Source organism: Stackebrandtia sp., from assembly GCF_035643755.1.
In the GTDB taxonomy this organism is placed as follows: domain Bacteria; phylum Actinomycetota; class Actinomycetes; order Mycobacteriales; family Micromonosporaceae; genus Stackebrandtia.
On record NZ_DASQPW010000282.1, the window covers coordinates 1 to 56,513 of the forward strand.

53 protein-coding genes (1 of these 53 running past the window's edge) are annotated in these 56,513 nt (G+C 69.3%); 27 read left to right on the plus strand and 26 right to left on the minus strand.

All coding sequences use genetic code 11. From position 1 onward, the window contains the following. Nucleotides 1-92: 92 nt before the first annotated feature. Both VE172_RS21625 and VE172_RS21630 read right to left on the minus strand, forming a co-directional pair. Complete coding sequence (locus VE172_RS21625; protein WP_324804075.1) at nt 93-602, minus strand: SigE family RNA polymerase sigma factor; 510 nt, start codon at nt 600-602, stop codon at nt 93-95. A gap of 83 nt (nt 603-685) precedes the next feature. After that, nucleotides 686-1,507 carry a serine hydrolase gene (locus VE172_RS21630; protein WP_324804076.1) on the minus strand — a complete coding sequence of 274 codons (822 nt, stop codon included), beginning with the start codon at nt 1,505-1,507 and terminating at the stop codon, nt 686-688. Between the two features lie 98 nt (nt 1,508-1,605). Between VE172_RS21630 and VE172_RS21635 the strand changes: the two genes are divergently transcribed. Beyond that, nucleotides 1,606-2,127 (plus strand): SigE family RNA polymerase sigma factor, encoded by a 522-nt coding sequence (locus tag VE172_RS21635; RefSeq protein WP_324804077.1) that lies wholly within the window; start codon nt 1,606-1,608, stop codon nt 2,125-2,127. Here VE172_RS21635 and VE172_RS21640 read toward each other — a convergent pair. The 3 genes from VE172_RS21640 to acnA all read right to left on the minus strand — a co-directional run bounded on the left by VE172_RS21640 (nt 2,088) and on the right by acnA (nt 8,253). Further along, entirely contained in the window at nt 2,088-3,317 is a 1,230-nt protein-coding gene (locus VE172_RS21640) for an acyltransferase family protein (protein WP_324804078.1), read from the minus strand. The genes VE172_RS21635 and VE172_RS21640 overlap by 40 nt on opposite strands. Then, the gene (locus VE172_RS21645) at nt 3,314-5,194 is read right to left on the minus strand and encodes a glycosyltransferase family 2 protein (RefSeq protein ID WP_324804079.1); all 1,881 of its coding nucleotides are present in this window, start codon (nt 5,192-5,194) and stop codon (nt 3,314-3,316) included. Before VE172_RS21645 ends, VE172_RS21640 begins: the two co-directional genes overlap by 4 nt. Nucleotides 5,195-5,520: 326 nt before the next feature. Further along, nucleotides 5,521-8,253, minus strand: a complete 2,733-nt coding sequence (acnA, locus tag VE172_RS21650; RefSeq protein ID WP_324804080.1) for an aconitate hydratase AcnA — start codon at nt 8,251-8,253, stop codon at nt 5,521-5,523. 153 nt (nt 8,254-8,406) lie between these two features. Between acnA and VE172_RS21655 the strand changes: the two genes are divergently transcribed. After that, complete coding sequence (locus VE172_RS21655; RefSeq protein ID WP_324804081.1) at nt 8,407-8,841, plus strand: VOC family protein; 435 nt, start codon at nt 8,407-8,409, stop codon at nt 8,839-8,841. A 69-nt stretch (nt 8,842-8,910) separates the two neighbouring features. Beyond that, complete coding sequence (locus tag VE172_RS21660) at nt 8,911-9,585, plus strand: pyridoxamine 5'-phosphate oxidase family protein (RefSeq protein WP_324804082.1); 675 nt, start codon at nt 8,911-8,913, stop codon at nt 9,583-9,585. Here VE172_RS21660 and VE172_RS21665 read toward each other — a convergent pair. Both VE172_RS21665 and VE172_RS21670 read right to left on the minus strand, forming a co-directional pair. Further along, on the minus strand, nt 9,579-10,256 hold the full coding sequence (locus VE172_RS21665; protein ID WP_324804083.1) for a hypothetical protein: 678 nt from the start codon (nt 10,254-10,256) through the stop codon (nt 9,579-9,581). The genes VE172_RS21660 and VE172_RS21665 overlap by 7 nt on opposite strands. 43 nt (nt 10,257-10,299) lie before the next feature. Next, the gene (locus tag VE172_RS21670; RefSeq protein WP_324804084.1) at nt 10,300-10,578 is read right to left on the minus strand and encodes a sigma factor; all 279 of its coding nucleotides are present in this window, start codon (nt 10,576-10,578) and stop codon (nt 10,300-10,302) included. Nucleotides 10,579-10,892: 314 nt separating this feature from the next. Between VE172_RS21670 and VE172_RS21675 the strand changes: the two genes are divergently transcribed. From VE172_RS21675 to VE172_RS21685, 3 genes are all read left to right on the plus strand, one after another. After that, on the plus strand, nt 10,893-12,209 hold the full coding sequence (locus VE172_RS21675) for a dicarboxylate/amino acid:cation symporter (protein ID WP_324804085.1): 1,317 nt from the start codon (nt 10,893-10,895) through the stop codon (nt 12,207-12,209). Nucleotides 12,210-12,385: 176 nt separating this feature from the next. Beyond that, nucleotides 12,386-13,279: a hypothetical protein gene (locus tag VE172_RS21680; protein WP_324804086.1), complete on the plus strand. Its 894-nt coding sequence runs from the start codon at nt 12,386-12,388 to the stop codon at nt 13,277-13,279. 133 nt (nt 13,280-13,412) lie between these two features. Further along, nucleotides 13,413-14,072: a sensor histidine kinase gene (locus VE172_RS21685; RefSeq protein ID WP_324804087.1), complete on the plus strand. Its 660-nt coding sequence runs from the start codon at nt 13,413-13,415 to the stop codon at nt 14,070-14,072. Between the two features lie 29 nt (nt 14,073-14,101). Here the strand turns inward: VE172_RS21685 and VE172_RS21690 are convergent, their stop codons facing one another. Next, the gene (locus VE172_RS21690; RefSeq protein WP_324804088.1) at nt 14,102-14,767 is read right to left on the minus strand and encodes a response regulator transcription factor; all 666 of its coding nucleotides are present in this window, start codon (nt 14,765-14,767) and stop codon (nt 14,102-14,104) included. 338 nt (nt 14,768-15,105) lie between these two features. Between VE172_RS21690 and VE172_RS21695 the strand changes: the two genes are divergently transcribed. Then, complete coding sequence (locus tag VE172_RS21695; protein WP_324804089.1) at nt 15,106-16,008, plus strand: AEC family transporter; 903 nt, start codon at nt 15,106-15,108, stop codon at nt 16,006-16,008. On the opposite strand, the gene VE172_RS21700 is transcribed toward VE172_RS21695, so the two are convergent. From VE172_RS21700 to VE172_RS21720, 5 genes are all read right to left on the minus strand, one after another. Continuing rightward, entirely contained in the window at nt 16,009-16,749 is a 741-nt protein-coding gene (locus VE172_RS21700; RefSeq protein ID WP_324804090.1) for a LamG-like jellyroll fold domain-containing protein, read from the minus strand. A gap of 160 nt (nt 16,750-16,909) precedes the next feature. Beyond that, a complete protein-coding gene (locus VE172_RS21705; RefSeq protein WP_324804091.1) occupies nt 16,910-18,169 on the minus strand; it encodes a M64 family metallopeptidase in 1,260 nt (419 codons plus the stop codon). 134 nt (nt 18,170-18,303) lie between these two features. After that, complete coding sequence (locus VE172_RS21710) at nt 18,304-18,627, minus strand: tetratricopeptide repeat protein (protein WP_324804092.1); 324 nt, start codon at nt 18,625-18,627, stop codon at nt 18,304-18,306. 46 nt (nt 18,628-18,673) lie between these two features. After that, a complete protein-coding gene (locus VE172_RS21715) occupies nt 18,674-19,627 on the minus strand; it encodes an NAD(P)-dependent oxidoreductase (protein ID WP_324804093.1) in 954 nt (317 codons plus the stop codon). Nucleotides 19,628-19,637: 10 nt separating this feature from the next. Continuing rightward, the gene (locus tag VE172_RS21720; RefSeq protein WP_324804094.1) at nt 19,638-20,579 is read right to left on the minus strand and encodes a DMT family transporter; all 942 of its coding nucleotides are present in this window, start codon (nt 20,577-20,579) and stop codon (nt 19,638-19,640) included. A gap of 187 nt (nt 20,580-20,766) precedes the next feature. Between VE172_RS21720 and VE172_RS21725 the strand changes: the two genes are divergently transcribed. Genes VE172_RS21725 through VE172_RS21735 form a run of 3 tightly spaced genes read left to right on the plus strand, consistent with a single transcriptional unit; the run spans nt 20,767 to nt 23,604 of the window. Then, nucleotides 20,767-21,909 carry an NAD(P) transhydrogenase subunit alpha gene (locus tag VE172_RS21725; protein WP_324804095.1) on the plus strand — a complete coding sequence of 381 codons (1,143 nt, stop codon included), beginning with the start codon at nt 20,767-20,769 and terminating at the stop codon, nt 21,907-21,909. Continuing rightward, a complete protein-coding gene (locus tag VE172_RS21730) occupies nt 21,899-22,207 on the plus strand; it encodes an NAD(P) transhydrogenase subunit alpha part 2 (protein ID WP_324804096.1) in 309 nt (102 codons plus the stop codon). The genes VE172_RS21725 and VE172_RS21730 overlap by 11 nt, the downstream gene beginning before the upstream one ends. Beyond that, nucleotides 22,204-23,604, plus strand: coding sequence for an NAD(P)(+) transhydrogenase (Re/Si-specific) subunit beta (locus VE172_RS21735; protein ID WP_324804097.1), 1,401 nt, complete (start codon nt 22,204-22,206; stop codon nt 23,602-23,604). Before VE172_RS21730 ends, VE172_RS21735 begins: the two co-directional genes overlap by 4 nt. A gap of 1 nt (nt 23,605) precedes the next feature. Here VE172_RS21735 and VE172_RS21740 read toward each other — a convergent pair whose 3' ends face one another. Next, a complete protein-coding gene (locus tag VE172_RS21740) occupies nt 23,606-24,157 on the minus strand; it encodes a carboxymuconolactone decarboxylase family protein (RefSeq protein WP_324804098.1) in 552 nt (183 codons plus the stop codon). Nucleotides 24,158-24,231: 74 nt separating this feature from the next. Then, entirely contained in the window at nt 24,232-24,687 is a 456-nt protein-coding gene (locus tag VE172_RS21745) for a PaaI family thioesterase (RefSeq protein ID WP_324804100.1), read from the minus strand. 154 nt (nt 24,688-24,841) lie between these two features. On the opposite strand from VE172_RS21745, the gene VE172_RS21750 reads away from it, so the two are divergent. From VE172_RS21750 to VE172_RS21760, 3 genes are read left to right on the plus strand one after another with little or no spacing between them, the layout of a single operon-like run. Beyond that, complete coding sequence (locus VE172_RS21750; RefSeq protein WP_324804101.1) at nt 24,842-25,366, plus strand: PadR family transcriptional regulator; 525 nt, start codon at nt 24,842-24,844, stop codon at nt 25,364-25,366. Then, nucleotides 25,363-26,040, plus strand: coding sequence for an ABC transporter ATP-binding protein (locus tag VE172_RS21755; RefSeq protein ID WP_324804102.1), 678 nt, complete (start codon nt 25,363-25,365; stop codon nt 26,038-26,040). The genes VE172_RS21750 and VE172_RS21755 overlap by 4 nt, the downstream gene beginning before the upstream one ends. Further along, complete coding sequence (locus VE172_RS21760) at nt 26,037-28,394, plus strand: ABC transporter permease (protein WP_324804103.1); 2,358 nt, start codon at nt 26,037-26,039, stop codon at nt 28,392-28,394. Before VE172_RS21755 ends, VE172_RS21760 begins: the two co-directional genes overlap by 4 nt. Nucleotides 28,395-28,454: 60 nt before the next feature. On the opposite strand, the gene VE172_RS21765 is transcribed toward VE172_RS21760, so the two are convergent. Genes VE172_RS21765 through VE172_RS21775 form a run of 3 tightly spaced genes read right to left on the minus strand, consistent with a single transcriptional unit; the run spans nt 28,455 to nt 32,239 of the window. Continuing rightward, complete coding sequence (locus tag VE172_RS21765) at nt 28,455-29,357, minus strand: hypothetical protein (protein ID WP_324804104.1); 903 nt, start codon at nt 29,355-29,357, stop codon at nt 28,455-28,457. Between the two features lie 50 nt (nt 29,358-29,407). Beyond that, on the minus strand, nt 29,408-30,829 hold the full coding sequence (locus tag VE172_RS21770; protein ID WP_324804105.1) for a cytochrome P450: 1,422 nt from the start codon (nt 30,827-30,829) through the stop codon (nt 29,408-29,410). Nucleotides 30,830-30,838: 9 nt separating this feature from the next. After that, complete coding sequence (locus tag VE172_RS21775) at nt 30,839-32,239, minus strand: FAD-binding oxidoreductase (protein WP_324804106.1); 1,401 nt, start codon at nt 32,237-32,239, stop codon at nt 30,839-30,841. Nucleotides 32,240-32,545: 306 nt separating this feature from the next. Between VE172_RS21775 and VE172_RS21780 the strand changes: the two genes are divergently transcribed. After that, nucleotides 32,546-33,685: a citrate synthase/methylcitrate synthase gene (locus tag VE172_RS21780; RefSeq protein WP_324804107.1), complete on the plus strand. Its 1,140-nt coding sequence runs from the start codon at nt 32,546-32,548 to the stop codon at nt 33,683-33,685. Nucleotides 33,686-33,781: 96 nt separating this feature from the next. Continuing rightward, entirely contained in the window at nt 33,782-35,323 is a 1,542-nt protein-coding gene (gene hutH / locus VE172_RS21785; protein ID WP_324804108.1) for a histidine ammonia-lyase, read from the plus strand. Here the strand turns inward: hutH and VE172_RS21790 are convergent. Further along, on the minus strand, nt 35,320-35,751 hold the full coding sequence (locus VE172_RS21790) for an SsgA family sporulation/cell division regulator (RefSeq protein ID WP_324804109.1): 432 nt from the start codon (nt 35,749-35,751) through the stop codon (nt 35,320-35,322). The genes hutH and VE172_RS21790 overlap by 4 nt on opposite strands. Before the next feature lie 247 nt (nt 35,752-35,998). On the opposite strand from VE172_RS21790, the gene VE172_RS21795 reads away from it, so the two are divergent. The 4 genes from VE172_RS21795 to VE172_RS21810 all read left to right on the plus strand — a co-directional run bounded on the left by VE172_RS21795 (nt 35,999) and on the right by VE172_RS21810 (nt 40,287). After that, nucleotides 35,999-36,961: a quinone oxidoreductase family protein gene (locus tag VE172_RS21795; RefSeq protein ID WP_324804110.1), complete on the plus strand. Its 963-nt coding sequence runs from the start codon at nt 35,999-36,001 to the stop codon at nt 36,959-36,961. 176 nt (nt 36,962-37,137) lie between these two features. Beyond that, nucleotides 37,138-38,157, plus strand: a complete 1,020-nt coding sequence (locus tag VE172_RS21800) for a Bug family tripartite tricarboxylate transporter substrate binding protein (protein ID WP_324804111.1) — start codon at nt 37,138-37,140, stop codon at nt 38,155-38,157. Nucleotides 38,158-38,164: 7 nt separating this feature from the next. Further along, the gene (locus tag VE172_RS21805; protein WP_324804112.1) at nt 38,165-38,695 is read left to right on the plus strand and encodes a tripartite tricarboxylate transporter TctB family protein; all 531 of its coding nucleotides are present in this window, start codon (nt 38,165-38,167) and stop codon (nt 38,693-38,695) included. Then, nucleotides 38,695-40,287: a tripartite tricarboxylate transporter permease gene (locus VE172_RS21810; protein ID WP_324804113.1), complete on the plus strand. Its 1,593-nt coding sequence runs from the start codon at nt 38,695-38,697 to the stop codon at nt 40,285-40,287. Before VE172_RS21805 ends, VE172_RS21810 begins: the two co-directional genes overlap by 1 nt. On the opposite strand, the gene VE172_RS21815 is transcribed toward VE172_RS21810, so the two are convergent. Further along, entirely contained in the window at nt 40,284-40,958 is a 675-nt protein-coding gene (locus tag VE172_RS21815; RefSeq protein ID WP_324804114.1) for a maleylpyruvate isomerase family mycothiol-dependent enzyme, read from the minus strand. The two genes, VE172_RS21810 and VE172_RS21815, sit on opposite strands and share 4 nt — an antisense overlap. Before the next feature lie 156 nt (nt 40,959-41,114). On the opposite strand from VE172_RS21815, the gene VE172_RS21820 reads away from it, so the two are divergent. The 3 genes from VE172_RS21820 to VE172_RS21830 all read left to right on the plus strand — a co-directional run bounded on the left by VE172_RS21820 (nt 41,115) and on the right by VE172_RS21830 (nt 43,394). Next, nucleotides 41,115-41,894, plus strand: a complete 780-nt coding sequence (locus tag VE172_RS21820) for a DUF6042 family protein (protein ID WP_324804115.1) — start codon at nt 41,115-41,117, stop codon at nt 41,892-41,894. A 125-nt stretch (nt 41,895-42,019) separates the two neighbouring features. Continuing rightward, nucleotides 42,020-42,820, plus strand: coding sequence for a hypothetical protein (locus VE172_RS21825; RefSeq protein ID WP_324804116.1), 801 nt, complete (start codon nt 42,020-42,022; stop codon nt 42,818-42,820). A 31-nt stretch (nt 42,821-42,851) separates the two neighbouring features. Then, the gene (locus VE172_RS21830) at nt 42,852-43,394 is read left to right on the plus strand and encodes a hypothetical protein (protein ID WP_324804117.1); all 543 of its coding nucleotides are present in this window, start codon (nt 42,852-42,854) and stop codon (nt 43,392-43,394) included. 39 nt (nt 43,395-43,433) lie between these two features. Here VE172_RS21830 and VE172_RS21835 read toward each other — a convergent pair whose 3' ends face one another. From VE172_RS21835 to typA, 3 genes are all read right to left on the minus strand, one after another. After that, complete coding sequence (locus VE172_RS21835; RefSeq protein WP_324804118.1) at nt 43,434-44,447, minus strand: hypothetical protein; 1,014 nt, start codon at nt 44,445-44,447, stop codon at nt 43,434-43,436. 12 nt (nt 44,448-44,459) lie between these two features. Further along, nucleotides 44,460-45,008, minus strand: coding sequence for a hypothetical protein (locus VE172_RS21840; RefSeq protein ID WP_324804119.1), 549 nt, complete (start codon nt 45,006-45,008; stop codon nt 44,460-44,462). A 338-nt stretch (nt 45,009-45,346) separates the two neighbouring features. Continuing rightward, a complete protein-coding gene (gene typA / locus VE172_RS21845) occupies nt 45,347-47,206 on the minus strand; it encodes a translational GTPase TypA (RefSeq protein WP_324804120.1) in 1,860 nt (619 codons plus the stop codon). Between the two features lie 143 nt (nt 47,207-47,349). On the opposite strand from typA, the gene VE172_RS21850 reads away from it, so the two are divergent. Further along, a complete protein-coding gene (locus VE172_RS21850; protein WP_324804121.1) occupies nt 47,350-49,491 on the plus strand; it encodes an Hsp70 family protein in 2,142 nt (713 codons plus the stop codon). Here the strand turns inward: VE172_RS21850 and VE172_RS21855 are convergent. Beyond that, entirely contained in the window at nt 49,476-50,459 is a 984-nt protein-coding gene (locus tag VE172_RS21855; protein WP_324804122.1) for an acetylxylan esterase, read from the minus strand. The genes VE172_RS21850 and VE172_RS21855 overlap by 16 nt on opposite strands. A gap of 25 nt (nt 50,460-50,484) precedes the next feature. Next, complete coding sequence (locus tag VE172_RS21860) at nt 50,485-51,222, minus strand: siderophore-interacting protein (RefSeq protein WP_324804123.1); 738 nt, start codon at nt 51,220-51,222, stop codon at nt 50,485-50,487. Between the two features lie 150 nt (nt 51,223-51,372). Between VE172_RS21860 and VE172_RS21865 the strand changes: the two genes are divergently transcribed. From VE172_RS21865 to VE172_RS21880, 4 genes are read left to right on the plus strand one after another with little or no spacing between them, the layout of a single operon-like run. Beyond that, nucleotides 51,373-52,713 carry an ABC transporter substrate-binding protein gene (locus VE172_RS21865; RefSeq protein ID WP_324804124.1) on the plus strand — a complete coding sequence of 447 codons (1,341 nt, stop codon included), beginning with the start codon at nt 51,373-51,375 and terminating at the stop codon, nt 52,711-52,713. Then, nucleotides 52,710-53,627 (plus strand): carbohydrate ABC transporter permease, encoded by a 918-nt coding sequence (locus VE172_RS21870; RefSeq protein ID WP_324804125.1) that lies wholly within the window; start codon nt 52,710-52,712, stop codon nt 53,625-53,627. The genes VE172_RS21865 and VE172_RS21870 overlap by 4 nt, the downstream gene beginning before the upstream one ends. Beyond that, nucleotides 53,617-54,447 (plus strand): carbohydrate ABC transporter permease, encoded by an 831-nt coding sequence (locus tag VE172_RS21875; RefSeq protein WP_324804126.1) that lies wholly within the window; start codon nt 53,617-53,619, stop codon nt 54,445-54,447. The genes VE172_RS21870 and VE172_RS21875 overlap by 11 nt, the downstream gene beginning before the upstream one ends. Before the next feature lie 4 nt (nt 54,448-54,451). After that, nucleotides 54,452-55,543 carry a glycoside hydrolase family 172 protein gene (locus VE172_RS21880; protein ID WP_324804127.1) on the plus strand — a complete coding sequence of 364 codons (1,092 nt, stop codon included), beginning with the start codon at nt 54,452-54,454 and terminating at the stop codon, nt 55,541-55,543. Nucleotides 55,544-55,586: 43 nt separating this feature from the next. Here the strand turns inward: VE172_RS21880 and VE172_RS21885 are convergent, their stop codons facing one another. Continuing rightward, on the minus strand, nt 55,587-56,513 hold the 3' portion of the coding sequence (locus tag VE172_RS21885) for an FGGY-family carbohydrate kinase (RefSeq protein ID WP_324804128.1). 564 nt of this gene lie beyond the right edge of the window; the window shows 927 of its 1,491 coding nt (coding positions 565-1,491); the start codon falls outside the window, past its right edge; the stop codon is at nt 55,587-55,589.

Here is a 56,513-nt window from a genome sequence, read left to right on the forward strand (position 1 = left end):
GCCGCCGCGCCTTTCGAGATCGTCCATGTCGATCGCTGTGGCCGGGGTGGTCTTCGGCAGGGCGCTGTCGAGCACCCGGCGAATGTCGTCGTTCATATCAGGGTTCCTTCGGCTGATTCGGGAATGGATTCGGTCAGCAACGCGCGCAACGCCCGCAGCCCCCGCTGGGTCTGCGTCTTGACGGTGTTGGTGGAGCAGCGCATGACCTGCGCGGTCTGCTCCACCGACATGTCCTCCCAGTAGCGCAGCACCACGGTGGCGCGTTGGCGCATGGGCAATTGGGACAGTGCGTTGAGCACGGTGAGGCGATCGGTGCTGTCGTCGGACACCGGACGGTCGGGTAGCACTTCGCGTGGTTTCTCCCTGCGCAACCAGCTTCTGCGGTACTGGTCGATCAGGGTGTTGACCACGATCCTGCGGGTGTAGGCGTCCAATGAGGTCGCCGAGGCGCGCTTCCAGGCCGCGTACAGCTTGACGAACGCGATCTGGACGGCGTCTTCGGCGCGGTGCCAGTCTCCACAGGACAGATACGCGAAGCGACGCATCCGATCCAGGTTGGCGACAACGTACTCGCGGTAATCCGCCTTGTGCTCCGGTCGCATCTCTTCTCCTCGGGGGATGGTGTGTCGCCCCTAGAAACGGAGATACGGCCCGGACCCGGGTGACAGCCGAAGGAGAAAACTCCCTAGGGCAGTTCGCGGCGGCGCCGCCACGCCAGCTCCGACAGGCGCGCGAAGGCCGCGCACACCTCGTCGTCGCCGTCCTGCGACATGGCCAGCGGGCTGCTGGCGCACGCGGTGAGCACGTAGGGCTCGGCGTCGGTGGGGTAGACGATGGCCGCGGAGTGGCGCACCCCCTCGATCCAGCCGTTCTTCAGCGCCACCTTGGTGCCTTCGGGGACGCCGCGCGCGAAGTCCGTGTTGAGCTCCTGGGCGGCCAGGATGTCGATCATCTCGGAGCAGGCGCTCGGGGAGGCCATGCGGTCGGTCTGGATCGCCGACAGCTGGGCCGCCAACGCCGCCGCGGTCACCCGATTGTCCACTCCGGACTCCGCGGCCGCGTAGTCCTCGATGCCGCGCTTGGTGAAGCTGTTGGTGGCGCCGACGGCGGTGTAGGCCCGCTGGGCCGCGTCGTAGCCCACCTGCTCCAACACCAGGTTGGTGCCCAGGTTGGACGACCGCACGATCATCCGGCGGATCAGCCAGCGCAGCGGCGCCTTGCCGCCGAGCCGCTCCCACACCTGCGGGTCGGAGTCGTAGTCGGGGTCCATGGCGAAGGTGCCGCCCACCGCGGACGTGAAGGCGTTGTGCACCGGGATCTCGGCGTCCAGGTCGAGGCGACCGGAGTCGGCCAGCCGGAAGGCCGCGGCCATCACGCCGATCTTCATCGTGCTGGCCGGGTAGTGGGGGGTGTCGGGGTTGAGGGTGGCGGCGGGGCGGTCGGGGCGGCCGAGCCACAGCGCGAACGAGCCGTCCAGCCCGTCGAATACGGAATCGAGCGAAGTCATAGCGTTCATCGCCGCTCGAGGCTACCCAACCGGTTTGCAAGGATTCTGCAAGGTGCCGCCCCTAGCGTCGATGTCACTCGCCGAAGGGGAGCTCGAGCATGACACCGGAGCAGGAAGCCGACTTCAGCAGGTTCGTGGTGGCGGAGTCGGATCGCCTGGGGCGCTTCGCCTTTCTGCTGTGCGGCGACTGGCACCGCGCCGAGGACGCCGTGCAGCGGGCGTTCGCCAAGCTCTACCCGGTGTGGGGCGGGCGGGCCATCAACACGCCGCGGGCGTACATCCGGCGGATGATCGTCAACGTCGTCACCGACGACTACCGGCTGTGCTGGTTCCGCAAGGTGCGGCTGGGCGAGCCGCCGCCCGACACCGCCGGGTTCGACCCCACCCAGGACAGCGCCACCCGGGTGCTGGTGCGCCAGGCCCTGTCCCGGCTTCCCCGGGGCCAGCGCACCGCCGTGGTGCTGCGTTACTGGGAGGACCTGCCGGTGGCGCGCGTCGCCGAGATCATGGGCTGCACCCCGGGGGCGGTGAAGTCCCAAAGCTCCCGGGGACTGCGGACCATGCGCGAGGTGCTGCGCGCTCAGCTGCGCGAGGAACCGATCATGTCGGCCTCCAGGTAGTACTCCCGGGGACGCCCCCGCGCGTCGAACGCCGCGATGAGCTTCTGCCCGGTCAGCTCCACCACCCGGTAGCTGATCACCGCGACGGGGATCGCGGTGGCGGCCAACAACACGGCGGTGGCGGGGAAGGCCCACGGGCTGGACGGATCGGGCAGCAGGCCGCTGTAGCGCTCCAGCCGCATGATCGGCTCGTGCCACAGGTACAGGCTGTAGCTGGCCAGGCTCACCGCCACAAGCGGGCGCCACTTCAGCCAGCGCGGCCGCACGGCGGTGCCCATGGCGGTGGACGAGATGATCAGTCCGCAACCGACCGCGAAAACGGGGTGCAGCAACGGTTCCACCGTGTTGGGCTGGCGGGTCGCCAGGCCGTACGCCAGCACGCACCCGCCCGCCAGCGCCACCAGCAGCTGGGTCCGCCCCTTGCGGAACCGCAGCCCGGCGGCGTACAGGATGGACAACAGGACGCCGATGGAGAACACGTCCAGCTTGGCCATGGGACCGAACCACACCGGCCAGTCGTCGTGGTCGTAGTCGAAGAAGTGCGCGGCGATCAGCTTGTAGGCGATGCTCGAGCCGATCAGGATCGCCACCCCGGTCAGCAGCACCGCCATCCGGGCCGCGCGGGTGCGCAGCCGGCGGCAGACCGCCTGGGCCACGGCACCCAGCAGGGCCAGCAGCACGTAGTAGTGCATCTCGTCGGCCAGCGACCACGCCGGGCCGTCGGTGTAGAAGATCTTGTCCTGGCTGTAGACGTGGGTGAACGTCAGGTGCAGCAACAGGTCCCGCCAGTCTCCCGGCAGCTTCGGGTTGGAGATCGCCCACACCAGACACACCACGAGGTAGTACAGCGGGATCAGCCGCGCCGCCCGGCGCAGCAGCAGCGCCCGCCCGCTGCGCTGCGGGGCCTCGCCGAGGCACGACCGCGCGTACTGCAACCCCAGCAGCAGCCCCGACAGCACGAAGAACATGTCGACGCACAGGTCGGTGGCGAGCATGACGTCGTGCCAGATGGTGCCCTGAAACGGCCAGCGCCAGTCGGGCGCGGCCCGGTTGTTCTGGTACGCGTGGAAGGTCATCACCGCGGTGGCGGCCAGGGCGCGGTAGCCGTGCACCTCGAGGCGCTGCGTGGTGGCGACCGACGCGCCGGAGTCGTCCAGGGCGGTGCTGGGGGCGCGTCGGTCGAAGCTCACGGGCGCCCCCTGTGGACCTTGTGGCGCGGCGTGATGACCCACTTGCGTTCCCCGCACAGCTCCTTGAGGTGCGCGACCCGCGAGATGATGTTCTTCCACTCGGAGTAGAACAGCGTGTTGACCACCACGTAGGCGCCGAACCACCAGCCCTTGCGCCGGATGTCGGGAACCGCCAGCCGCCAGGAGAACAGCGTCTGCACCGGTCCCACCGACAGCGCGTAGATCGAGGTGAGCAGGAACGCCGGGATCATCCAGTCCAGTTTGGTGATGCCGCCGGCGTGCCAGGCGAGCGCGCCGATCACCGGCACGATCTGGAGGCTCGCCCACGGGGTGACCTCCCGCCACCCCAACAGGAAGACGGCCCCGAGCTTGTTGCGCGCGCTGAAGTGCTTGGACCGCAGGGTGGCCCCCATGTGCATCTTGGATACCTGGTACCAGCCCTGCGCCCACCGCATCCGCTGATGCCACAGCGCCCCAAAGGATTCCGGGGCCAGCTCCCGGCTGAGCAGCGCCGGGTCGGAGACGATGCGCCCGCCCTCGACCAGCACCCGGATCGAGGCGTCGATGTCCTCGGTGAGCATGTCGGGGCGCATCCGGATGCGGCGCAGCACCTCGGTGCGCCAGAATCCGTTGGAGCCGCCGAAGATCCCGAAGCCGTGCAGCGCGGCGCGGCCGGGGTGGCTGACGGCGTAGATCGCCTCGAACTCCACGGCCACGGTGCGGGGAATCCAGGAGTCGCGTCCATTGCGGACCACGCAGTGGCCCTGGACGACGTCGGCGCCGCCGGCGATCCAGTCCCAAGCCCGGCGGAACGCCCGCGTCGCCGGGTGATGGTCGGCGTCGAAGACCCCGACGAACTCGCCGGACGCCACGCCGAGCGCGGCGTTGACGTTTTGGGCCTTGGACGTCGAACCGGGCACCTCCAACACCACCAGCCGCCGGTCGTGGCGGGCCAGGAGCCGCAGCTGGGCCTCCACCGGAAGCGGGCGCGGGGTGTTGTAGGCCAGGATCACCTGGAAACGCCCCGGATAGTCCTGCGCCAGCACCGCCTCGACGGTCTCCACAATGGTGTCCGCCTCGTTGGGCAGATAGGCGGCGATGATCGCCGTGGCGGGGGGACAGGGCCGGTCGTTGGCGGGCGGGCGCCGCGGGTCCAGCGCGAACAGCGACTCCGCCCACATCAGGGCCGAGGTGAGCACCAGGACGCCCACCAGGACCAGATAGGCGGGCGTCAACACCTCGATGCCGTACTTGTCGAGGGTGACCAGGGTGACGAAGGGCGCGACGATGCCGAGCACGACGGTGGCCAGCACCTGGAGGGCGGTGCGCAGCGGCGTCGAGCGGCGGGCGCCCCCGCCCAGCAGGCTGTGGCTCCAGCGCACCGGCACCAGGTCCAGCTTCTCGGCGGCGTGGTCGGCGGCCATGGTGGCGCGCCGGATCAGGCGCGCGGTGTCGAGGCGCTTGCCGTGGCCGGCGGTCTCGGTCCAGCCGCACACCGGGGTGGCGTCGGGGGGCTGGGCGTCGAAGGCGGTGGCCAGGCGGGAGGTCATGTCCGACAGCCGCGCGGCGACCCGCTTGGTGGCGGCGCCGCGCAGCAACACCACCAGGTCGTCCCCGGCGGTGGTGACCAGCTCGTAATCGTCCAATTGCGACGCCACGCTCGCCACCACTCCCGGCGGGGGAGCCCCGTAGGTTCGCAACGAATGGCTCAGGGACGGCACGAGTCGAATCACGGCGACCGCGGGCCCGGGCCGGGCCCGGGTATGGCGCAACTTCTCCAGCGCCCGTGTCCATTCGGGAAGCGGCAGGTACCGTCCGATGTGGGCTTGCGCGGTGACGCCGGTGGGGGAGATGGTGGGTGACAGCGAATCGATCACGGCCGGTACCGCGCTTCGAACATAGGGGTGCTCCTCATCGGTATTCGAGCAGCGACAAGGATCCCCGGAGTCAACCGGGAGACGACGGGAAAAGCCGATGAGGCAGTTCGCAACGAGACGAGGGCAACCGTGCCGGGGAAGCCTGTTCGCGATATGCGGTTATCGAAGGGGTATTGAGCAGCTAGCCGTAAGTAGCATATCCGCTCATATGAAAGCGGAAAAGACCTAAACGAAAGAACTAGATAAGGAGAATCTAAATAAGACCTTAAAAAGCGGCCCCCTGGTCGTCCACAATGACCGAAAGGGGCCGCTTCAGCGTTTATGCGCTATTTCGCCAGCAGGGAGCGCAACACGTATTGCAGGATGCCGCCGTGACGGTAATACTCGGCCTCTCCCGGGGTGTCGATGCGTACCACCGCGTCGAAGGCCGTCTCGGAGCCGTCGGCGACGGCGCTCACCCGAACCGTGGCGGGGACGTCGCCGTCGTTGAGCGCGGTGACGCCGGTGATGGCGAAGGTCTCGGAGCCGGTGAGGCCCAGGTGTTGCGCCGACTGGCCCTCGGGGAACTGCAACGGCAGCACGCCCATGCCGATCAGGTTCGAGCGGTGGATGCGCTCGTAGGACTCGGCGATGACCGCCCGCACGCCCAACAGCCGGGTGCCCTTGGCCGCCCAGTCGCGGGACGAACCGGAGCCGTATTCCTTGCCCGCCAAGACAACCAGCGGCGTCTCGGCGGACTCGTAGTTCTGCGCCGCCTCGTAGATCGTGGTCACCGGCCCGCCGTCGCGGGTGAAGTCGCGGGTGAAGCCGCCCTCGGTGCCCGGCGCCAGCTGGTTGCGCAGCCGGATGTTGGCGAAGGTGCCGCGGATCATCACCTCGTGGTTGCCGCGCCGCGAACCGTAGGAGTTGAAGTCCGCGGGCTCCACCCCGTTTTCCTTGAGGTACTCGCCCGCAGGCGAGTCGGCCTTGATGGAACCGGCCGGGGAGATGTGGTCGGTGGTGACGGAGTCGCCCAGCCGCGCCAGCACCCGGGCGCCGTCGATGTCGCCCACCGGCTGTGGCCGCGCGGGCATGCCGTCGAAGTACGGGGCCTTGCGGACGTAGGTGGAGTCGGCCTCCCACTCGAAGGTGTTGCCGGTCGGGATCGGCAGCGCCCGCCACCGGTCGTCGCCGTCGAAGACGTTGGCGTAGTCGGCGGTGAACATCTCGCGCCCGATGGACGAGTGGACCACGTCGGCGATCTCGGAGGCCGCGGGCCAGATGTCCGACAGCAGCACCGGCTTGCCGTCGGCGTCGACGCCCAGCGGCTCGGTCGCCAGATCGATGTCCATCGAACCGGCCAGCGCGTAAGCCACCACCAGCGGCGGCGAGGCCAGGTAGTTCATCTTGACGTCGGGGTTGATGCGGCCCTCGAAGTTGCGGTTGCCCGACAGCACCGACGTGACGGCCAGGTCGCCGTCGTTGACGGCCTTGGACACCGCGGCCGGAAGCGGGCCGGAGTTGCCGATGCAGGTGGTGCAGCCGTAGCCGACCAGCTGGAAGCCCAGCTTGTCCAGGTACGGCGTCAGGCCGGCGCGCTCCAGGTAACCGGTCACCACCTGGGATCCCGGCGCCAGCGAGGTCTTCACCCACGGCTTGCTGCTCAGGCCCCGGTCGACGGCGTTCTTGGCCAACAGGGCCGCGCCCACCATCACGTACGGGTTGGAGGTGTTGGTGCACGAGGTGATCGCGGCGATCACCACGGAGCCGTGGTCGACCTCGGTGTCGGTGCCGTCCTCCAGCGTCACCGGCATCGGCTTGTGCGGGCGGCCGCCGTTGGGCGCGGTGGCCGGGGCGTCGGAGGCCGGGAAGCTCTCCTTGCCCGCCTCGTCGCCCCCGTCGACGTAGTTGCCGACGTCGTGGCGCCAGGTCGCCTTCGCGGCGGTGATGGAGATCCGGTCCTGCGGGCGCTTCGGCCCCGCGATGGACGGCACCACCGTGGACAGATCGAGCTCGAGGTATTCGCTGTAGGCGGCCTCGCGGGACGGGTCGTGCCACAGACCCTGCTCCTTCGCGTAAGCCTCCACAATGGCCAGGCGCTCCTCGTCGCGCCCGGTGAGCCGCATGTAGTCCAGGGTCTCGCGGTCGATCGGGAAGATGGCGCAGGTGGATCCGAACTCGGGGCTCATGTTGCCCAGGGTGGCCCGGTCGGCCAGAGGAACCGAGCCGACGCCCTCGCCGTAGAACTCCACGAACTTGCCGACCACGCCGTGGGCGCGCAGCTTCTCGGTGACGGTGAGGACCAGGTCGGTGGCGGTGGCCCCGGCGGGCAGCTCGCCGGTCAGCTTGAAGCCGACCACGCGGGGGATCAGCATCGAGATCGGCTGGCCCAGCATGGCCGCCTCGGCCTCGATGCCGCCCACGCCCCAGCCCAGCACGCCCAGGCCGTTTTCCATGGTGGTGTGGGAGTCGGTGCCCACGCAGGTGTCGGGATACAGCACGCCGTCGCGGTTCATCACCACGCGGGCCAGGTGCTCGATGTTCACCTGGTGGACGATGCCGGTGCCCGGCGGCACCACCTTGAACTTGTCAAAGGCGGTCTGTCCCCAGCGCAGGAACTGGTAGCGCTCGCGGTTGCGCTGGTACTCGCGCTCCACATTGCGCTCGAAGGCGTCGGGGCGTCCAAAGTAGTCGACCATGACCGAGTGGTCGATGACCAGCTCGGCCGGCGCCAGCGGGTTGATGCTGGAGGCGTCGCCGCCCAGGTCGGCGACGGCCTCGCGCATGGTGGCCAGGTCGACGACGCACGGCACGCCGGTGAAGTCCTGCATGATGACGCGGCCGGGGGTGAACTGGATCTCGACGCTGGGCTGGGCGTCGGCGTCCCAGTTGCCGAGGGCGCGGATGTGGTCGGCGGTGATGTTGGCGCCGTCCTCCGTGCGCAGCAGATTCTCCAGCAGAATCTTGAGGCTGTAGGGAAGGCGCTCGTGGCCGTCCACGGCGTCGAGGCGGAAGATGTCGTAGCTGCTGTCGCCTGCGGCGAGCTTCGCGCGCGCGGCGAAGGTGTCGATGCTTGACACGGGTACTCCCAAATCTATGTCCGTATATTCGGTTTCAGTCTGCCGGACGACCCGCGCCCGGCGGCACTGGATCGGTCATGTCGGGAAGGCACCTAACAAACCGTACGTCCGTCTTGTTAAGATAGCAGGCCGACGTCCCGACAGGAGACCGCCATGCCTTACGTCATACATCACATCCAGATCGCGTGCCCCGCGGGCAGCGAGGACACGCTGCGGGCGTTCTACGCCGACGTCCTCGGCCTCGTCGAACAGCCGAAGCCCGCCAACCTGGCCGCCCGCGGCGGCTGCTGGTTCCGCGGCCCGGGGGAGGGGCACATCGAGTTCCACCTCGGCGTCGAGGCCGACTTCGCGCCCGCCCGCAAGGCCCACCCCGGCGTGGTCTGGGGCGACGAGGAAGCGCTGCGGGACCTGGCATCCCGCCTCGAGGCCGCCGGGCATCCCGTCGCGTGGGACGGCGAACTCCACGACGTCCCCATGCGGCTCAACGGAACCCCCGACGCCCCGGTCAACACCGGCGGCATGTGGCGCTTCTACACGGCCGATCCCCACGGCAACCGCATGGAGTTCCTGGCGCCCCGGACGGTGTGACCCGACGCATTGCGCGCGCCGACCGTCGTGGCGTTAACTGACCTCACCATTCCGCGGCGAGGAGACACCATGGCCCCGACCCAACAGTCCACAGTGATCGATGGAATCGCGGAGGTGACCTCGGTCGCCGAGCTGCGCGCCCTGCTCGGCGAGCCCGGCCACCGCACCCGCACCAAGGAACGCCCCCGCCTCCACGAGGTGGACAGGGCATTCCTGGCCGCGTCCCCGTTCTGCATGATCGGCACCGCCGACCCCGAGGGCAACTGCGACGTCTCGCCCAAGGGCGATCCCGCCGGCTTCACCCTGGTGCTGGACGACGCCACCATCGCCATTCCCGAGCGCTCGGGCAATCGGCGCGCCGACGGATTCCACAACATACTGTCCAATCCGCACGTCGGACTCAACTACCTGGTTCCCGGCCGCGGCGACACCCTGCGCATCAACGGCCGCGCCCGCCTGGTGAAGGACGCCCCGTTCTTCGACGACATGGTCGTCAAGGGCCACCACCCCCAGTTCGCCATCATCGTGGACATCGACACCATCTTCTACCACTGCGCCAAGGCATTCATGCGTTCGCGGCTGTGGGACCCCGAGACCTGGCGTCCCAAGGACGTGCCCACCACCGCCGAGCTGGTCAAGGCCGTGCAACCCGACACCGAAGAGACCCTCGAAGACCTGAACCGCCACTACGAGTGGTCCAACTACTCCAAGGGCCTCTACGGCACCCGTTACCCGGGTCAGTGAACCGGGTTGTCGGGCATGGCCAGCGCGACCTCGGCGAGCTCCCTGAACGACAACGCGGGCGCGGGGTCGCTGGGCCTCATGCGCTCGTTCTCATCGCTGATCACCACCGCGGAACCGTCGGTGCGGTACCACACCACGTATCTGGCCGACACCGACGACCGCTGCCCGTTATCGTGGGTCAGCATCGACGCGTAGCGCAAGTCCTCGCCGCGGGGACCGGTGTGTTTCTCGGCGTTACAGGAATCGAACTGCGTGTTGTTCGCGTGGTTGTCGCATCCCGCGAGGTCAAGCGCGTCTCCAGTGTCCTTTGTGTAAGACTTTGGCTGGTAGACGTTGACGCCGGTGTAGTCGGGGTGGCCCGCGGGGATTTTCGGGAACGGGAACCCCACCTCGGTGTCTTTCCCGGCCATGAGGCCGAACACCGTGCGCTCGTATGACTGGCCCCCTACGGGCCTGGATTCGGCCGTGCCCTTGGTCTTCGCCCACGCGGTCAGGTCCAGATGCTGCTTGGTGGACAGCGGTTTGCTCAAAACGTCGGAGTCGCTCGCCGGGTTGGCGTCGGGATAACGATTGGCGAAGAAATCCCAAAACGCCGAGGTGTACGCCTTGGTGTCGGCGGACTGCGGCGTGTCGTCGCCGATGCCCCACTCCCAGTTGTACTTCGGGTTCAACGTCGACGACGCGGAGGCGCCCGACCGCGACGTCGTGACATGGTCACCGGCGCCACCGCGATGGTGCGAGGCGCCGGCCGGGCCGCTCCTTGCGGAACGAGAACAGCCGCGCCGCGTCCCGGATCGCGTTGGTGATGACGCGTCGCACGTACGCGTCCGGGGATTTGGCCCGCCCCCAGTTCAGGTACCACTTGGTCAGCGCCTTTTGGACGGCGTCCTCGGCGCGGTGCCAGTCCCGGCACACCAGGTACGCGAACCGCCCCAACGTATCGATGCGGGCGGCCACGAACTCGCGATACTCGGTCTCGGCCTCAGGGAGCATGTGACTCTCTTTCTGAGTTGACTCCCGTATGACCCGCTGGCCCCGACGATCGGTTGCGCGCGGCGAGGATCATTTTTCGCCCGAGTGCGGGCTTGCTCACCGTCGCTGGTCAAAACCCGATTCGCCCCATAATCTTGCCAACGATGAATTACTCCGTGACCCCCGTGTGGCTGGTGCGTCGACGTCACGTCGACTACTGCCGCGTGTCCGGACTCCTGTGTCGCTGATCGCCGGTCGCACCGCGACCGCCTGATCGCCACGTCATCCCTTCTCGCACGCCTGTGCCCAGGCGTGTCCCCTTTGGAGTTCCCATCATGTTCGCGCTCGTCAGGAAGACGCCCTTCTCCGCCCAGCTGCTGCTGGGACTGGCCGTCGGCGTCGGCCTCGGCCTGATCGCCCGCCACTTCGACGTCGGCTGGCTCGGGTCCACGCTCGAGTACACCGGCAACCTGTTCATCCAGCTGCTCAAGCTGGCCGTGCCGCCGCTGGTGTTCGCCGCGGTGGTCGTCAGCATCTCCAGCCTCCGCAAGATCTCCGGCGCCGCCCGGCTGGTCGCCAAGACCATCGGCTGGTTCATGCTCACGTCGCTGATCGCCGTGTCGATCGGCCTGGGTCTCGGCCTGGTCACCAACCCCGGCTCCGGGGTGAGCCTGTCCACCGGCGCCGCCAAGGCGCCCGCCGAGGCCGGCAGCTGGACCGACTTCATCACCGGGATCATCCCCACCAACCTCGGTCAGTCCTTTGTCGACGTCAACGTGCTGCAGATCGTGTTCATCGCGATCGTCATCGGCGCCGCGGCGGTGAAGATCGGCGACAAGGCCGCGCCCTTCCTGCGGTTCAACCAGTCGCTGCTGGACCTGGTGCAAAAGGCGCTGTGGTGGGTGATCCGCCTGGCCCCGATCGGCACCGTCGGCCTGATCGGCAACGCCGTGGTCTCCTACGGCTGGGAGCTGCTGAAGCCCCTGGCGACCTTCAGCGTCGACGTGTACGTCGGCTGCCTCCTGGTGCTGCTGGTGGTCTACCCGGTGCTGCTGCGGGTCTTCGGGCGCGTCAGCCCGGTCACCTTCTTCCGCAAGGCCTGGCCCGCGCTGGAGCTCGCCTTCGCCTCGCGCTCCTCGGTCGGCGTGATGCCGCTGGCGCAGCGGGTCGTCACGCGGCGCCTCGGCGTGCCCGGCGACTACGCGTCCTTCGCCTCACCCTTCGCCGCCACCACGAAGATGGACGGTTGCGCCGCGGTGTACCCGGCGCTGGCGGCGATCTTCGTGGCGCAGGTGTACGGCGTCCACCTGGGCATCGGCGACTACCTGCTCATCGCCTTCGTGTCGGTGATCGGTTCGGCCGCCACCGCCGGTCTCACCGGGGCGCTGGTCATGCTGACCCTGACGCTCAGCACCCTGGGCCTGCCGCTGGCCGGCGCCGGGCTGCTGCTGGCCATCGACCCGGTGCTGGACATGATCCGCACCGCCACCAACGTCGCCGGACAGATGGTGGTGCCGGTCCTGGTGTCGCGCTGGGAGAAGAACCTGGACACCGACGTCTACACCGCCGGAGTCCAGCCGCTGGAGGAGACCCCGGCGAGCACCGAGCCGCCCGCTCGGGTGCGCGAGCCCGAGGCAGCGTTTGGCACCTGAGAGTGACGGACGGGCCGATCGCTTGTCTTTCGTCCAAAGGAGTCATTAAAATACTCGGTATCTGGCATGTTCACCCAGGGGCCGATCGTCCTCAGTACCGGGGACTTGTTGCCCTGTCATCCCAGTCGTCAAAGGATGACTGTGGAAATGCGAGGCCATCATTCCTGGAGCGTGAGATGACATTCTTGACACCTTCGGACGAGGGCAGATCGCGGGCGTTTCGGGCGGCGGCGTCGCTGGCGGGTCTCGCGGTGTCGGTGCGCGACACCCGGCCCTGGCGCTGGGTGTCCGGCGCCCGCTCGCTCGACCTCTACACCGACGAGGGGCGGCGGCTTCCGGTCGCCGACCCCGCCGGGCACCTGATGACGCTCAGCTGCGGCAGCGGCCTGCACCTGGCGCGCACCGCGCTGCGGGCCCAGGGCTACGACGTGTGGGTGGAGCGCGCCGGGGGAGAACCGGCGCCCGATTCCCCGGTCGCGCGCCTCCTGGTGGCCGACGCCGACGTCAAGCCGAACATCATGGCGCTCAACCGGTTGCGCGACCGGGTGGATCGGATGCGCCGCGGCGGCCTCGCGCGGCAGCCCGCCGACCCCGGCCTGCTGAGCGGCGCCTGCGAGACGGCGGGCGGGCGCATGCGGGTGCTGCACTGCGACGAGGTGATGAGGCTGGCGTCCATCGACGCGATGGCCCACGCCATCGTCGACCTCGACGAACGGCGCCGCCGCGAGCTGGCGGGCCGGCCGCGTCCGCGCGCCCACGCCGACGTCGTGGACCCGCACGGCCAGTACGCGGTGCTGCTGGCCGCCGACGACTCCACCGAATCCTGGTTGCGGGTCGGGGAGGCCATGGCCGCGGTGTATCTGGCGGCGGCCGACGCGAAGCTGTCGGTGGGGATGCTCAGCGCCCCGACCGAGAACCCGGTGACCCGGGCGCAGCTGGTGCGGCTGCTGGGCGACGGCTCGATCCCCGCCCTGGTGCTGCACCTGGGTAGCGCGGCGGGCCAGCCGCCGGAGGCGGCCGCCCGGCTGTTCACCTCCGCCCTCGCGGGCGCGGCCGGGGCTGTCGCCTAAACGTCATTCGGCGAATTTCCCCACGCAAAACGCTTGCGCGGCAAGGTTTTTGGCTATTCGGGCGATGAATGATCGGCCGTATGCCGGTGTCTCGAGCCTGTTGCGACGTCGCGACCCAAAGTAGAATCGACCCGTGGAACACTCATCCGCCACATCGATAGCCGAAATGTCCAATGGCGACGAGGCCCGCATGATGCTCGCGCTGATCGCCGACCGGGACCGCATCGCGCGAGACCTTCACGACCTTGTGATCCAGCGGCTGTTCGGCATCGGCCTGCAACTGCAAAACACCCTGAGTTATCCCGTACAACCCGAGGTCGCGCAGCGCCTCAACAACGCGGTTTCCGAGCTGGACACGGCGATGCGCGACATCCGTTCGGTGATCTTCCAGCTCCACGAGGGCAAGAGCACCGACCTGCGCAGCGACGTGCGCGCCATCGCCGCCGACGCCGAGGCCAGCCTGCGGTTCCGCCCGCACCTGATGTTCATCGGCCCGATGAGCGCGGTCACCGACCACCGCACCCGCGGCGAGCTCCTCGCGGTGTTGCGCGAGGCGCTGTCCAACGTGGTACGCCACTCCAAGGCCGAGCGCGTCGACGTCAGCATCACGGTCGACGTCGACACCGTCGAGCTGAAGGTCAGCGACGACGGCCGCGGCATCCCCGAGAAGGTGTCGCGCGGCGGCCTGCTCAACCTCGAGGCCCGCGCCCGCGGCCTGGACGGAACCTTCACGGTGAGCCGCCGCGAGCCGACGGGAACCCTGGTGGTCTGGACCGTCCCCCGAAAGGGTTGAATCGCCTCGCCCCGGACGGCGCCTTGGGGTCAGTGCGTCGCCGCGGTGTCCTGCTTGGCGGGTTCGCTCTGGCGCATCTTCGTCACCAGGATGGCGGCCTGGGTGCGGTTTTGCAGCGCCAGCTTCGCCAGGATGGTGGACACGTAGTTCTTCACCGTCTTTTCGGACAGGAACATCTGCGCCGAGATCGTGCGGTTGCTGTGGCCCTCGGCGATCAGGTCGAGTATCCGGCGTTCCTGCTCGGTGAGGCTGCGCAGCCGGTCCACGCCCGCCTCGCCGGTGCGGACCCGATCGAGGACGCTGGCGGTGACGGTGGGGTCGAGCAGCGAACGCCCCGCGGCCACGGTGCGCACCGCCGAGACGATGTCGGTGCCCCGCACCTGTTTGAGCAGATACCCCGACGCGCCCGCGGTGATCGCGGCGAACAACGCGTTGTCGTCCTCGTAGGACGTCAACATCAGCACCCCGATGCCCGGGTCGGCGGCGCGGACGTCGCGGCACACCCGAATGCCGCTGTCGTCCGACAACCGGACGTCCAGGATGGCCACGTCGGGCTGGGACGCGAGGATGCGGCGGGTGGCCTCGTCGGCGGTCTCCGCCTCGCCGACGATCTCGATGTCGCCCTCGTTGCGGAGCAATTCGCACATGCCGCGCCGCACCACTTCGTGGTCGTCGAGCAGGAATACTCGTATCACATTCCCGTTGTACCGCAAAGTAAGGAGCGGCGCCACCTTCCAGGCGAAATGTAGGGCGGTACAAAAGTCACGCATCGCCCCCGATGGAGGGTGAGGGAGCCCGGCGACGACCGGTGGTGGTGTGATGTGGTCGGCCGCCGCCGGGCTGGGTGCGGTGGTTAAAGTTTGTGATCCCCGATGGTACGTACGTCACCATTCTATGCCACCGCGTCAACCCCCCTGACCCCACGGGCCACACCCCTCCCCCCACCGGCTCGCGGGGGTGCCGCGGCGGACCCAGGTCTCATTCCCGACGGAGCCGGACCGGTCACCGCCGGTAGCGGCCTAGGCTGTCGCGCGTGCTCGCCGCCTTCGTCCCGATCTGGCTTCTGACCGCCCTCGGCGCACTGACCGGGCGCTTCCGCGTGCTCGGCGACGGCGCCGAACGCGTGCTCGGTGGCTTCGTGTTCCGCGTGGCGATGCCCGCGGCGCTCTTCACCGCCCTGGCCCGCACCAAGCTGAACTTCAGCGCCCCCGCCCTGGGCGCCTTCGCCCTCAGCACGATCGTGGCGATGGCCGCGGGCTTCGCCCTGTCCCGCTGGGGACTGCGCCGCAAACCGGGCGAGTCGACGATCGCCGCGATGGCCTCGGGCTACGTCAACTCCGCCAACCTCGGCATCCCCGTGGTGCTCGACGTCCTCGGCAACGCGTCCTTCCTCACCGAGGTGCTGCTGTTCCAGGTCCTCATCGTCACCCCCGCGATCCTGATCGCCCTGGACCACGCCTCGGGCCGCCAATGGAGCGTCAAACGCCTCGCGACCCTGCCGCTGCGCAACCCCGTCATCATCGGGCTCGTCCTCGGCGCGCTGTGCTCCGTGATCGGCTGGAGCCCGCCGGATCTCATCTTCGCGCCCCTGAAGACCCTCGGCGCCGCGGCCGTGCCCACCGCCCTGATCGCCCTGGGCATCTCGTTGACCGTGCGCGACGGCAGGCTGGACGGCGAAACGGGCGAGGTGTGGACGCTGTCGGCCCTCAAACTGCTGCTGCAACCGCTGATCGCCCTCGGAGCGGGCCTCGCCCTCGGCCTCGGCCACGACACCCTCCTGGTCGTCGTGGTCTGCGCGGCGCTGCCCACGGCCCAGAACACCTTCATCTTCGCCCAGGAACACGGCCAGGCCGAGTCGGTGGCCCGCCGCACCGTGATCGTCTCCACCGCCCTGTCGATGGCGACGCTGGCGGGAATCGCCTGGCTGTTGAGCTGATCAGTCGATGGTCAGTCCCACGTTGTCCACGGCGCCGTGCAACTGATCGTTGGGGGCGCCGCTGTGCTTTCCTGCGATGAGGACGGGCGCGTCGTTGGACACGTCCAGGTCCGCGCCCGACGTGGCGCCCCGCTCTTGTCCGTCGATCAGGATGCGCAGCTGGTCGCCGTGCCGCACGCATGTGATGGTGTGCCATTCGTGCAGGGGTAGCTGGCGTGGTGCGGCGACCAGGGTGCCCGATTCGGTCTTGCCCCGCCTGCCCGCCACCCGGCAGTCGGGCCCGGCCTGGTCGACCTGCATCTTCCACTGCCCGCCGCGGGTTCGGTACCGTCCCTTTTGGATGACGTTGTAGCCCGACGGCCCGGGCAGGGTGTCCAGACGCACCTGTGCCGTGGCCGTGAAGTCCTTGGTGTCGGGGTTCAGGTCGGGGGCGTCGGCGACCTCCAGCACCGCGGTTCCCTGTCCTGGCCCCGGAAATCTCAGCGCCCAGTCGCCGGGCCGGCCCGACGCGCCGGCCACCGCCTGGACCTCGCCGCGTCCGCGCGCCACCACGCATCCGATCTTGGCGTCCTCGCCGCTTCCCGCCAGGCATCCCGAGATCGCCGGGCCGCCGTCGGGCTGGGTGGTGGCGACGTCGTTGAAGTCGAAACTCAGCGCGGGTTCGGCGGCCTGGCCCAGGCCGGGGGACAGGAGGACCGCGGCGCATCCCATGGCCACCGCCGTCCCCAATCGACGTCTCATTCCCCCGCACCGCCTCACGAATCGACTTCCCCGAGCACCGGACAGTGTAGAGACCGCCGTGGTCTCATCCGCGACATTGCACACTCGCGTGGCGCGTCTGCCGAAGGCGGTGGCGATGACGGACCCGGTTCGACGGGGTCCGTCATCGCCACAACGCGGTTTAGCCGACCGTCCAGGTGTAGGAGTCGGTCAGGTACTTCGATCGCAACTTCTTGTCGCGCACCCACTTGGTGGTGTCGATGACGGTGACGCTGATCTTGTGTTTGCCGGACGCCAGGTTCAGCGCGCCGGTGTCCAGCTTGGACTTTCCGGTGGCGGCCTTGACCGTCTTGCCGTCGATCTTCCACACCACGGAATGTCCACCCTGCACCTTCGGGATCTTCACCCCCAGGGTCTTGCCGGTGGCCACCGCCTTCTTGGTCGACACGGTCGGCGTGGCGACCGCCGCCTTGTCGTGGAAGGCCGCGACCATGGCCTCGCGGCTGGGGAGGTTGAACTCGCGCCCCAGTTCCCGCATGATCGAGTTCTCGCTGGGCCGGTAGATGCCGTGCTTCCAGTAGCGGGCCCCGTCGTAGACGTCGATCTTGCCGCCGTCGGGGGTGTCCTGGCCCATCCACTGGGCCCACTTGACCTTCTCGTTCTCCTGGGTCTTACGGTCCTTGATGGACACGTCGGGCTCGGGGACCTCGTCGCCGGTGTAGTTGTCGCCCTCGCCGTAGTCGTATTCGTCCGCGAGGCCGCCGATCGAGTGGCCCAGCTCGTGCACCACGATCTGGCCGGCGGACTCGTTGCCGCCCGCCGCCGTGGCGGCACCGCCGCCGGCGCCGCCGTAGGTGGAGGTGTTGGCCAGCGCCAGCACCTGGTCGACGTCGGGGGCCTGCGCGGCGTACTGGTTGGCCTTGGTCTCGTTGACGCACAACAGCCGGTCGATGTCGCCGCAGTAGAAGTACATGTCCAGCGCGGTGTCGCGCATGGTGCCCTTCGGATCGTTGTCGACGCCGGACTCGTTGGACTCGACGTCGACCATCCAGACGTTGAACTGGTTCTTGTAGCTCTTGTACGGCTCGACGGCGAACAGTTCGTCCACCTTGGAGCGAACGTGCTGCTCGTAGGTGTCCATCTGGTCCTTGGTGTATCCGTCGCCCACGACGACCAGGTCCAGCTTGTCCTTTGTGGGTCCGTTGTCCATGATCGGGGTCACCTTGGAGGCGTGCACATCGGACGCCTGAGCCCGGTTGTCGTGGACCTGATACGTGACGTCCTTGCGGGTGATCGAGCCGTCTTCGCTGAAGACCTCGCGGTTGGCGGTCTGGGTCTTGACGGTCGGGTCGGCGTTGGCCGACCCGACCGCGTAAACCGTCACGGACGCGGCGGCCAATATCAACGCAGCGCCGATCGCCGTGCGGGCGCGGAAACGCATGGGGTGTTTGCCTTTCGCTGAGGGGTGGGGCGAACCTGACAAATACTGCCGTGCATATCGAGTAAATACAAGTCCACAGAAATATTGGCGCCCACCGAATCTCGGTGAGCGCCAATATATGTATAAATCGATGCTTATAAGTCCAGTGATCCGCCGGTCATCGCCGCCGACAGCCGCATGTGGCCGACCGCCTCGCCGTCGCGGCCCTGGCGTTGCAGGGTGCGTCCCAGCATCAGGTGGGCGTACGCCTCCACGGGGTTGCGGCGCAGCACCTCCCGCAGCTGGTCTTCGGCGCGGCCCAGCTGGGCGGAGTGGTAGTAGGCGCGCGCCAGGTACATCCGGGCGGCCTCGTGCTCGGGAGCGGCGTCGACGACCTCGGCGAACCATCCGGCCGCCGTGATGAAATCCCTGGCGTCGAAGAAGAGCTTGCCGGTGTCGTAGCGCATGGCGAGGTCCATGGTCGCCTCCTTCCGTACGGCGCGTCCAACGCGGCGTTGTCGGAGATTATTTCCGAGCCGCCAGGCCCGCGAGGGCCGTTTCCAGGTGGTCGACGCGGATCCGCCGGGTCTCGGGGATGCTGAAGGCGCCTCCCCGGTGCGGGCTGAGCACCACGTTCGGCAGTTCGTGGAAGGCGAAGCGGGAGGCGGCCACGTCAACGGCGGCGTCGATGCTGCCCGCCTCCTCCCACCACACGTCGAGCCCGGCGGCGAAGCCGGGGCGCAGCAGCCGGCGATACAGCGCCTCCTCGTCCACCAGGGCGGCCCGCGACACGTTGACCAGCACCGACGGCTCGGGCAGCCGGGCCAGCTCCTCCGCGCCGATGAGTCCGGCGGTGTCGGGGCCGGCGGGCAGGGCCAGCACGGTGACCCGGGAGTCGTCCAGCAGCGCGGGAAGGTCCCGCGCCGGGTGGACGACGATGTCGCCGTCCGAGCGCGGTCGGTCGGCCGAGGCCCGGGTCGCGCGCACCCGCATGCCCAGCGCCGCCAGCCCGCGCGCCACCCTCCGCCCGATCGCGCCGTAGCCGGCCACGGTCGCGGGATGCCCGTCCAGCAGCATGCTGGGTTCGGGCGGGGTGAAGCGCGCCGTCCAGTCGCCGCGGCGCATGCCGCGGTCGGCGGGGACGACGCCGCGCGCGGCGGCCAGCGTCAGGGCCAGCGCGAGCTCGGCGGTGGGACCGGCGTTGTGGTGCAGGGTGTGCACCTCGAGCGCGGGGAACTCGGACAGCAGCCGCGAGGTGCGCTCCGGGATGCCCGCGAACGGCACCACCACCGCCCGCAGCTTCGGGCTGGCGGCGAGCAGTTCGCGGCCGGGGCGGCCCGCGATCAGCACCTCGTAGGCGGACGCGGGCGGCGGTTCCGGGCTCACGGTGAACGTCCACTCGGGATGGCGCCGCTCCAGCGCGGGGACCTCGACGTCCAGGACGTGGCGGTCCGGGGAGCCCTGCACGTGAATCCACATGCGGGGCGCCTCAGGCGTCATCGGCACCGGTGGCCGCCAGCACGGGTTCGGGGGTCCTGTTGCGGCGCAACGTGAAGCGGCTGCGCGACACCGCGACCCCGGCCAGGCACAGGGCGCCGCCGACGAAGGCCCACGGCCCGGGCACCTCCGACAGCGCGATCCAGGACACCAGCACGACGACGGCCGGGACGATGTAGGTGGTGGCGCCGAGCCGCCCGGCGGGCATCCGTGCCAGGGCGTAGAACCAGGTGGTGAAGGCCAGCGCCGTGGGGAACACGCCGAGGAACACCACGTTCAGGGTCGACGACATCGGGGCGGAGACCACATCGGACACCAGCTGACCGCTGAACGGCAGGCACGCCACCGCGCCGACGATGGCGCCGAATGTGGTGGCCTGCAAGGGGGACGCCGACTTCAACACCGGCTTCTGGCTCACCACGCCGGCGGCGTAACACACCGCCGCGGCCAGGCACAGCACCACGCCGAGCACCGAGGCGCCGGAACCGCTCGAGGTGGACCATCCCACCACCGCGGCGCCCACGAAGGACACCGCGAGCCCGGCGAAGAGCCGGGGGGCGAAGCCCTCCTTGAGGAGCCAGCCGCCGAGCACGGCCATGAGGATCGGTCCGACGTTGACCACCAGCGCGGCGGTCCCGGCGTCCACCAGCTGTTCGCCCCAGGGCAGCACCACCATGTACGCCCCGAACCACAGGACCCCGGAGAAGATGATGCCGGGCCAGGCCGAACGCGGCGGCAGGCCCTCGCGGCGGATCAGGAGGATGGCCAACAGAACCAGGGCGGCGACGAGCATGCGCCCCAGGCCCATGGCCCCGGGGTGGTAGTCGTGGGCGGCGACGCGGATGGACACGAACGCCACGGCCCACAGCGCCAGGGTGATCGCGACCGCGATCAGGGCGCGGCGGTCGGGGCGGGGACTTTCGGAAGCGGACACCCCGTCAGTCAACTCCGCCGGCCGACTTTCGTCTAGCAGGAAAGCGACCGCGTCGCCAAGGTCACAGATCGGCCGCGAATCCCCGTCGGAGCTTGGGGGACTATGCGGCGCGATCGTAAAACAGTACAGTCATACCAGGATCTCGCGAGTACGACATTACCCCATCACGATTGCGAGGTAACGGATGATGGGAACCACCACTGTGGGCGTCATTCGAGAACTCCACGCCGGCGAGCGCCGGGTATCCCTGACACCGGAAGCCGTGGCGCGCCTGCGCTCCGGCGACTGCGACGTCCTGGTCGAGCCCGGGGCCGGAGCGGCGGCGGGCTTCTTCGACGAGGAGTACGAGGCGGCCGGCGCCACGCTGGTGTCCGCCGACGCGCTGTACGAACGCGCCGACGTCCTCACCTGCGTCGACCTTCCCGAGCGACGCGACGGCCTGCGCGACGGTCAGCTGCTGATCGGTCTGCTGAACCCGCTCACCCGCCCCGGCGAGATGCGCGAACTGGCCGCCCTCGGTGTGACCGCCGTCAGCCTGGACATGTTGCCGCGCAAGCTGAGCCGGGCCCAGACCATGGACGCGCTGAGCTCGCAGGCGAGCATCGCCGGTTACAAGGCGGCGGTGTTGGCCGCCGACACCTACGGGCGCTACTTCCCGATGCTCACCACCGCCGCGGGCACGACGTCTCCAGCCACCGTCCTGGTGCTGGGCACCGGTGTGGCGGGCCTGTCGGCGATCGGCACCGCGCGCCGCCTGGGCGCCATGGTGACCGCCTACGACGTGCGGCCCGAGGCCAAGGGGGAGGCCGAATCCCTCGGAGCGAAGTTCCTCGAGCTCGCCTCGGTGGCCTCCGCCGGCGGCGAGGGCGGCTACGCGCGCGAGCTCACCGAGGACGAACGCGACGCCCAGCAACTCGAACTGGCCAGCCACATCGGACGGTTCAATGTGGTGATCACGACCGCCAGGGTGCCCGGCCGCACGCCGCCGCTGTTGGTGACCCGCAAGGCCCTGGAGGGCATGGCCGCCGGGTCGGTCGTGGTGGACATGGGCGCCTCGCGGCTGGGCGGCAACGTCGCGCAGTCCCAACCCGGCGAGACCCTCGAGGTGGCCGGGGGAGTCACCGTCATCGGCGCGGGGAACCTGGCCTCCGACATGGCACCGGCGGCGTCGACGGCATACGCCCGCAACCTGTCGGCGCTGCTGCGACATCTGGCGCCCGACGGCCCGCCGCGCATCGACCCCGACGACGAGATCGCCGCCGGTGTGGTCATCACCCACGGCGGAGCCGTCGTCCACCCGGCGCTGGCGGAGGTGCCCGATGAGTCCTGATCTGCTCACCGCCGTCACGGTCTTCGTGCTGGCCGTCCTGGTCGGCTTCGAGGTGATCAGCAAGGTGCCGGCCACCCTGCACACGCCGCTGATGTCCGGCGCCAACTCCATCCACGGCATCGTCGTGATCGGCGCGATGCTCATCGCCTCCACCGCCGACGACGTGTTCGGCTACCTGCTGGCGTTCGTGGCGGTGGCCTTCGGCTTCGCCAACGTGGTCGGCGGCTACGCCGTCACCGACCGGATGCTGCACATGTTCCGGGCCCGCCCCGAACCGGCGGAGGAGGAGAAGCCGTGAGCGCCACCGAAACCGTCATCCGCTACGTCTTCCTGGGCGCCGCGGCCTGCTTCGTGATCGGCCTGCACCTGATGAACTCCCCGCGCACCGCCCGGCGCGGCAACCTGGTGTCGGCCGTGGCGATGGGCGTCGCCATCGTGGCCACCGCCGTCCTGCTCATCGTGGACGACAAGATCTCGGTGACCGGCTGGATCGTGCTGTTGGCCGGGGCCGCGGTGGGTTCGGCCGCCGGCCTCTACATGGCCCGCGGCGTCGAGATGACCGCGATGCCGCAGCTGGTCAGCCTGTTCAACGCCGTCGGGGGCGGCGCGGCCGCGCTGTTGGCGGTCGATCACCTCGCTTCGGTGGTCAGCCCGCGCCTGGCCGTCACCCTGCCCGGCGGGCTCGACATCCTGATCGGCGCCGTCACGTTCACCGGCTCGCTGGTGGCCGCGGGAAAGCTCCAGGGCCTCATCCCCGGCAAGCCGCTGATCTTCCCCGGCGCCCGGGTGCTCAACGTCGTCCTCGGTGTGTCCTTTGTGGCGTCCATCGTGTGGCTGATCGCCGTGCCCGGCAATCCCGGCGCGGTCGCCGTGCTGTCGCTGGCCGCCGCGGTCTTCGGCGTCACCATGGTGCTGCCGATCGGCGGCGCCGACATGCCCGTGGTGATCTCCCTGCTCAACGCCTTCACCGGCACCGCCGTGGCCATGGCCGGCTTCGTGCTGGGCGAGCCGGTGCTGATCATCGCCGGCGCCCTCGTGGGCGCGTCCGGCGGCATCCTCACCAAGCTGATGGCCGACGCCATGAACCGGTCGATCCCCAACATCATCATCGGCGGGTTCGGCACCGGCGACGAGGCGGTCGCCGCCGACACCGAGTCCGCGCCGGTCCGCGGCGTCACCGCCGACGACGTCGCGATCCAACTCGCCTACGCCCGCAAGGTGACCGTGGTGCCCGGCTACGGCCTGGCCGCCGCGCAGGCCCAGCACGAGCTCGCCGGACTGGCCGAGCTGCTGGAGAGCCACGGCGTGGACGTCAGCTACGCCATCCACCCGGTGGCCGGACGCATGCCCGGCCACATGAACGTCCTGCTGGCCGAGGCCCAGGTTCCGTACCCCCAACTGCGGGAGATGGAGGAGGTCAACCCCGACTTCCCGCAAATCGACGTGGTCCTGGTGATCGGCGCCAACGACGTCACCAACCCCGCCGCGCGCCGCCCCGGCAACCCGGTGTCGGGCATGCCGATCCTGGACGTCGACAAGGCCCGCAGCATCGTGGTCATCAAGCGCTCGATGGGCCACGGCTACGCGGGCATCGACAACGAGCTGTACACCAACCCCAAGACCGGCATGTTCTTCACCGACGCCAAGAAGGGGCTGCTGGCGCTGTCGGCGGCGGTGCGCGAGTTCGCGCGCTGAGTCAGCGCCGCGGGATCTCGCACTCCTCCTTGAACCCCTGCGGGGCCAGACCGAGCGCGAGATTGTTGCGGCCGTACTGGTTCTCCAGCGCGATGATCGCGGTGAGCTCGACCAGCTGGGCTTCGTCGAGGTGCTCCCGCAGCGCCGCCACCAGCCCGTCGGTGACCGTCGGCGGCGTCACGGTCATGGCCTCGGCGTACTCCAGCACCAGCCGCTCCAGCGGCGTGAACGCCCCCGAGTCCCGCCATCCCGGCACCGCCCGCACCTTGTCGGGGTCCATGCCGTCATTGACGCTGATCCAGTAACCGAAGTCGGCGCACCACTCGCAGCCGATGGTCAGGGCGGCGCGCATCTCGGCGAGGTTCTTCAGGTGCTTGTCGAGCGCCCTCCACTTGTCGACCCGCATGCTGTTCTTGACGAACGCCATCAGGACGCGCGGATTGTGCCCGGCGGCCAGCGCCGGCTCCAGCTGTCGACCGAACTTGCGCTTGGAAAACCAGCCGACGAAGCGGTTGGTGAGGGTGCGCGGCGGGTCAAGGGAAACGCGTGCCATGGGTATCACTTCCTGATTCACGGTGGATACCTCTTAAGACACCGTAGCCGCCGCGAATGTGACACGGCGTGGGCTCAGGCGTCGCGCAGCAGGCAGGTGAGCCGCCCGGTGCACACCGGCCGGTCGGCGTCGTCGGCGATGGCGATCTGGTAGGTGGCGGTGCTGCGGCCCAGGTGCAGCGGGGTGGCCACGCCGGTGACGAGGCCGTCGCGGGCGCCCCGGTGGTGGGTGACGTTGAGGTCGACTCCCACGGCCAGCCGGGTCGGGCCGCCGTGCAGCATGGCGCCGATCGAGCCCAGGGTCTCGGCCAGCACCGCCGAGGCGCCGCCGTGCAGCAGCCCGTACGGCTGGGTGTTGCCCTCCACCGGCATCGTTCCCACCACCCGTCGCGGCTCGGCGTGGACGATCTCCACGCCGATGCGATCGCCGAGCGCCCCGGCGGAGAACAGCGCGGCGAGGTCGACGCCGAGCGCGTTGAACTCGGCGATCACCTCGGGCGGAAAGATCTGGCGGTCGGAGGTGCTGGTCATCGTTTCTCCCCATGGGTCGGCGGCGGGCGGATCCTTCCTATCAGGAGGGCGCGAAACCCGCCCTGGCGGGGACAAAATCGGCCGTGAGCTGCGAAAACGAACTACTCAATGAGGGTATACATCAAAGGTATACACATCATGTATAGTTCTCAGCATGTCTATCGGCCGCACATTCCTGGGTCTGCTCGAATCTCACCCGCGCCATGGGTACGACCTGAAGCGCGCCTACGACGAACGCTTCGGCGGCGACCGCCCGTTGCACTACGGGCAGGTGTACTCCACCTTGTCGCGGCTGTTGAAGAACGGGCTCATAGAGGTCACCGGCGTCGAACACGGCGAGGGGCCCGACCGCAAGCGCTACGCGGTCACCGCCGCCGGCATCACCGATGTCGACGCGTGGTTGGCGACGCCGGAGAAACCCGAGCCCTATCTGCAAAACACCCTGTACACCAAGGTCGTACTGGCTCTGCTGAGTGGACGTCCCGCCACCGACGTCCTCGACACCCAACGCTCCGAGCACCTGCGCCTGATGCGCGAGTTGACCCGGCGCAAGAACGACGGCGACATCGCCGACCAGCTGATCTGCGACCACGCGCTCTTTCATTTGGAGGCCGACTTGCGCTGGCTTGAACTCACAAGTGCTCGACTGGACCAACTCCGCCAGGAGGTGATCGCGTGAACGCGTTGCTGCGAGCCGTCGACGTCCACAAGAGCTTCGGGCCGACCAGGGCCCTGGACGGGGCGTCACTGAGCATCTCGGCCGGGGAGGTCGTGGCGGTCATGGGCCCGTCCGGGTCCGGAAAGTCCACATTGCTGCATTGCATGGCGGGCATCATCCCCGCCGACGCCGGACGCATCGAATACGGCGGGGGCGACATCGTCACCATGCCCGACAGCATGCGCAGCGCGCTGCGCCGCACCGAATTCGGATTCGTCTTCCAGTTCGGACAGCTCGTTCCCGAACTGACCTGCCTGGAGAACATCGCGCTGCCGCTGCGGATGATCGGCACCCGCCGCAAGGCGGCCGAAGCCCGCGCCACCGAATGGTTGGGGCGCTTCGACATCGGCGACATCGCCAAGAAGCGGCCCGGCGAGGTCTCCGGCGGCCAGGGGCAGCGGGTCGCCGTGGCCCGGGCGCTGGTCACCGGCCCCAAGGTGGTCTTCGCCGACGAACCCACCGGGGCACTGGACTCCCTCAACGGCGAACAGGTGATGCGCCACTTCACCCGCGCCGCCAAGGAATCCGGCACCGCCGTGGTGCTGGTGACCCACGAGGCCCGGGTCGCCGCCTACTCCGACCGCGAGGTCGTGGTGCGCGACGGCAAGACGACCGTCCCGGAGCTGGCCACATGAACGACCCCCGCCAGGCGCCCTCGCGGCCCGGTTGGTTCGCCGACCTCGCCCTGGGCATGAAGTTCGCCGTCTCCGGCGGCAGGTCCGGCTGGATCCGGGCCGCGTTGACCGCACTGGGCGTCGGGATCGCGGTGGCCATGCTGCTGGCCGCCGCCTCGGTGCCGACCATCGTGTCCTCCATGGACCACCGGCACTCGGCCAAGACCCCGGCGGAGACCAAGAAGGCCGGCGACGACACGCTGCTGATCGCCGACGCGTGGGACCAGTACCGCGACTACGACATCACCGGCAAGGACGTGCGCCCCGAGGGCTCGCATCCCCCGGTGCCCGTGGGCATCCCGCGGGTACCGAAGGCGGGGGAGATGTACGTTTCCCCGGCGCTGAAGGCCATCTTGTCCTCAAAGGGCGGAAAGCTGCTGGCCGAGCGGTTCGACGCCAAGGTCGTCGGCACCATCGGCGACGAGGGGCTGGACGGTCCCGCGGACCTGTACTACATCCGCGGCTCCGACACCCTGACCATGGACTCCTCCGACGACTACTCGGGGATGCCGATCGTCCGGGCCGACGGCTTCGGCGTTCCCCCATCGGATCGAACGTTCGACCCGGTCCTGGTGCTGCTGATCGTCGTCGCCGTGGTGGTGTTGCTGCTCCCGGTGGTGATGTTCGTCAGCATCGCGGCACGCTTCGGAGGGGAGCGCCGCGACCGACGGCTGGCGGCGCTGCGGCTGCTCGGCGGCGACGGCACCACGCTGCGGCGGGTCGCCGCGGGCGAGTCGATGCTGGGGGCGATCGGGGGCATCGCGCTGGGAATCGTGTTCCTCCTGATCGGACGCGAGTTCTCCCGCGGCCTGGAGGTGCAGGGACTGAGCGCCTTCCCGTCCGACATCGTCCCCAATCCGGTGCTGGGCGTGCTGGTCGTGGTCTCGGTGCCCCTGGTGGCCATCATGGCGACCCTGATGGCGATGCGGCGCGTGGTCGTCGAGCCGCTCGGCGTGGTGCGCCAGGCCCGCGGCACGAAGCGCCGCGTGTGGTGGCGGATCCTGGTTCTGTTGGCCGGGGTCGGCCTGATCGCCCTGAGCCTGACGCAGGATTTCGAGGGCGGACCGGGCGCGGTGCTCACCGTCGGGGTGGCCATCCTGTTGTGCCTGTTGGGCGGCGCGGTCATGCTGCCGTGGGTGATGGACACGGTCGTCAAGCGCATGCGCGGCGGCGCCCCGGGCTGGCAACTGGCGACCCGGCGCCTACAGATCAGCGGCAGCACCGCCGCCCGCGTGGTCAACGGCGTCTCGGTGGCCGCCGCCGGCGGAATCGCGCTGCAGATGATGTTCACCGGGGCGCAGGCCCAGTTCACCGAGGCGCAAAAGGACCCGGCGAACGGCATGGCACAGTGGGCGGACGTGGTCGTCACCGCCCCACCCGGCGACGACGGCACCGCGACCCTCACCGACATGAAGCACGACCTGTCGGGAATCGACGGCGCCACCCGGGTGGCCTCCTACGGAAGTCTCGCGGCCAACGCGGGCGGCGACAACTACCAGGAGATCATGGTGGCCCCGTGCGCCGATCTCAGGAAGCTCACGACGGTGCGCGACTGCGTCGACGGCGACGTGTTCGCCTCGAACAGCACCGAGGGCAAGCCGCTGCGCCCCGGGGAGGTCGTGAAACTGACGTCCGACTATGACGACCCACCCCAGGGCCTGGCCGGATGGAAGGTCCCGACACCCCGCGCCACGGTGTCGCCGACCAAGAAGTTCGTCAACATGACGGACCCCGTTCTGCTCGTCACCCCGAAGGCCATGGACGCCAGGCACCGGGCCCTGGCCGAACCGGCGATCGGCTTCACCATCAGCGACGGCCACCCCGACGCGATCGAGCACATGCGTAACGCCGCGGCCAAGGCGCAACCGCATTGGGCCGTGTCGGACGACGTGCTGGGAAACCGGACCGAGGAGGACAAGATGTTCTCCATAGTCCGCAAGGCGCTTCTGGCCGGGGTCATCGCCACCATGGTCCTGATCGGACTCGGCTTCCTGATCAGCACCCTGGAACAGCTTCAGGAACGCCGCCGCCTGCTGTCGGCGCTGTCGGCGTTCGGCACCCGAAAACGCACCATGACGGCGTCGGTGATGTGGCAGACCGCGATCCCGGTGGCCATCGGGTTGGCACTGTCCACGACCATCGGCATCGGTCTGGGGGCCGCCCTGATGAAGATGACCGACCTGAAGGTGAGCATGGACTGGGCCAACATCGGAACCATCCTGGGCCTCGGCGCGGCGATGGTGCTCGGTGTGACGATCCTGAGCATGCCCCTGCTGTGGAGGCTGATGCGGCCCGACGGCATCCGAACCGAATAACCCCTTCGCCAGCGGCCGGGCCACGTTACTGGGAACGCGGCCCGGCCGCTTCACGCTCGCTCAACCCAGGTGCCGCGCCACCACCCGCAAGGTCAGCCAGTGCGTCGCGGCGATCGCCGCCAGCAGGGTCGCCACGGTGTCGGCGTCGGTGTCCCGCGGCACCCACAACAGCGCCCGGTTCTTGCCCCGGATGACCAGGCTCCCCAACACCGCGCCCGTCTGGTTCACGAGATTCCTTCGGGCCGTTGAGGTATCGGACATCAGCATCCATCCGAGCAACTCGTTTCGTCCATTCCAGACGCCGAAGTGGACCTGTGGCGACATGCCCTGGCGGTGGACGCTGACGCGCCCCGCCGGCGCCCGATTCTCCCGATGGACCACGACGTCGTCGGCGTTGCCGGCCCGCGCCGCATACCAGGGCAGGCCCTCGGGTGTGTTGAGGTCGACGTCGCTGTCGGAGCGCCGCGTCAGCGCCATGTACGGCCGACCGTCCATAAAGGTCACTGTGTCCTTGGCGAAGCGGAAGAGCCGACCGTCCGCGGGCGCCTCGGCCGCCAGCCGGGCGGCGTCGGCGCGCGCCAGGCGGGTCATCGCGGTGATCCTGACAGCGGCGAGCACCACGCCGGCGTCCACCGCGCCCGGCAGCATCAACCACAGCAACCAGGACGGGTCGTCGGCCGACCAGGCGCCGATCGGTCCGATGTGGGCGTTGACCGTCTGGCCGTACTGGTCCTCGTTGGTACCCCCGACGCTGCCGTTGTCCCGCGTCCCGTCGGGATTGGTCCACGAGCCCGTGCAGCTGTTGGGCCCGGTGTCCACCACCGGATCGGGACACGTGGTGTCCAGTTTCACCGCCACCGTCGGCGAGGCGAGCGTCCACAGCAACAGGGCGCCCCAACCGTTGGCGCCGATCAGCACGACCGCCAGGATGATCTGAATGACGTGCCGCTTACCGATGCGCATGCGCCGAAACGATAGCCCCGCACGCGTCGGCGGGCCATCGTCCGGACGGTCTACAGTGTCTCGCCGCTCGACGAGCCGCCCGCCACCGCCATCGGCGACGGCGCCGCGATGTTCGGCTTGACGCCGACGGCGAGGTTGATCGACGCGGCGGGCAGGCTGTACGGCAGCGGCATGTCGGGCGCCAACGCCGGGGACGCGGTGCGCACGTAACTGCGGCGCAGCACCTCGGCGCACGCCGCGGTGGCCAGGAACGTCGCCAGCATCTCCCCGGGACAGGCGGCGGGTCCCGCGCTGAACGGCAGCATGGTCCAGTCGTTGTCGAGGCTGCCGTCGAGCCACTGCTCGGGAATGAAACGCGCGCCGCGGCGGCCCAGATGCCTCGACCGGGCCTGGTGCAGCGCGGAGATCACCAGCGTCGTGTTGGACTTGACCATCACGCCGTCCCACTCCACCGCCCGCGTGGTGGAGCGCACCAGGTTCGGCACCAGGGGCCACAGTCGGGCCGCCTCCAGCACGCACGCCTCCAGGTAGGGCTGGGCGGCCACCGAGGCCGCCGAGCCGGGGTCGTGGTGGGCGTCGGCGGCGATGAGTTCCTCGTTGGCGCGGGAGAAGTGCTCCGGGTGCGAGGCCAGCAGCGCCAGGGCGCGCGCCGCCACCACCGCGACCATGTCGAGCGACAGGCACCAGTGCGCCACCTGGCCGTACGGGTCGATGTCCGCCGAGCCCGAGGTGTCGGCCAACCGGCCGATCAGGCTGTCGGCGGGGGCGCTGGCGGCGTAGCGCTCCAGGCGGCGTTCCCACTCGGCCTTCCACCGCGCGGCGCGCTGCCGGCCGCCGGGCTTCAAGCCGAACGTGTTGGCCTCGCGCAGCAGCCGCCGCAGCAGCTGCGTGGTGTCCACGTCGTCGCGGGCGGCGTCGCCGAACACCACCCGGCGCGACACACACCCGAACGCCCGCTGGATCTCCGGCCAGTGCAGGATCCCGTCGCGCCCGGGACCCGACACCAGGGACGCGATCTCCTGCGACACGACGCGCGCGTCGTGCTCGGCGGTGCGCGGCTGATCGGACCGGGAATCCAGGATCGACTCGTTGAAGGCGCGGCGGCGTGCCCGTACCTCGCCGCGAGAGATGACCACGGCGTGGGGCTCGAAGATGCCGAAAGCGCGTCGCTTCGCCCTGGTGTCCAGTGTGTATAGACGATCGGAGCCGCCGAGCACCCGCTCCACATGCCGCGGCGACAGCAACAACAGCGCGGGCCCGCGCGGCGAATCCATCCACACCGGCGACCCCCGGTAGCGTTGCCGCAGGCGATCCAGCAGCGCGACCATCCGCCGATCCACCTGGAGCCGGTCGAAGACCCTGACGGTGCCGGGCCGCGTCGTGGCGACGCCGCGCGCGAGGGAGGGGATCGTGTTGAGCACCGCCACCTCGAGCCGCTCGATCAGCGTCAAGCGCGGAAACCTCTGATTCATTGCCTCTCCTCACAACACCTTGCCGGGGTTGAGAATCCCGGTCGGATCCAACAGGTTCTTGATCTCGCGGTGAAGCTCCATGGCCACGGGGTCGAGCTCGCGACCCAGCCAGTCGCGCTTCAACAGGCCCACCCCGTGCTCGCCGGTGATGGTGCCGTTCATGGACAGCGCCGCGGCCATCACCTCGTCGTGGGCGTGCCGGGCTCGTTCGTGGGCGTCGAGATCGTCCTGGTCGAACACGACGGTGGGGTGCAGGCGCCCGTCGGCGGCGTGGCCGACGGTGGCGATCAGGATCGCGTGGGCCTCGGCGATCGCGGCGACGGCCTCGACGAGATCGGCCAGACGGGTGCGGGGCACCGCGACGTCGGCGATGAAGACGGTGGGGTGGGCACAGTCGCGGGCCGCGGCGGCCCGCAGCGCCGACGGCACCATCGCGCGTGCCTTGCGCAGCCGACGCGCCGCCTCGACGGTCCGGCCCGGCGTGACGTGCCGCGCCCCGGCGGAGTCGCACAGCCGTGCCATGGCGTCGATGTCCTGGGCCCGATCGGGTGTGTCGCTTTCGATGAGCAGCGTGGTGGCGTCGCGCAGCCCGAGGTCCGGGTGGCCGAGGTCGGCCACGGCGGCGGTGGTGACCGCGTCCAACAGCTCCAGCGCCGAGGGCGTGTGCCCGGCGCCGATGACGGCGGCCACGGCGTCGGCGGCCGCGGCGTCGGAATCGAACTGGGCCAGCAGGGCGAGGGACGGATCGGCCTTGGGGCGCAAGGAGAGCGTGGCCTCCACGGTGACGCCCAGGGTGCCCTCCGAGCCGACGAACAGCCGCGCCAGGTCGTACCCGGCGGCCCGCGAGGCGGTGCGGCGTCCCAGCCGGGTGAGGCGCCCGTCCGACAACACCAGCGACAGACCCAGGACGTGGTCGGCGGTGGTGCCGTACGTGGCGCAGCATCCGCCGGCCGCGCCGGTGGCGATGTCGCCACCGATGGTGGAGGTTTCCGGCGACAGCGGGTCGGACGGAGACGACAGCCCGTGGCGGGCCACGGCCTCGCGCAGGGAGCGGTTGGTGACGCCGGGCTGGCAACGCGCCAACCGGTTCACCGGGTCGACATCGAGGATTCGGTCCATTTTGGTCATCGACAGCAGGACGCAACCGTCCACCGCGTTGGCGGCGCCGGTCAGCCCGGTGCGGGTGCCCTGCGGCACCACCGCCACGCCGAGCCGAAAGGCGGTGCGCATCACGTGCTGCACGTCGGCGATGCCGCGGGGAAAGACCAGGGCGGTGGGCCGCCCGGCGGGGGAGAAGGGGGCGGCGTCGCAGGCGTAGGCGTCGAGGACCGCCGGATCGGTGACCACGTCCGCGGCGTCCATGCCGGACGCCAGCTCGTCGGCGAGCCAATGGCGAACGACGGTGCTCATGCCATCCCCCCTCGGCGGCGCCCGGCGGTGACGTGAAGATTCACTTCCGACGGGCGTCTTGTAACCTGTGCGTACCCGTCGGCCATGCCATTCACCACCGCCTCCCGTGGTGTCATATCGCACTCATTGTGACCGGAGGCTCGCCGAGATATGGCCGTTTCGCGTGATCGCGCGTGACCCACGGAATAGACGCACGAAGATCGGCCTGTTGTGGCCGGTAACACGATCCGAAGGCATTGTGGAACGCCGTCGATCTACGTGACAGTAACGTTGGATATTCGAATCTAGAGCGACGAGGAGGTCGCAATGACCACTTTGATCGACGTACCCCGTGGGTTGGCCGGGGTCGTGGTCACCGAGACTGAGATCGGTGACGTGCGTGGGGATGAAGGCTTCTATCACTACCGCCAGTACTCAGCCATCGACCTGGCCGAGAAATGTTCCTTTGAGGACGTCTGGTACCTGATGTTCCATGGCAGCCTGCCGACCAGGGCCCAGCGCGAGGAATTCGCCGCGAGGGTGGCGCCGCTGCGCCGGATCTCCGCTGAGCTGCGCGAGCTGCTGCCGCACCTGGCCAAGGCCAAGCCGCTGGACGGGCTGCGCACCGCGCTGTCCTTCACCGCCGCCCAGTACGGCATGCGCCCGCTGCTGGACACCGACGAGGACGAGCGCGCCGCCGAGGTGCTGTTCGCCTGCGCCCAGGCGCCCACGATCCTGACCGCGCTGCACCGCCTCAGTCAGGGCCAGCAGCCGATCGAGCCGCGCGACGACCTGCCGTACGCGTCGAACTACCTGTACATGCTGACCGGCAGCGAGCCGACCAAGCAGTACGCCGAGGCCATCGAGAAGTACATGATCTCCACGGTCGACCACGGCTTCAACAACTCGACCTTCACCTCGCGCACCATCGCCTCCACCGGGGCCGACCCGGGAGCCTGCCTGGTGGGCGCCATCGGCGCCATGTCCGGCCCGCTGCACGGCGGCGCCCCGTCCCGCGCCCTGGCGGCGCTGGAGGAGATCGGCACCCCCGACCGGATCGACGACTGGGTGCGCGGACGCATCGAGGCCGGCGAACGCATCATGGGCTTCGGCCACGCGGTGTACACCACCGACGACCCGCGTTCGCTGATGCTGCGCGACGTCGCCACCGAGCTGGGCGGCGACCTGGCGGAGTTCGCCAAGCAGGTGGAGCGCCGCGTGGTGGAGATCCTGGCGGAGCTGAAACCCGGCCGCAACCTCTACACCAATGTGGAGTTCTACGCCGGCGTCGTCATGGAGCAGTGCGGCGTGCCGCGCGACATGTTCACCCCGACGTTCACCGCCGCCCGCATGGTCGGCTGGAGCGCCAACATCCTGGAGCAGGCCCGCGACTCCAAGATCATCCGTCCCCGTGCCCGCTACGTCGGCGCGCAGCCGCCGCAGCCGGTGGTCTTCCCCGAGGGCTGATTCTCGACCGTGCCGGAAGCCTCCGGCGCGACCAATGTCTCGCCGACGTCCACGCCGACGTCGGCGAAACCATGTCCGCGGTCTAACCTCACCGGCATGCGTGATCTTCTTCTGAGCGGTGACGGCTTCTCCATCGAGGACGTGGTGGACGTGGCGCACCGCCGGGCCCGGGTGACGCTCGGCCCCGACCTCGCCGCCCGGATGGCCGACGCCCGCGCGGTGGTGACCGAGGCGGTGCTGCGCAAGGACATCGTCTACGGCGTCACCACCGGTTTCGGCGCGCTGGCCGACACCACCATCGGTGCCGAGGATCTGGCCCGGCTCCAGGTGGGCATCGTCCGCAGCCATGCCGCCGCCGTCGGCCAGCCGCTGTCGGACGAGGTCGTGCGCGCCCTGTTGTTGCTGCGGGCCCGCACCCTGGCGGCCGGGCACTCCGGCGTCCGCGTGGAGCTTCCGGCCATGTTCATCGCGCTGCTCGACGCCGACCTGCTGCCGGTGATCCCGGAGAAGGGCTCGGTGGGCGCCTCCGGCGACCTGGCGCAGCTGGCCCACCTGGCGCTGCCGGTGATCGGCGAGGGGCGGCTGCGCGCGCCCGGCGACGGGCCCCAGGGCCGCCCGGCCGCGGAGGTGCTGGCCGAGCACGGCCTCACCCCGCTGGTGCTGGAGCCCAAGGAGGGGCTGTCGCTCATCAACGGCACCGAGCCGATGCAGGCGGTGCTGTCACTGGCCATCATGGAGGCCGAGGCGCTGTGCAAGCTGGCCGACATCGCGTGCGCGCTCAGCGTCGAGGCGCTGTTCGGCACCGACCGGGCCTACGACGAGCGGGTCCAGGTGATCCGTCCCCATCCCGGCCAGCTCGACTCGGCGGCCAACCTGCGCCAGCTGCTGTCGCAGAGCCCGCTTCTGGCCAGCCACCGCCATTCCGACCACGCCGTGCAGGACTCCTACGCGCTGCGCTGCGCCCCGCAGGTGCACGGCAGCTCCCGCGACCTGATCGCGCACTGCCGCCGGGTCGCCGCCATCGAGCTGGGGTCCATTGTTGACAATCCGGTGGTGGTGAGCGGTCCCGACGGCGAGGGCTTCGAGGTGATGAGCACCGGCAACTTCCACGGCCAGCCCATCGCCTTTTCCGCCGACGCCCTGGCCATGGCCTGCTCGGAGCTGGGCAGCATCAGCGAGCGCCGCGTCTACCGGCTGCTCGACCCGGCCACCTCGCGCGGCCTGCCGCCGTTCCTGGCGCCGGACGCCGGCACCAACTCCGGGTTCATGCTGGCGCAGTACACCGCCGCCAGCGTCGTGAGCGAGAACAAGGTGCTGTGCCATCCGTCCTCGGTGGATTCGATCGTGACGTCGGGCAACCAGGAGGACCACGTGTCGATGGGCTGGCACGCCGTGCGCAAGGCCCGCGAGGTCATCGACAACACCCGCACCGTCCTGGCCATCGAGCTGCTGTGCGCCGCCCAGGGCGTCGACCTGCGCTCCCCCGTGGCCGGCCCCGGCCCGCGCACCTCTCGGGTGCACCGGCGGATCCGGGCCGACGTCGAGCCGATGCCGGTGGACCGCGAGATGGCCCCACAGATTCAGGCCGTCCGCGAGATGCTGGACGACCTGATCGCTGAGGCGGGCGAGCTGCGCTAGCGCTCCGCGAGGAGCTTCGTGACCGCCAGGTCGACGTCGAGGCTGTCGGCCTCCTTGCCCTTGGGCACCAGCGTGTAGCTGCGCCGCAGGAAGCGCGCCACCTGCGAGCGCGACACCTCGAACAGCGCGTTGCCGTCCGGGGACGACAGGGCCAGGGCGATGGCCTCCCCGCGGGCGGTGGTCCACGGCCACACCCGCACGTCGCCCATGCCGGTGGGTTCCACCATTCCGGACGCCAGCAGCTCCCGGGCGAAGGACCAGCTGACCTCCTCGGCGTCGGGGTTGCCCGGGTGGAACATGACGTGGACGGCGTAGGGGTCTTCGGCGTCGTAACGCAGGCTCGCGCGGACGTTGATGGTGGTGAAATCTGGCGCGACGAAGCGCATCGTGGTGTCGACTTCGACGCTTGCCTGACGTGTTGTCGCCATGATGTGCCCCCCGGGCTCCCGGGCGAGTCCCAGTACTCGCCATTTGCATAGATGAGGTTTACCACTCTTGGCAACCGGTTGGTCGCGGATCGGCGATAGTCGCCTGTTCGCGTCGGAGTTAATCACACTCGACCATCCGAAATAGCCGGTTTGTGGACACGGTGCGTTCGGCGGCGTCGGCTCGTACACCAGCGCCAGCGCCGATAGACTGCCGGGGAAATCCCCGCCACGCTAAGGAGAATCGTCAATGAAGGCCATTGTGGTGTCCGATCCGGGCGGCCCGGAGGCATTGGTGCCCTCACAGCGCCCCGACCCGCGGCCGGGACCGGGACAGGTGGTGGTCGACGTGGCCGCCAGCGGCGTCAACTTCATCGACGTGTATCACCGCACCGGCCGGTATCCGATGCCGACGCCGTTCACGCCCGGCCTGGAGGGCGCGGGCACGGTCGCCGCCGTGGGGTCCGATGTGGACTCCTTCGGTGTGGGCGATCGAGTGGCCTGGGCCCAGGTTCCCGGCAGCTACGCCGCCCGCGTGGTGGCGCCGGCCGCGGCCTTGGCCCCGGTGCCCGACGGCGTCGCCTCCGCCGACGCGGCCGCGGTGATGTTGCAGGGCATGACCGCCCACTACCTGAGCACCTCCACGCACGGCATACAGGAGGGCGACGTCGCGGTGGTGCACGCCGCCGCCGGGGGAGTGGGGCTGCTGCTGACGCAGATGATCAAGCGGCTCGGCGGGAAGGTGCTGGCGACGGTGTCCACCCCCGCCAAGGCCGAGCTGGCGCGCGGCGCCGGTGCCGACGAGGTGTACGACTACGCCGACTTTCCCCAGGGCGTCAAGGAATTCACGGGCGGGGCGGGAGCCCACGTGATCTACGACGGCGTCGGGCTGTCCACATTCGAGGCCGGCCTGGCCTCGCTGCGCCCCCGTGGGATGATGGCGCTGTTCGGCCAGTCCTCCGGCGCGGTGCCGCCGATGGATCCGCAGGTGTTGTCCAGCGGCGGTTCGCTGTTTCTGACCCGCCCCACACTGGCGCACTACATCGCCAATCCGGCGGAGTTCGCCGCCCGCGCCGCCGACATCTTCGGCTGGATCGCGGCGGGGCAGTTGTCCGTCCACATCGGCGGAACCTACCCCCTGGACGCCGCCGCCGACGCCCACCGCGACCTGGAGGGGCGCCGCACGACGGGCAAGCTGCTGCTGACCCCTTGACCGATCTGGCCACCGGCTTTTCGGTGGAATCGCGCGAGGTAGTCGCGTTACGGCCGTGGCCTGCGAAAAGGGCCGTCGGTTGACGGGCCGGTGTAAACCGGTTTTCCGGGCTCTTATGATGCCTACTCGACGGTACTCATTTATGTACTCAGATATCTACAACGAGGGAGATTTGCATGTCAGACGCCACGAAGGCGATATCCAACAGTGGACTGTCGCGCCGCGGCCTGTTGTCCCTTGCCGGTGTTTCCCTGCTTCCCTTGGCGGCCACCGCGTGTGGCAAGAAGGCGGGGGACAAGTACCCCACCAAGGGCCTGCACATCATGGCCCCGGCCGCCGCCGGGGGCGGTTGGGACATAACCGCCAACGCGGTATCGGACGCGCTGACAAAATCCGGCCTCGCCGACGAGGCCAAGGTTTACGACGTGGAAGGGGCGGCCGGGACCGTCGGACTGGCCCAGTTCGTGGCCCAAAACCACGGCGACCCGTACCAGCTCATGATCACCGGGCTGGTGATGATCGGCGGCATCGTCAACGGCGCGTCGTCGGTGGGCCTGTCCCAGGTCAACAAGATCGCGACCCTGACCGCCGAACAGGAACTCGTTGTGGTGCCGAAGGACTCGCCGTACGAGTCCCTCAAGGACGTGATGGACGCCGCCAAGTCCGACCCCACGTCGATCACCTGGGGCGGCGGTTCGGCGGGCGGCACCGACGAGATCCTGGTGCTGTTGATGGCCAAGGCATACGGCGCCGACCCCAAGAAGATGAAGTACCAGGCCGCCTCCGGCGGCGGCGAATCCAAGGACGGCCTGCTCAACGGCTCGCTCGACGTCGGCGTGTCGGGACCCAGCGAGTACGTCGACCTCGTGAAGAAGGGCGACCTGCGCCCGCTGGCGGTGTCCGGCAAGAAGTCCACCAAGGTCGCCGGCACGGCCGTGCCCACCTGCAAGGACCAGGGCGTCGACGTCGAGCTGATGAACTGGCGCGGCATCGTGGCGCCTGCCGGCATCTCCGACGCCGACAAGAAGTCCATCACCGCCCTCATGACCAAGATGGTGGAAACCAAGGAGTGGAAGGACAAGCTGGCCAAGGAGGGCTGGGAGAACTTCTTCAAGACCGGCGACGACGCCAAGAAGTTCTACGACTCCGAAAACGCCCGCGTCACCAAGATCTTCCACGAAGTCGGCAAGGCCTGAACCGCCCATGACGGCCGACGACCACCCCGTCGCCCGCCCGCGAGTCGGCACGGTGCTGTTCGGCGCCGGTGCCTTCGCGGGCGGGCTGGCGTTGCTCCTGCTCGCCTGGCACGAGAAGGGGGACACCGCCTTCTCCCCGGCGAACGAGCGCTTCGCCCCGATCGTCGTGACCGGACTGTGGACGGTCCTGTCGGCGCTGTACCTCGTCGGCCAGCTGACCAGGTTCGTGCGCGGCGTCGCGGCCGCGAAGACCGCCGCCGTCCCCGCCGAAACCGATGACGCCGCCGACGATCCCGCCGAGGTGCACTGGAGGGCGCCGCTGCTGATGGTCGTGGCCCTGGTGGCCTACGTCCTGCTGTTGGAACCGGTCGGCTTCCTCATCACCACCTTTGCGTTCTACGTCGCCGCGGCCGCGATCCTCGGCAGCCGGGTGTGGTGGCGCGAGCTCGTCATCGGCGCCGCCATGTCGGCGGTTATCTACTTCAGCTTCACGTACCTGCTCGAACTGACCCTTCCCCCGGGGGTGCTGCCGTTGTGATGGCCAATCTGCTGGGCGGCTTCGCCTCCGTGCTGACGCCCGAGAACCTGCTGTTCGCGGTCATCGGGGTCACCGTCGGCACCTTCGTGGGAATCCTGCCAGGCATCGGACCGGCGCTGACCATCGCGCTGTTGTTCCCGGTGGCCAACTCCCTGGTCGACTCCAATGGACAGTCCGGTGTGGTCGGTTCGCTGATCATGTTCGCGGGCATCTACTCCGGCGCCATGTACGGCGGGTCCACCACGTCCATTCTGCTCAACACCCCCGGCGAGTCGAACTCCGTGGTCACCGCGATCGAGGGCCACCAGATGGCGCTGCGCGGCCGCGCCCGTGCCGCCCTGGCCTCGGCCGCCATCGGCTCCTTCGTCGCCGGCACCCTGTCGACGCTGGCGCTGACCTTCTTCGCCGAGCCGCTGGCCGCCCTGGCGATCAACTTTCGGCACAGCGACTTCTTCGCCCTGGGCGTCCTGGCGACGGTCTCGGTGACGGCGCTGGTCGGCAGGTCGCTGCTGCGCGGCATGATGTCGCTGACGCTGGGCCTGCTCATCGGGGTGATCGGCATCGACACCCTGACCGGCAAGCCGCGGCTGAGCCTGCAGGAGTTCGTGTGGGCCGACGCCAACCACACCGGCGTGTCCACCTTCATGCAGGCGGGCATCGGCGCCACCCTCGTCATCGTGGGGCTGTTCGCCTTCGGCGAGACCCTGTACGTGTGCGGGCGCCTCAAGAAGCTGCCCGACAAGATCGCCCCGATGGACGCCAAGGACGGCGAGCCCGAGTTCGCCTGGATGACCAAAAAGGACTGGCGGCGATCGTGGCTGCCGTGGCTGCGCGGCACCGCCCTGGGATTCCCCTTCGGCGCCATGCCCGCCGGCGGCGCCGAGATCCCCACCTTCCTGTCCTACACCCTGGAGAAGGCGCGCTCGAAGTTCCGTGGCCAGTTCGGCACCGGCGCCATCGAGGGCGTCGCCGGGCCCGAGGCGGCCAACAACGCGGCCTTCGCCGGGGTGCTGGTTCCCCTGCTGACCCTGGGCATCCCGACGTCGGCGACGGCCGCGATCATCCTGGCGTCCTTCAAGAGCTTCGACGTGCCCGTCGGCATCCAGCTGTTCGACCACGGCGGCGCCGTGGTGTGGGCGCTGATCGCCTCGCTGTACGTCGGCAACATCATCCTGCTGATCCTCAACCTGCCGCTGATCCGGATCTGGGTCCTGGTGTTGAGGATTCCGCGCCCGGCGCTGTACTCCGCGATCCTGGTGTTCGCGGTGGTCGGCGTCTACGCCAACGCGAACCTGGCCTTCCCGCTGTTCCTGGCGATCGGGATCGGCGTGCTGGCGGTGTTCATGCGCATGTACGACTTCCCGATCTCGCCGGTGATCCTCGGCGTCATCATCGGCCCGCTGCTGGAGGAGAACTTCCGCAAGACCATGCAGGAGACCAACAACTCCTACGCGATCTTCGTGGACCGGCCCTTGACCGTGAGCCTGCTCGCGCTGGCGGTGGTGTCGCTGATCCTGCCCAACCTGCCGAAGATCATCGCCTTCCTGCGCGGACGGCGGGCCGACAAGCTGTCGTTCGCCGACGAGGACTAGGCCATCACGACCATGCCCAGGCGCAGCTCCTCGGGCAGGCTCCCGGCCGGGAGCCTGCCGGCGGCTCCCTCCACCAGTTCGGCGGCGGTGAGCCGCGCGGACGTGCCCGCCGCGGCGACCCGGAAGTCGTCGCCGGCGGCGGTCACCGTCACCCGGCCGTACTCCCGCAGGGCGTCCAGGGTGAAGTCGCGCCGCCACCGCAGCCGCCCGGCGCGTTCGTCGGCGGTGATCGGCACGCCCATGTCGTCGGCGTGGATGGCGTATTCGCTGGCGAAGTAGAAGGTCTGGCGGCCGCAGGGGTAGTCGCCCACCGCGGTGCCGATGCTGCCGTCGACCCCGCGCTCCCGCAGCCGCGGATGCTGCGCGGCCGCCCTGTCGCGCCACTGCGACAGCACCTCGGCGACCGGGGTGTCGCGGTAGCGCTCCACCAGGATGTCGTTGAGCCGCTCATAGCCGACGCTCGAGCCGCCCTCGGCGAAGTGGTCGCCCACGGTGTCGTCCAGGCCGGTGCGGATGTAGTCCTCGATGCGGATCAGGTGCGCCGCCATGTCCTTGCGATCCCAACCGGCGCAACGGGTCTCGACTCGCCATTGCGGCGCGGTGAGCCCGTCGAAGAAGCGGTCGACGCGGGCGGCCTCGGCGTCGAGCAGGTCAAAGGGATTGTCCGTCATGATCGCCGAGGTTACGCCGCGTCGGCGGCGCCCGAATGCCTTCGGGGTAGTCGCACACCATGTACGTCACAGCCCGGCCGGTCGCGCCCTAGGGTTTCAGGCGGTGGGGCTGAAGACCGGATTCGGGAGGTCGTCGTGTCCTATGAGGACGTACAGATGAACCTGCGCCTTGACTGGGAACAGACCGGATGGTGCCGCTTTCTTCCGCTGGAGGGCGAAGTCCTGTGGGGGCTTCTTTGCGACGCCACCGAGGAGGAACGCGACGGCGACCTCGACGAACTGCTGGAATGGCAACGCGCGCTGACCTTCCCGATGTTCGGCCAGGGAACCACGATGCGGCTGGACGCCGCCATCGGTTCGCCGTTCCACCGCTGGGACCAACACCGGCTGTGCCGGATCTTCGGCAAGGCCGGCTACCGCTACCCGCGCACCGTGCGCGACATCGCCGAACTCGGCGTCCGCCTGGGGCTGTACCGGCGCTCCATGCGGGGCCGCCTCACCCGCTGGCGGGTGCCGCGCGCGCTGCCGTTTCCCGCCGAGGTGCTGCCGATGAGCGAGCGGGAACGCCGCGCCGAGGACGAACACCGCTGGTATCTGGCCGGGTCCCGGCCCGCCGCCCGGATCGCCGGGCTGCTGCTGGACGAGGGGGAGGCGGCCCGGACCGTCACCTCCGTGGGCTGCCTGGCCGCCCGGCTCGGCTGCGAACCCGAGACGGTGCGCCGCGGGCTGGCCCACCTGTGCGACAAGCGTTTCGAACGGCTGTGGTCGCGGCCCGCCATGCGGATCTACCTGGCCGGCGACGGCGGGCGCTGCCGCCGGGTCGACCCCGAACGGCTCGACACGATCGCGGTGTGCGTGCTGGTTCCCCACTGGCGCAAGCTATGGCGGCAGCACGGACTCCTGTGGCAACTGGAGGGCAAGGGGGGCTGCGTCTGAATTGGCCCGAAAGTTGATGCCGCATCGGCCGTTCGTCTCGACCGGAATCACTCGGGCTTCACGGTGGAGGGCGGCGACCTCGAATTTCAATACGATGGCGCGGTCGAATCACCAGGAGAGGTGGCATGGGTCATAGGAGTTTCGGGCCGACGCGCGGACGCCGCGCGCTCGTGTCGATCGTGACGATCGCGCTGGCCGCGGGCGCCGCCGCGGGGTGCCAGGCGTCGAGCGGCGGCAAGCCGTCGTCCCACGACACGTCCACATCGCACTCTGGCCCCTACGAGGCCTCCAGCGACGGCAAGGAGCTCGCGGTGGCCGAATCCGGCCTCACCGAGGCCGTCGACGCCGGCGGCGAGCACGTGGTGTCGTACGCGGTGATCCTGAAGAACCCCAGCGCCGACACCGCCGTCACCACCGCGGTCACGCTGAGCCTCGTCGACGCCCACGGCAAGCCGTTGCGCAACACCGCGCTGAACGGCAAGCACACCACCTGGGACCGCGCCGTCAACCTGATCCCCGCGGGCAAGCGACAGGCCGTCACCGGCACCACCTACGTCGACCGCGCCGGCGCGGCCAAGGTGAAGATCGGCATCAAGGAGTCGCAGTGGTGGCGCGACGGCGGCAAGCGCGCGTCCGGCGTCAAGGTCAGCGACGTGTCGGCCACGGCCGGCGGCAAGGGCTCGGCCACCGTCACCTATCGGCTGGATTCCCCGTACGACAAGAAGATCAGCTCGGCGAACACCTCGGCGGTGTACCGCGACGCCCACGGCGAGATCCTCGGCGGCAGCGAGCCCTCGGACGCCAGGCCGCGCGACTACCCGCCCGGCGAATCCGACGGCGAGATCGACGCCGCGGCGGGCGTGCCGAAGGACCTCGACGCCTCCCACACCGAGGTCTACGCCGACCCGCTCATCGAACTGCCGTAAAACCCCGACCCCGAAAGGACCCGCGAAACCCATGGCCCGATTCATGGAGAAACTCAACAGCCTCGTCGTCACCGCCACGTCCCCCGACGGCAACATCAAGTCGCGGCTGGTCGGCGGCGAGAACCTCACCCTGGCGTTTCGGCCGGGCAGCTACCGCGACTACAGCGAAACAGTGCTGGCCGATCAACTGGCCAAACTGGGAATCCTGACCTGGACGACATACCACCGCGGCTGGCTCAAGGCGCTGGGCGAGGTCAACGGGGAGAAGTACACCAAGAAGCCGCAGCACTGGAACGCCAACCACCGCAGATACGACGACGCGATCGCCGAGGCCGTCACCCAGGGCACCTCTCCCAGCGGGCGGATCGAGATGCGGGCCAAGGGATTGGCGTTTTGGAAGGTGCGCGTCGCCGACGGCACGGTCGAGGAGCTCGAAGAACAGCACTTCACCGAGGAGGCCGTGGCGGCGTTTCGCAACGTTCAGCTCGACATGAAGCGGCAGATGATCCTGTTCAAGGAGAAGTACATAGGCCTGACCCTCCCGGCATCGTGGAAGGCCAAGCTCCCGATCTGATTCGAGAGCTTGGCCTTCCCACGCGGCTGGCGCCGCGCCTCAGTCGCGCGGCGTCAGCCCGGACGTCGGGTCCTTGGAGTCGGCGATCGTGGGCCGCAACGGAACCACGGGCCCGCTTTCCCCCTTGGCGTTGGCCAGCTGCCGCAGCGTCGACAGCAGGTCGTAGTTCTTGCTCAGCACGTCGCAGACGTCCTGTTCCTTGTCGTACACCTTGGTGCAGATGTCGCTCATCCGGTCCAGCATGTTGCTGATGACATCGTCGGCGGTGTCGCCGCCCAGCGGAAGGGTCTGGTCCGCGGGCACCAGCTGGCCGCCGATGGAGGTGCCGGCCCCGATGGTCGCCAGCACCACGCCGGTGACGGCCAGGCTCGTTCCGCCCGACGGGATCGCCAGCGCGGCACCGGCGATGCTGGTGAGGGCGCCCAGAATGGTCAGGCCCATCGACTCCGAACCGCCGTCGCGCCCGCCGACGTCCTTCAGGGCGTCGATGGTCTGGTCGGCGCATTCACTGATGTCGCGCTTCTGCCCGGCGTAGATGTTCTGGGTGCCCTCCATCGCCATGCGAAGCATCTGCGCGATCTTGCCGTGGTTGGAGGCGATGACGGGAAAGGGAACGAGGAAATTGTTCTGGAGATTCTCCGACAGCGAGCCCAGCCATTCGCCCATCTCGCTTTCGGCCTTGTTGATGTAGGACGTGTCGCTGTTGCCGATGGCGCCGTCGGACTGGCCGAAGGTGGTCTCCACGGACTTGCACGCCGAAATGATGCTGTCGAATCCCTCGGGCTGGGGCTTGGTGTAGTCCGCGTAGGCGGGCGGAATCCAGTCGAAGTACGTGTCGAGCCAGCCCTCGAATTCCTTCTCCTCGTCGGGGCCGATGGGCATCATCGCCGGGGGAGCGGTTCCGGTATTGCCCGCGTTGTTGTAGTCCGTTTGGTATTTGGCGTTGACGGCGTCCCGGTAGGACTCGGCGTCACGAATGGTGGCGGCCTTCGCCTCCTTGATGATTTCGTGGGCCTTGTCGTCTAGTTCGCTCGGTGAGTAATACGATCCCATGGGGGCAGATCCCTACTTGTCCTTCAGATTGTTGATGTCTTTTTCGACCTGCGTGAGGTGTTTCTCGTCCTTGGTGGGGTTGGTCGATTTGTCGTCGCCGGGCGAGTCGTAGTAGTCGGGCTCGTCCGGCTTACCTGGTTTGTCGGTGCCGGTGGGCGGGCTGCTGCTGGGATCGTTGGGGTCGTGGATCTGCACCGCGTCTCCGTCCCCGTGAAGGTCGACCTTGTCGCCGGCGATGATGTGCTTGAACTGATCCGCGGCGGTGGTGTCCTCCTTCTCGTAGTCCTTGATGGCCAGATTGAGCGCGGAGCTGACATCGAGAATGTTCGTGGCGGTCTGCGCGAGAATGTGCTGTAGTTCGCTGCGGCAGTTCTCGAAGTACGGATATATGGGACTGGTACTTGGTCCGTGGTCGGTGGGCGCGGCCTCGAACTTGCCGGAACTGTTCTCGGTTCCCGACATCGCCGAATTGGCGTCGGTGTACACCTTGGCGACTCGGGGCAGCGAGACATTGGCGACCGACCAGAGGCTGTATAGGTCACCGCCCGTTACCGAATTCATAAAGATTGCTCCTTTCGAAGGGCAGCGGGTACCCCCAGCGCATTACCTGAGGTGTTGTGATGGGTGACACCCGCATGCTGACAATCTGGACATTAACCAATCGCGGGCTCGCGGCGCATCCTCGCATCGGGCCGAAACGCCACCAGAACGGTCACACCGCAAATAGTGGCATTAATTGGGGGCAAAGAAGCCTGGACTTTCGACCCAGAAGGCGATATTATCCGCGTCGCCGTGGAGTGCATTTAAGGCATGATATATCGGTATCGAGGCATAAGCATGAAAAGACCCGGCGCCACTCACCGTGGTCGCCGGGTCTCGAGCCCGTAGGAGCGGCGAGGCTACCGCGCGCCGGTGCGGCGGGAGCGTTCGCGCTGCTTGGCGTCCAGGATCACCTTGCGGATCCGCACCGCCTCCGGCGTCACCTCGACGCACTCGTCGCCGCGGCAGAACTCCAGGGCCTGCTCCAGCGACAGCCTGCGCGGGGGCACCAGCCGCTCCAGCTCGTCGCCGGTGGACTGCCGCACGTTGGTGAGCTTCTTCTCCTTGCAGATGTTGACGTCCATGTCGTCGGAGCGGGAGTTCTCGCCGACGATCATGCCCTCGTACACGGCGGTGGTGGGCTCCACGAACAGGGTGCCGCGCTCCTGGAGGTTGAACATGGCGTAGCTGGCGGCGACCCCGGTGCGGTCGGCCACCAGCGAGCCGCTGGACCGGGTGCGCAGCTCGCCGACCCAGGGCTCGTAGTCCTCGAAGACGTGGTGGGCCAGGCCGGTGCCGCGGGTCTCGGTGAGGAACTCGGTGCGGAAGCCGATCAGACCGCGCGCCGGGACCAGCCACTCCATCCGGATCCAGCCGGTGCCGTGGTTGACCAGCTGCTCCATCCGCCCCTTGCGGGTGGCCAGCAGCTGGGTGATGGCGCCCAGGTGCTCCTCGGGCGCGTCGATGGTGAGCCGCTCCACCGGCTCGCAGCGCTTGCCGTCGATCTCGCGGGTGACCACCTGCGGCTTTCCGACGGTGAGCTCGAAGTTCTCCCGTCGCATCTGCTCCACGAGGATGGCCAGGGCGAGCTCGCCGCGGCCCTGCACCTCCCAGGTGTCCGGGCGGTCGGTGTCCAGCACCCGCAGCGACACGTTGCCGACCAGTTCGCGGTCGAGCCGGTCCTTGACGAGGCGCGCGGTCACCTTGCCGCCCTTGACCTTCCCGGCCAGCGGGGAGGTGTTGATGCCCAGGGTCATGGAGATGGCGGGTTCGTCCACGGTGATCAGCGGCAGCGGGCGCGGGTCCTCGGCCGAGGCGAGGGTCTCGCCGATCATGATCTCGGGAATCCCGGCCACGGCGATGATGTCGCCGGGCCCGGCGGAGTTGGCGGGCTTGCGTTCCAGGGCCTCGGTCATGAGCAGCTCGGAGATCCGGACCCGTGAGATGGTGCCGTCGGTCTTGCACCAGGCGACGGTTTCTCCCTTGTTGATGGTTCCCTGGTGGATGCGGCACAACGCGAGCCGGCCCAGGAAGGGGGAGGCGTCCAGGTTCGTGACGTGCGCCTGCAGCGGCGCGCCCTCCTCGTAGGACGGTGCGGGGATCGTGTCCAGGAGGGTGGCGAACAGCGGCCGCAGGCTGTCGCTGTCGGTGGGGGCCTGCCCGTCGGCGGGCTGGTTGAGCGAGGCGATGCCCTTGGTGGCGCAGGCGTACAGGATCGGGAAGTCGATCTGCGACTCGTCGGCGTCGAGGTCGAGGAACAGCTCGTACACCTCGTCGACGACCTCCTTGATCCGCGAATCGGAGCGGTCGACCTTGTTGATCACCAGCACGATCGGCAGCCGCGCGGTCAGCGCCTTGCGCAGCACGAAGCGGGTCTGGGGCAGTGGCCCCTCGGAGGCGTCCACCAGCAGCAGCACGCCGTCGACCATGGTGAGGCCGCGCTCCACCTCGCCGCCGAAGTCGGCGTGGCCGGGGGTGTCGATGATGTTGATGGTGAGGTCGTCGCCGTCGGGGCTGTGATAGTGGACGGCGGTGTTCTTGGCCAGGATCGTGATGCCCTTCTCCCGCTCCAGGTCCATGGAGTCCATGACCCGGTCGTCGACCTTGGATCCGGGGCGGAAGGCGCCGGCCTGGCGCAGCATGGCGTCGACCAGGGTGGTCTTACCGTGGTCGACGTGGGCGATGATCGCGACGTTGCGCAGGTCAGTGCGTAGGGACATGGAGTCCATTCTCCGTGACGCGAAGTTGGCGGACGGCGGCGGGACCTGTGATCGGCGGCACTGCGCCGCGCAATGATCACAGTGGACTCCAAATGGTGTGAGCGCGCGCACGGGCATATGCGCGATGTCCTATTCTTCGATGCATGTCGGCGTCGGGTTCCCAGGTACGGCTGGGCATAGATTTCGGGACCTCCAATACCGTTGCGGTCCTGGAGTTGCCCGGCCGTCCCGCGACCCCGCTGCTGTTCGACGGCTCGCCCGTGCTGCCGTCGGCCGTGTTCGCCTCGGAGGGCAAGCTGCTGGTCGGCCGCGACGCCGAGCGCGCGGCCATGTCGGACCCGGCCCGCTTCGAACCCAACCCGAAGCGCTGCATCGCCGACGGCATGGTGCAGCTGGGGCCGCAGGAATACCCCGCGGTGAACCTCATCGCCGCGGTGCTGGCGCGGGTCGCCGACGAGTCGGCGCGGGTGATCGGCCGGGCCGCGGACGTGGTGGTGCTGACCCACCCGGCGGGCTGGGGCAACGAGCGGCTGCGCCTTCTGGCCTCGGCCGCGCGGCTGGCGGGCCTGCCCGAGCCGCGCTTCGCCGCCGAGCCGGTGGCCGCCGCCACCCACTTCACCGTCCACCTGGGACACGACTTCGCCGACGACAGCCACGTCGTCGTCTACGACCTGGGCGGCGGGACCTTCGACGTCAGCGTCGTGCGGGCCAGCGGCGATGGCGTCGAGGTGGCCGCGAGCGGCGGGCTGTCCGATGTGGGCGGGGTTGACATCGACTTCGCCATCATCAAGCACCTGGAGCGGACCTTCGCCCACCGCGCCGACGAATGGCGCCGCCTGCGCGAACCGTCCACGCCGTCCGAACGGCGGCAGCGGCGCGAGCTGTGGCGCGACGTCCGCGAGGCCAAGGAGATCCTGAGCCGGGAGTCCAAGGCGGCGCTGTTCCTGCCGCTGCTGGAGGTGGACGCCCACCTGACCCGCGAGGAGCTCGACACCCTGGCGCGCTCCATGGTGGAGCAGACCGTCGCCCTGACGCTGGACGTGTTGTCCCAGGCCGACATCGGCATGCGATCGGTGGCGGGGCTGTTCCTGGTGGGCGGCGCCAGCCGGATGCCGTTGACCTCGACCATGCTGATGCGCGAGACCCAGATGGCGCCCACCGTCCTGGAGCAGCCGGAGCTGGTGGTGGCCTCGGGAGCGGTGGACGCCCCCAGCCGCCCCGCCCCGCCGCCCGCCAACGACGCGCCGACCACGATGGTGGCGATGCCCGCCGTGATCGAGCGGCCCGTGGTGTTTCGCGGTGTGGCCAGGGTGCCGCGTCCCGCCGACGACGCGCCCGGGCTTCCGGTGGGCCTGCAACCGCCGCCCCCGGCGCCGATGACCACCCTGCCCGGCAAGGAGGCCACGGGGGGCTCCGGTCCGGTGTCGGCCGTCGCCCTGCACGACGGCGCCCTGGCCACCGCGACCGGCGGCGGCGTCACGGTGTCCACACTGGCCACCGGCGAGCGGGTGGCCGTGATGGACGGGCACGCCCAGCCGCCCGCCACCGTGTGCTGGGCGCCCGCCGAACCCCTGCTGGCCGCCGCGATCGGCGCGCAGGCCAAGATCTGGCGCTTCGCCGACGGCGAGGTGACGCCCGAACCCGAGCGGGTGTTGAACTGCCCCAGGGACATCACGCTGGCGGACTGGTCGGCGGCGGGTCTGGCGGTCGGCGACGTCGGCGAGATCCTGTTGTGGGACACCGAGACGGGGGAGTGCGCGCGGACCTGGAAGTTCGGCACCGGCGCCGAGGGCAGCCAGCTGCGCGCCCTGTCGTGGTCCGCCGACGGGAAGCGCCTGGCGGCGGGGGGCTCGCACGGCAACATCAAGATCTTCGACGCCGACGCCGACAAGCCCTCCATGGTGCTGAGCGTGGCGCCGATCAGCGTGCGGTCCCTGGCCTGGTCGCCCGACGGCGACTGGCTGGCCTCCGGCGACGCCGGAGGCCAGCTGCGGATCTGGCAGCTGTCCGACTCCTCGGCCCAGCCGATCGCCCACGCCCACGAGGCCGCGATCCAGGCGCTGGCCTGGTCGCCGGACGGCAAGCAGGTGGCCAGCGGCGGCATCGACGACGCCGTGCGGATCTGGGACGCCGGTTCCGGTCGCGAGGAGAGGATCCTCACGGGACACTCGGGGACGGTCACCTCGCTGTGCTGGACGCCCGACAGCTGTCGCCTGATCTCGGGCAGCGCCGACGGCAGCGTGCGCGTGTGGGACGCCGCCACGGGCACTCAGGTGCGCGTCTGAGGCAGGTGCCTGTCCACAAAGGCCAGCTGCTTGGCGAACTGCCAGCCCTCGCCGCCCTCGTGGCCGTTCCACGGGTACACCTCGATGTCCTTGCGCCCACCCCACTGGTGGTAGGCGGCGAAGACGGTGGACGGCGGGCAGGTGGTGTCCATCAGCGCCACCGAGTACAGCGCCGGCACGGTGGCGCGGGCCGCGAAGTTCACTCCGTCGAAATAGGACAGCGTGGCGAAGACCCGCTCGTCCTGGTCCCTGTGGGCGGCAAGGTATCGGACGATCTCGGGGTACGGGCCGGTTGAGGCGATCTCGGCGGCGCGGCGGAAGTCGCTGAGGAACGGCACGTCCACACAGGCCGCGGCCACGCCGGGGTGGAGGGCGGCGACGCTTTGCGACAGCGCACCGCCCTGGCTGCCTCCGACCACGATGACGCGCGAGGAGTCGACGGCGGGATGGCCCGCGGCGACGTCGACGGCACGCACCGAATCGGTGATGACGCGGCGGTAGTAGTAGGTGTCGGGGCTGGCGATGCCTCGCGTCAGGGCGCCGGGCGCGTGCGGTTCGCGAGCGGGGTAGGGGTCGCCGGTGATGCCCGGCGAATGCGAGGCGTTGGCGCCCTGGCCCCGGGTGTCGACCACCAGCAGCGCCCACCCGGCGGCGGGCCACGCGAGGTGGTCCTGCGGGAAGCCGCGTCCGCTGCTGTAGCCGAGATACTCGACCACGCAACCGACGCCGGTAGCTCCCTTGGGGACTATCAGCCACGCGGCGATCTCGTCGCCGCCGAAGCCGGCGAAGCGGGTGTCGTAGACGTCCACCAGCCGCAGCCCGCATTCGTGGGGCTCGAAGCGCGGCGCCAGGGGGACCTCGGCGCTTTCGGCCAGCGAGCGTTTCCAGAACGCGTCGAAGTCGGCGGGCTCGACCCGTTCGGGGCGGTATCGGCGGAGTTCGTCGAGGGTGAGATCGGAAAGCGGCATGCCTACATATATAAGCCGCCGGCGGCTATCGGCGCCAGTACCCGCAGAACGTGATGTCGCGCTTGTCGACGCCGCGATCGTTGACGAGATGGCGCCGCAGCGCGGTGACCAGCGAGGACTCGCCCACCAGCAGCGCCCGCACCCGTCCGGGATCGAACTGGTCGCCGCGCACCGCCTCCAGCGGGTCGGTGCCGCACAGCCAGCGGACGTGGGAGCCCGGCGGCGCGTCGAGCTTCTGGGTGTCGGCGAGGTCGGGGATCTGGCAGTACACCCGGCACGGCCTGCCGTCGTCCAAAGAGGCCAGACAGCCGGCGACGGCGGGCAGCCCGGTGGCGTCGGCGACGAACAGGTACCACTCGGCCTCGGGCTCGGGCGCGAACATGGCGCCCTGGTCGTACAGGCCGACGATGTCGCCGGGCCGGGCGGCCGCGGCCCAGGCGGAGGCGGGTCCGGCGTCGCCGTGCGAGACCACGTCGACGTCGATGTGGTGCCCGTCGGGGTGGAAGGAGCGGACGGTGTAGTTGCGGATGACGGGCCGCGCGGCCTCGGGGGTGGAGTTGTACCAGGTGCGCAGGCCCGAGTCGTCGCTGAAGGACGGCAGGGCGGGTTTGTCCTCGCCGGGCCGCGGAAGGAACAGCCGGAACCACTGGTCGTAGCCCGCGGGACGGAACTCGGCGGGATCGAGGCCGCCCAGGGTGACGCGCGTGAAGCTCGGACTGAGCCGTCGGGACGCGACCACCTCGGCGTAGATCGGTGTCGGCATCGGCAACCTCCGCTCGGTAAATTAGGGAAGCCTTACCTTACATACGAGCCCTCGGGCCGGAAGATCACCCCCGGCCGCGGGGGCTATTGACACGCGCGGGTCCGCGTCGGTACTGTGCCGAGAAATCGTTTACTCAATGATGAGGACCCCATGAATCCGCCACCAGCACCAGGTTCGGTGACCCGCCGCGGCGTGTTGCGGACCGCCGCGTGGGGGATGGGCGCGGCCGGGCTGGGCAGCCTGGCCTCTTGTGCGTCGGGGTCGGGAGACGACATCGCGTTTTGGCACTTCATCGTCCCCGGCACCCCGAACTACGACAAGTGGCTGCTGCCGCTGATCAAGGACTTCAACGCCCGGCACAAGGTCAAGGTGCGCGAGCGTTACATCCCCTTCGGCGACTACGCCAACGGCCCCACCCTCCAGACCGCCTTCAGCGCCGGCGACGGCCCCGACGTGTTCATGCTCAGCCCCGGAGACTTCGTCCGCTACTACAACGCCAACGCCCTGGCGGACCTCACGCCCCACCTCAGCGACGCGGTGCGCGCCGACTACGAGCCCGCCGCCCTGGCGTCGCGCACCTTCAACGACAGGGTCTACGGCCTGCCCATGGAGGCCGAGCCGCTCGCGCTCTTTTACAGTCACAAGGCATTCGAGGCCGCCAACCTGTCCGAAGGCGACCTTCCGAAGACCTGGGATGAGCTGCTGGACGTCGCCCAGAAGCTCACCGGCGCCGACCGCTTCGGCCTCGGCCTGGAGACCAGTCCCGGCTACTACCAGAACTTCACCTGGTACCCCTTCATGTGGATGGGCGGCGGCTCCCCGATCGCCTCCGACCAGATCCACAGCACCTTCGACTCCAAGGCGGCCACCGCGGCGCTTCGCCTGTGGCAGCAGACCATCGACCTGGGCGTCGCCCCGACCAAGCTGCGCGGTGGCGGTGGCACCGACACCCGCTCCAATCTGCTGACCGGCTTTTGCGCCATGCAGCAGACCGGCATCTGGGCGGTGGGGGAGATGAAGCTCAACGCCCCCAAGTTCGAATACGGCGTGCTGCCGCTGCCCACCCCGCCCGGCGGCAAGCAGCTCACCGTCGCCGGCGGCTGGGCCCTGGCCGCCAACGCCAAGGGTTCCAAGCCCGACGCCGCCGCCCAGTTCATCACCTACGCCCTGGGAAGCGAGGACCCGGCGTGCGTCAAACGCGGTCGACTGTGGAACACCGTCATCAAGAAGAACCTGCCGGTGCGCAAGTCGGTGCGGGACCTCGCCCGTAGGAAGGGCGACTTCGACGACCCGATCTACCAGCAGTTCCTCAAGGACATCGCGCCCACCGCCAAGGGCGAGCCGAGATACCCCGTGGAGATCTACCGGGCCATCTCCGACGCCCTGCAGGCCTGCCAGCTCGACGGCGCCAACGTCAAGGACGCCGCCGCCGACGCCTCCGAGCAGATCGCCACCTTCCTGTCCGACTACAAGGGAGGGTCGATCCTGTGAGCCGCACATCCCTCACCCGACTGGTGCCGCGTTCGCGGCCCGGGGAATCTCGCGCCGCCTTCGGTTTCGTCGCCCTCGACGGTCTCGGCCTCATCGTCTTCGTGGCCCTGCCCGCGATCCTGGCCCTGGTGATCGGGCTGTTCAACGTGGACGGATTCGGCAAGATCGAGTTCGCCGGGCTGCACAACTTCCAGCTGATGGCCGGCGACAAGCTTTTGTGGAAGAGCCTTGGCATCACCACGGCGTTCACCGCCATGTTCGTGCCCACCGCGTTCGTGGTGAGCCTGTGCCTGGCCCTGCTGGTGCGCAAGCCCTTCCCCGGCGTCGGGCTCGTGCGCACCGCCCTGTTCCTGCCCAACGTGATCAGCCTGGTCGTCATCGCCGTGATGTGGCAGTTCCTGCTCACCGACAAGGTCGGCGTGGTCCCCGAAATGCTCGGAGGCGTCGGGCTGGGCGACGTGTCCTGGTTGGGCGACCCCGCGCTGGCGCTGCCCACCCTGGCGTTCGTGTGCGTGTGGTTCCTCATGGGATACCAGATGCTGATCTTCCTGGCCGGGCTGCAGGACATCCCCGGCGAGCTCTACGATGCCGCCACAGTGGACGGCGCCAACGCCTGGCAGCGCTTCTGGGGCGTCACCTGGCCGTCGCTGCGCCCCACCAGCTTCTTCGTCCTGATCACCTCCCTGGTCAACGCGCTGGCCGGTTCCCTCGGCTTCGACCTGGTGATGGTGCTGACCAAGGGCGGGCCCGCCAACTCCACGTCCACCGTGGTGTTCTACGCGTACCAGCAGGCATTCCTGTATGGACGTTTCGGCTACGCCGCCGCGATCTGCGGACTCATGGTGGCCATCTCGATCGTGATCACCGGTGCGCTGTTCGCGCTGACCAGGGGAGGCCGTTTCGATGAGTCGTGAAACCGCGCTGAGAAAGCCCCGCGCCAAGATCGGCCCCGGCGCGATCGTCGCCTACATCCTGGCGCTCATCACCGTGGCGCCGCTGCTGTGGATGGCGCTGTCGGCGTTTCGTCCCGGGGCCGAGGTGTTCTCGGCGTCGTGGCCCAAGCACCTCACCCTCGACAACTTCACGTTCGTACTCACCGAGGTGCCGTTCTTCACCTACCTGGGCAACAGCGCCCTGGTGTCGGTGGTGGTGACCGTGGTGTCGCTGTTCCTGCACACCATGTGCGGATACGCCTTGGCGCGCATGCGTTTTCGCGGACGCGGCCTGTTCTTCGGCATGGTGGTGTCGACGCTTTTCGTGTCGCTGCCGGTGATCCTGGTGCCGCTGTTCATGGTGACCCGCGCGCTGGGCATGGTGGACACCTACTTCGGGCTGATCGTCCCGGCGCTGTTCAACGCCTTCGGCATCTTCCTGTTGCGACAGTTCTATTTGAACATTCCCTCCGAGCTGGAGGACGCCGCGCGGCTGGACGGCTGCGGATACCTGCGGATGTACTGGCACCTGATCCTGCCGCTGAGCCGCCCCATCATGTCGTCGCTGGCGGTGCTGTTCTTCCTGGCCAACTGGAACTCCTTCGTGTGGCCGCTGACGGTCGCCCAAAGCGAGAACCTCCGGGTGGTGCAGGTGGGCATCTCCTCGCTGAGCGGGCAGTACGGTGCCGACTATCAGTACATTCTCGCCGCGTCGGTGCTGGCCGCGATCCCCACGGTGATCGTGTTCATCTTCGGGCAGCGCCGCCTGGTGGACTCGCTGAAGACAACCGGACTCAAATAGGAGGATGAGAGTGCAGGAATCGGCGTACGGACGCTTCGGCTCGAGCCTGCGGGACCTGCCGCGCTTGCGATCGGCCCGCCGGGGACGGTCGTCCAGTTGGGACCGCAGCGGCGGCAACGACGACCGGGTGACCGTCGAGCCCGGACAGACCGTCCGGCTGGCCGAGGTGAACGGCCCCGGCGCGATCACCCACATCTGGTGCACCGTCGCGGTGGAGAACGGGGACGGTCCGTGGGCGGTGGAGACCGACTACCTGCGCCGCCTGGTCCTGAAGATCACCTGGGACCACGCCGATCACCCCAGCGTCCTGGTGCCGCTGGGCGACTTCTTCGGCGTCGGGCACGCCCGTTCCACGAACTTCGTGTCCGCGCCGCTGCAGATGAGCCCGCAGGACGGCAAGGGGTTCAACTGCTGGTTCGCCATGCCGTTCGCCGAGGGCGCCACGGTGGAGCTGATCAGCGAACTCCAGCGGCAGAAGGTCTTCTTCTACTACTACGTCGACTACGAGACCTACGCCAGCGCCGACGACGACCTGGGGTACTTCCACGCCCAGTGGCGCCGCGAGAACCCCGCCCGGGGCAGGCCGCGCGGCGACGCGAGCGTCGCCGAGCACCTGCTGGAGGGCTCCAACCTCTCGGGCGCCGACAACTACGTGATCCTGGACGCGTTGGGGCGCGGGCATTACGTCGGTTGTGTGTTCAATGTGCACAATCTGTCGGACTCCACCGACTGGGACTGGTACGGCGAGGGCGACGACATGATCTTCATCGACGGCGAGCCCTGGCCGCCGCGGCTGCACGGCACCGGCACCGAGGACTACTTCAACACCGCGTGGTGCCCCGACCAGAGCTACCACGCCCCGTATCACGGCATCACCCTTCCCGGGCGCGACAACTGGAAGGGGCAGATCTCGCTGTACCGCTTCCACATCGAGGACCCGGTGATCTTCAACGAATCGATCAGGGTGACCATCGAACACGGACACGACAACAAGCGCGGCGACGACATCTCGTCGGTCGCCTACTGGTACCAGACCCTGCCGCACCGGCCCTTCGACCTCGCTGGAGTGACCGAGCGCCTGCCTCGGTCGGAATAAGGGCGGGTGGTGCCCGGAAACCGCTAGCCGGGCACCACCTCGCTCAGTCGGCGGACGCGGCGATCTGTCGCGCCGCGAGGAAATGCGCGACGTCGGCGGTGGCCGGGTACAGCCGGCGATAGCGCTGGTGGAACGCCTCGTACGTCTCGGCGCGCGCCGGATCGGGGCGCACCGTGTACTCCACCGGGTTCCACTTGCCGAAGTCGGCGTCGATGCCGACGCCCGTCGCGGCCAGCATCGCGTCGCCCAGACAGGCGCCCATGGTCCGAGCGGGGATGTCCTGGGCCTCGCCGGTGACGTCGGAGACGATCTGCGTCCACAGCCCGCCCTGGGTGCCGCCGCCGACGGCCACCAGCCGGTCGATGGCGCCGCCGGCGTCCCGCATCACCTCGAGGTTGTGCCGCACGCCGTGGGCGATGCCCTCCAGCGCCGCCCGATACAGCTCGGCGGGTCCATGCTGGAGCGTCAGCCCCGCGATCACGCCGCGCGCGTCGGGGTCGAAGATCGGCGTGCGCTCCCCGGCGAAGTACGGCAACAGCAGCAGCCCCCGGCTGCCCGGCGGCACCGTGGCCGCCGCGGCCACCAGCTCGGCGAAGTCGCCGCCGACCAGGCGCCGCAGCCAGTCGGTGATCGCGCCCGACGTCGCCATGCCCGCCGCCAGCGAGTAGGTGCCCGGCATCGCGCCGCAGGTGGTCCACAGTCCCGGGTGCGGGGTGGGGTCGTCGGCGACGTTGATGAGGAACATGGTGGTGCCGTACATGACCATGGTCTCGCCGGGGCGCGACACCCCGACGCTCACCGACTCCGCCCAGGCGTCCACCGTGCCCGCGCAGACCGGAAGTCCTTGCGGCAGACCGGTTTCGGCGGCGGCGCGCGCCGACACGGTGCCCACCACCTCGCTGGGCCAGGCCAGACGGGGCAGCGGCAGGCCGGGCGCCACCGTCTGTGCCCAGTCCGTCGCCCAGTCGCG

Bases quoted from the DNA above. Each gene is read 5' to 3' on its own strand.
- VE172_RS21700 (WP_324804090.1), bottom strand. From the start codon at position 16,749: ATGAGACGTCGATTGGGGACGGCGGTGGCCATGGGATGCGCCGCGGTC.
- VE172_RS21730 (WP_324804096.1), top strand. From the start codon at position 21,899: ATGAGTCCTGATCTGCTCACCGCCGTCACGGTCTTCGTGCTGGCCGTC.
- hutH (WP_324804108.1), top strand. From the start codon at position 33,782: ATGCGTGATCTTCTTCTGAGCGGTGACGGCTTCTCCATCGAGGACGTG.
- VE172_RS21770 (WP_324804105.1), bottom strand. From the start codon at position 30,829: ATGAATCAGAGGTTTCCGCGCTTGACGCTGATCGAGCGGCTCGAGGTG.
- VE172_RS21860 (WP_324804123.1), bottom strand. From the start codon at position 51,222: ATGCCGACACCGATCTACGCCGAGGTGGTCGCGTCCCGACGGCTCAGT.
- VE172_RS21675 (WP_324804085.1), top strand. From the start codon at position 10,893: ATGTTCGCGCTCGTCAGGAAGACGCCCTTCTCCGCCCAGCTGCTGCTG.
- VE172_RS21820 (WP_324804115.1), top strand. From the start codon at position 41,115: ATGAACCTGCGCCTTGACTGGGAACAGACCGGATGGTGCCGCTTTCTT.
- VE172_RS21795 (WP_324804110.1), top strand. From the start codon at position 35,999: ATGAAGGCCATTGTGGTGTCCGATCCGGGCGGCCCGGAGGCATTGGTG.
- VE172_RS21760 (WP_324804103.1), top strand. From the start codon at position 26,037: ATGAACGACCCCCGCCAGGCGCCCTCGCGGCCCGGTTGGTTCGCCGAC.
- VE172_RS21725 (WP_324804095.1), top strand. From the start codon at position 20,767: ATGGGAACCACCACTGTGGGCGTCATTCGAGAACTCCACGCCGGCGAG.
- VE172_RS21825 (WP_324804116.1), top strand. From the start codon at position 42,020: ATGGGTCATAGGAGTTTCGGGCCGACGCGCGGACGCCGCGCGCTCGTG.
- VE172_RS21810 (WP_324804113.1), top strand. From the start codon at position 38,695: ATGGCCAATCTGCTGGGCGGCTTCGCCTCCGTGCTGACGCCCGAGAAC.
- VE172_RS21775 (WP_324804106.1), bottom strand. From the start codon at position 32,239: ATGAGCACCGTCGTTCGCCATTGGCTCGCCGACGAGCTGGCGTCCGGC.
- VE172_RS21750 (WP_324804101.1), top strand. From the start codon at position 24,842: ATGTCTATCGGCCGCACATTCCTGGGTCTGCTCGAATCTCACCCGCGC.
- VE172_RS21765 (WP_324804104.1), bottom strand. From the start codon at position 29,357: ATGCGCATCGGTAAGCGGCACGTCATTCAGATCATCCTGGCGGTCGTG.
- VE172_RS21660 (WP_324804082.1), top strand. From the start codon at position 8,911: ATGGCCCCGACCCAACAGTCCACAGTGATCGATGGAATCGCGGAGGTG.
- VE172_RS21655 (WP_324804081.1), top strand. From the start codon at position 8,407: ATGCCTTACGTCATACATCACATCCAGATCGCGTGCCCCGCGGGCAGC.
- VE172_RS21710 (WP_324804092.1), bottom strand. From the start codon at position 18,627: ATGGACCTCGCCATGCGCTACGACACCGGCAAGCTCTTCTTCGACGCC.
- VE172_RS21780 (WP_324804107.1), top strand. From the start codon at position 32,546: ATGACCACTTTGATCGACGTACCCCGTGGGTTGGCCGGGGTCGTGGTC.
- VE172_RS21865 (WP_324804124.1), top strand. From the start codon at position 51,373: ATGAATCCGCCACCAGCACCAGGTTCGGTGACCCGCCGCGGCGTGTTG.
- VE172_RS21880 (WP_324804127.1), top strand. From the start codon at position 54,452: ATGAGAGTGCAGGAATCGGCGTACGGACGCTTCGGCTCGAGCCTGCGG.
- VE172_RS21855 (WP_324804122.1), bottom strand. From the start codon at position 50,459: ATGCCGCTTTCCGATCTCACCCTCGACGAACTCCGCCGATACCGCCCC.
- VE172_RS21705 (WP_324804091.1), bottom strand. From the start codon at position 18,169: ATGCGTTTCCGCGCCCGCACGGCGATCGGCGCTGCGTTGATATTGGCC.
- typA (WP_324804120.1), bottom strand. From the start codon at position 47,206: ATGTCCCTACGCACTGACCTGCGCAACGTCGCGATCATCGCCCACGTC.
- VE172_RS21835 (WP_324804118.1), bottom strand. From the start codon at position 44,447: ATGGGATCGTATTACTCACCGAGCGAACTAGACGACAAGGCCCACGAA.
- VE172_RS21680 (WP_324804086.1), top strand. From the start codon at position 12,386: ATGACATTCTTGACACCTTCGGACGAGGGCAGATCGCGGGCGTTTCGG.
- VE172_RS21790 (WP_324804109.1), bottom strand. From the start codon at position 35,751: ATGGCGACAACACGTCAGGCAAGCGTCGAAGTCGACACCACGATGCGC.
- VE172_RS21630 (WP_324804076.1), bottom strand. From the start codon at position 1,507: ATGACTTCGCTCGATTCCGTATTCGACGGGCTGGACGGCTCGTTCGCG.
- VE172_RS21635 (WP_324804077.1), top strand. From the start codon at position 1,606: ATGACACCGGAGCAGGAAGCCGACTTCAGCAGGTTCGTGGTGGCGGAG.
- VE172_RS21840 (WP_324804119.1), bottom strand. From the start codon at position 45,008: ATGAATTCGGTAACGGGCGGTGACCTATACAGCCTCTGGTCGGTCGCC.
- VE172_RS21850 (WP_324804121.1), top strand. From the start codon at position 47,350: ATGTCGGCGTCGGGTTCCCAGGTACGGCTGGGCATAGATTTCGGGACC.
- VE172_RS21875 (WP_324804126.1), top strand. From the start codon at position 53,617: ATGAGTCGTGAAACCGCGCTGAGAAAGCCCCGCGCCAAGATCGGCCCC.
- VE172_RS21800 (WP_324804111.1), top strand. From the start codon at position 37,138: ATGTCAGACGCCACGAAGGCGATATCCAACAGTGGACTGTCGCGCCGC.
- VE172_RS21715 (WP_324804093.1), bottom strand. From the start codon at position 19,627: ATGTGGATTCACGTGCAGGGCTCCCCGGACCGCCACGTCCTGGACGTC.
- VE172_RS21625 (WP_324804075.1), bottom strand. From the start codon at position 602: ATGCGACCGGAGCACAAGGCGGATTACCGCGAGTACGTTGTCGCCAAC.
- VE172_RS21740 (WP_324804098.1), bottom strand. From the start codon at position 24,157: ATGGCACGCGTTTCCCTTGACCCGCCGCGCACCCTCACCAACCGCTTC.
- VE172_RS21815 (WP_324804114.1), bottom strand. From the start codon at position 40,958: ATGACGGACAATCCCTTTGACCTGCTCGACGCCGAGGCCGCCCGCGTC.
- VE172_RS21745 (WP_324804100.1), bottom strand. From the start codon at position 24,687: ATGACCAGCACCTCCGACCGCCAGATCTTTCCGCCCGAGGTGATCGCC.
- VE172_RS21670 (WP_324804084.1), bottom strand. From the start codon at position 10,578: ATGCTCCCTGAGGCCGAGACCGAGTATCGCGAGTTCGTGGCCGCCCGC.
- VE172_RS21830 (WP_324804117.1), top strand. From the start codon at position 42,852: ATGGCCCGATTCATGGAGAAACTCAACAGCCTCGTCGTCACCGCCACG.
- VE172_RS21805 (WP_324804112.1), top strand. From the start codon at position 38,165: ATGACGGCCGACGACCACCCCGTCGCCCGCCCGCGAGTCGGCACGGTG.